This window comes from Amycolatopsis sp. NBC_00345 (assembly GCF_036116635.1).
Taxonomy (GTDB): Bacteria; Actinomycetota; Actinomycetes; order Mycobacteriales; family Pseudonocardiaceae; genus Amycolatopsis.
Map to the genome: position 1 here is coordinate 10,441,090 of NZ_CP107995.1, position 56,257 is coordinate 10,497,346.

A 56,257-nucleotide genomic window follows, 5' to 3' on the forward strand; every position below is an offset into this window, starting at 1 on the left:
AGATCGTGCCGGTGGACGCGCATCACTTGTCGGTCGTTGACCCGCCGCACGTCGACGCCGTCGCGCGGCACCTGACGAGCCTCCTGTGACCCAGCCCCAAACACAGACACAGCCCCAAACCCGTGCCTGGCCGTTGCTCGCGGTGCTCGGCGCCGGGCTGTTCCTGGTCGCGGTGGACGCGACCGTGCTGCACGTCGCGCTGCCCGACCTCGTCCGGCAGCTGCGGCCGGGGGCGGCGCAACAGGTGTGGATCGTGGCGATCTACCCGCTCACCGCGGCGCCGCTGCTGCTGCCGTTCGGCACGCTCGGCGACCGTTACGGGCGGCGGCGGGTGCTGGTGGCCGGGTACGCGCTGTTCGGGATCGCGTCACTCGGCTGCGCGCTCGCGCCCGGCGTCCCGGCGCTGCTCGCCGCCCGCGCCGCGCTCGGCTGCGGAGGCGCGATGATCATGCCGGTGACGATGTCGCTGTTGCGGGAGCTGTTCCCGGAGCAGCGGCGCCGTCGCACGGCGATCGCGGTGTGCAGCGGCATCGCGGGCACCGGCTCGGTGTTCGGGCCGGTACTCGGCGGCGTGCTGGTCGAAACCTGGGGCTGGCGCTCGACGTTCCTGGTGAACCCGCCGGTCATCCTGGCCGCGGTGGTGCTCGCCCTCCGATGGCTGCCGCGGACCCCGCCGGTCCGGCGGCACTGGGACGGCGTCAGCGCGCTGCTCGCGGCGGGCGGGGTGCTCGGCATCGCGTTTGCCGTCGGGCAGACCCGGTTCGACGGTGTGCTCGCGGTGCTGGGCCCGGCCGCGGGAGTGGCCGGTTGTGTCCTCATCGGACTGTTCCTGCGCCGTCAGCGCCGGACCGACCCGCCGTTGCTGGACCTGGCGCTGTTCCGGCAGCCGGGAGTGCCGGGCGCGGTCGGCGGGGTGCTGCTGGTGATGAGCGCGCTGGTCGGGCTCGGACTGCTGTTCGCGCAGTACCTGCAGCTGGTACTCGGCCTTTCCCCGACGGCGGCGGCGACGCGGCTGCTGCTGGTGCTCGGCGCGTCGGCCGTGGGCAGCGTGGTGGCCCCGGCGCTGCTGGAGCGGTTCGGCAACAGCCGGGTCCGCGCGACGGGGTTCGCGCTCGCGGCGGTGGCGTTGCTGGCCCCGGCGGCCGGACCGGTCGCGCTGACCTCGCCGGGGTTGCTGGGCGTCGCGTTGGCGGGGCTGGGATTCGGCATGGCCCTGGCGTTGACGTCAAGCACGGACACCCTGCTCTCGGCGACGTCGGCCGAGCAGGCGGGCGGCGCGGCCGCGGTGGAGAAGACCGGTTACGAGCTGGGCGCGGGCTTCGGGACGACGTTGTTCGGCTCGCTGGCCGCCGCGGTGTACGCGGCGCACCTGTCGACGCCGGACGGGCTGCCGGAAACGGCACGGCAGCTGGCCGCGGCGGGCCCGGCCCAGGCGGAAGCGGCGGCTTCGGGCCTGGCCGGGCCGGTCGCCGGCGAACTGCTCACCGCGGCCCGCGCCGCGTGCACGGCGGGGCTGCAGGTCTCGGCCGGAGTCGCATGTGGACTGTTCACGCTCGCGGCACTGACCGCGTTCGGCCGCAAGAAGGGCCGCAAGAAGGTCAGTGCGGGAAGACACGCCGGGGCCGGTGGATGACGGTGTCGCGGTGGGCTTCGATGGTGAGCATCACGTCGATCATCGTCTCGGTGTCCGCGAGTTGCGCCAGGTAGCCGACGGACGCGGCGAGCGCGGGCAGGTCGACGGCGAAGTACAGGCCCATCAACGGGTTCACGAACAGCTCGCTGCCCTCGGTGCGCGTGGTGAAGGGCACGTTCCCGAACTCGCCCCGCAGCGACGCCGCGATCTGGCCGTTCACGATGCTCGGCCGCATCGGCGTGGCGGCCTGCGCGTGGGCGACGGCCTCGACGTACGACCGCGCTTCGGGCGAGGCCGACGGGATCGACAGCGCGCCGAGGTACCCGCCGGCCCGGTCGAGCGCGGCCAGGTTCTCCAGGACGTGCGCGTGGCAAACGCCGTGGTAGGCGTCGATGCCGAAGCCGAGGCAGACCACCAGCCGGTCCACGTCCTCGATGCCGGACACCGCGGCGAGGCTGGTCATGTCCTCTTCGGGGGTGCCGAGGCCGGCCTCGTCGCCGCGCATCAGGATGTCGGTACCGCCGTCCACCAGCACGATCGCGTCGACGCCCAGGTGCCGCACCAGCGCGCGGTACGCCTCGCGCAGCGGCCGGGCGCCGGTGCGCGGGAACGCGTGCACGGTCGAAGGCCGGCCCTGGCTGTCCAGCCACCGCGCCAGCGTGCGCTCGGGGAAGTAGTCCTCGCTGCCCACGCTGTCCGGCCCCGCGCGCGCAACGCGAAGGCCAGCGGCAGCCCGGCGTGGACGTCGAAGCCACCGCCCGCCCCGGCGATGAGCACGGACGACGCGGGTCTCAGGCGGGTGAACAGCGGAGGAACACGGTGCGCTCACTCGTTGTGCAGCACCTCGGCGATCGTCGTCCGGGCCGCGGACCTGGCGGGGACCAGGGCGCCGAGCACGGCGATGGCGATCCCGGCCAGTGCGAGCAGGACGAGCAGCGGCGGGCGGTACACGTCCGTCACGACGGCGAGAGTGTCGGACTGGCTCGCCGCCATCATGGCCGGGGCGATCAGCTGGTGCGCCACGACGCCGAGGGGCAGCCCGAGCAGCCCGCCCACCACGCCGAGCGCGCCCATGGACGTCACCATCATCACCGTGACCTGGCGTGGTGTCATCCCGATCGACTTGAGCGTGCCCAGGTCACGGCGGCGTTCGCGGGCGTTGAGGACCACGGTGTTGAAGACGCCGAGCGCCGCGACGACGCCGAGCACCAGCGTCAGCAGGGTCGCGGCACTGATCAGGACCGTGGCCTGGGACGAGCTGTTGTCGCGCGGTGGAGCGAGCTGCAGCCCCGGGTCGCCGGCCGTCACGGCGTTCAGGTACGCCTGCTGGTCGGTGCCGGGGGCCAGCTGGACCTGGTAGCCGTCGGCGCGGGTGCCCGGCGCCAGCTGCCCGAGCGTCGCCCAGCCGGCGAAGATCTGGAAGGCGTTGTTGGCCAGCACGAGCCCGACGATCCGCACCGGCGCGCGGTGGCCGCCCAGCTCCAGCGTGACGGTGTCGCCGATCGCCAGGCCGCGCTGGTTCAGGAACCGGGACGGGACCGCCACCTGGCCGGGTCCGTCCGGCCAGTGTCCACTGAGGACTTGTGGGCCGAGGTCCGCGCCGTCGCCGCGGTAGAAGACGACGGTGGCCGCCGGTCCGCCGGTCACGCCGGCCTCCTGCCGGGACGTCGCCGCGACGTGGACCGCGCCCGGTGTCGAGCGCAGCAGGGCCTCGTCCTGCGCGTCGCCCAGCTTCGGTGGGCGCGGCCGCGATTGCCTTGGTGGCAGGGGCTCACTGGACGTCCCCGCCATCAGCCCGACCCGGTCGGAGTAGGACGGGGCGACCGCGTTTCGGTACGCGGTAACGGAAAGCGTCACGCCGCTCGCGAGGGTCACGGTCACGACGCCGAGGACGATGGCGGCCAGGGTCAGCGCGGTCCGGGCCGGGCGCGCGAGCGGCACGCCGAGGCCGAGGCTGACCGAGCGCGGCAGCCGCGTGCCGCTGAGCCACCGCTGGACCACGAGCGCGCGGCCGGCCCGGGGCGCGGCGCCGACGCTGATCGCGCGTGCGGCGGGCAGCCGGCGGGCCCGCAGCGCCGAGACGAGCGCGGCGAGCACCACCACCATCGGCATGCCCACCAGCGCGAGGGCGTCCACCCAAAGGGCGACACCGACGTCGGTCACGCCGAAGCCCTGGAACGCGTCGGCCAGCAGCGGCCCCGCGACGAGGTTGCCGGCGACCGTGCCCAGCACGCAGCCGAACGCGGACGGAACGGCGACCATCACCAGGTAGACCGCCATCACCTGGTTCGGGGTGAAGCCGAGGGCCTTGAGCATCCCGATGTTCCGGACTCCCGCCACGACCGCCCCGCTGATCACGTTGGCGACGATCAGGACCGACACCGCCAGGCCGAGGATCCCGAAGACGACCAGGAACGGGATGTACACCCCGGACTCGGAGCCGGCCGCCTCCCGCAGGGCGAGGTACGACGCCGAGCCGAGCGTCGCCTTCGGGGGCAGCCCGGCCGTCACCACGGCCTGGTCCGCCCGGAGCTCGTCGGCGGTTGCGGCGCTGGTGAAGCGGTACAGCATCTGGGTGGCGGTCGGCCCCAGCTCCGTCAGCTGGGCGGGGCTGACCCAGGCGTCGGCGGACGCGCTCACGGAGAAGGCGAAACCGACGACGGTGAGCGCTGGGTGCCCGGGGGACTCCACGCGGGAACCCAGCTGCCTGGGCCCGAGTTCGCCGGGCGGCTGGTTCAGCACGATCTCGCCGGAGCCGGTGGCCCAGCGCCCCTGCCAGACGGTCAGCCGGTCCACCGCACCGCCGGGGTCCGCGCGCCCGACCGTGGTCAGGCTGGGCCCGCGGAACCCGTTTTCCTCGTCCACCGCTTGGAGCCGCGTCTGGCCGAACGGCCCGGCCGCTGCCTCGACCCCGGGCCGGACGGCGGTCTGGGCGAGCCGGTCGTCCGGCACCACCGCGTTGTCGTACGTCACGATCAGGTGCGCGCCGTTCTGCTGGGCGTGGGCCCGGTCGAACGGGGCCGACGCCGTCGTCAGCAATCCCAGCGCCAGCACCATCGTCGCCGTGGAAACCAGGACCACGATGCCGATCACGATCGTCTGGAGCCGGCGCCGCCGCACCGCCGCCCGCGCGACCCGCCACACCGCGTTCACGGTGTCCGCCCCAGCGTGCTCTCGCGCGCGACGCGGCCGTCGACGACTTCGACCAGGCGGGTCGCGCAATGGGTGGCGAGCCGTTCGTCGTGCGTCACCAATAGGAGCGTCTGGCCGATCTGGTTGAGGTCGAGCAGGAGGTCCATCACCTGCTCGCCGGACCGGCTGTCCAGCGCCCCCGTCGGCTCGTCGGCCAGCAGCAGGGCGGGCCGGTTCATCAGCGCCCGCGCGACCGCGACGCGCTGCCGTTCCCCACCGCTGAGCTGGGCCGGGTAGATGTTCCGCCGCCCGGCGATGCCGAGCTCGCCGAGCAGTTCCAGCGCGCGTTTGCGGGCCGGCGCGGCGGGTGTCCCGGTCAGCTGGGCGGCCAGCGCCACGTTGTCCAGCGCCGGAAGGTCGTCGAGCAGGTTGAAGAACTGGAAGATCATGCCGATCCGGCGGCGGCGGAACAGCGCGAGACCGGTTTCGTTCAGCTTCCCCAGGTCTTCGCCGTGCACGACCACGGACCCGGACGTCGGCCGGTCCAGCCCGGCCACCACGTTCAGCAGGGTGGACTTCCCGCTGCCCGACGGCCCCATCACCGCGACCGCCTCGCCGGCGTGGATCTTCAGCGACAGCCCGTCCAGCGCGGCCGAGTCGCTGTACTCCTTCCGCACGGCGGTCAGCTCGACGACCACCTGCGCCCTGCTGTTTTCCTGGCTCACAGTGCGCCATCCTGAGGCATCGGCGGCGGGGCGGGCATCAACCCGCGGGGGTAACCGCGCGGCCGGGGTCATCCCCGGGATGTACGCGCTGGCCCCGCTGGATGATGCGAAGTCCTTGACGGCCTGGGACAGTGAAACCGTGTGGGAGCCCGGGGTGATCTGGCCGGTCGTCGCGGCGCTGGCCGCGGTGGTGGCGCTGGTGTTCGCGGTCCGCGCCGGCCGGGCCCGCCGCGCGTTCGCCAAGGCGCTGGAGGAACGCGGCTGGCTGCTGGAGCGTGAGCGGGAAAGCGCGGCGCAGGGCGCGGTCGGCGCCGAGCGGGCCCGGATCGCCCGGGAACTGCACGACATCGTCAGCCACAACGTCAGCCTCATGGTGGTCCAGGCCGGGGCCGCCCGCCGGGTGCTGGACGCGGAGCCCGGCCAGGCCGCCGAAGCGCTGCTGGCCGTCGAGGCCGCCGGCCGGGACACGATGACCGAACTGCGGCACCTGCTCGGTGTGCTCGCCCCGCCGGCCGACGGCGGGGAACCGGGCGAGCTGTCCCCGCAGCCCAGCCTGAGCCGGCTCAGCCCGCTGGTCGACCGGATCGCGTTCGCCGGGCTGCCGGTGGAGGTGCGTATCTCCGGCGAGCCGCGGCCGCTGCCGTCCGGAGTGGACCTGACGGCGTACCGGATCATCCAGGAGGCGCTGACCAACGCGCTCAAACACGGCGACGGGTCGAAGGCCGAGGTGCTGGTCCGCTACACCGACCACTACCTGCGCGTGGAGGTGCTCAACAGCGGCCCCAGTGTGCTTTCCGGCGATCGCCCCGCTCCGGCCGAGCCGCAGGACGGCCGCGGTCTGCTCGGGCTGCGGCAGCGCGTGCGGGTCTTCGGCGGCGACCTGGACGCCCGGCGGCGGCTCGGCGGCGGGTTCCGGGTCCGCGCCCGGATCCCGCTGGAACACCCGTGACCGCCGCCGCGCCCCGGGTGGTCATCGCCGACGACCAGGCGCTCGTGCGCACCGGCTTCCGGATGATCCTCGCTTCGGGCGGGATCGACGTCGTCGGCGAGGCGGCCGACGGGGCCGAGGCCGTGTCGATGGACCGCGCGCTGCGACCGGACGTCGTCCTGATGGACGTCCGCATGCCGAACGTCGACGGCCTGGAGGCCACGCGGCGGATCCTCGCGCAGTCACCCGCCTGCCGCGTGCTGATGCTGACCACCTTCGACCTCGACCGTTACGTGTACGCCGCTCTCGCCGTCGGTGCCAGCGGCTTCCTGCTGAAGGACGTGACCCCGGAACACCTCGTCGCGGCGGTGCGGCTGGTCAACACCGGCGACGCCCTGCTCGCCCCGTCGATCACCCGGCGGCTGGTCGAGCGTTTCGCGTCCGGTCCCGTGGCGGCGCCGGCCGTCCACCGGGACCTCACCGCGCTGACGCCCCGGGAGCTGGAAGTCCTGACGCTGCTGGGCCGGGGCCGGTCGAACGCCGAGCTGGCCACGACGCTGACCCTCAGCGAGGCGACGGTCAAGACGCACGTGGCGCGCATCTTCGCCAAGCTGGCCCTCCGCGACCGTGCGCAAGCCGTTGTCCTCGCTTACGAAACCGGCCTCGTCGCCCCCGGAGACGGCGTGTGAACTGGCTCAGCCGACCATCTCGGCGTCGAGGGTGATGCCGTTCTTCGCCCGTTCCACCGATTCCTCGGCGGCCGGGCCACCCGGATTCTCCGTTGCCAGCGCTTGGTTCAGCTCGACGAACGGGCGCAGACGCCGCTCGTAGGCGGCGAAGGCCGCGGTGTGGTCCACGCCGGGGCGGCCGAGTTCGTCGGCCAGCACGTAGGCGCCGACGAGCGCGAGGCTGGTGCCCTGGCCCGAAAGCGCGGACGCGCAGTAGCCCGCGTCGCCGACGAGCGCGACGCGGCCGTTGGTCCAGTGGTCCATGTGGATCTGGGCCATGGCGTCGAAGTAGAAGTTCGGGGCGTCGGCCATCGCGGCGAGCAGCTTCGGCACCTCCCAGCCGGCGCCGGCCAGCCGTTCGGCGACGATTTCCTTCTGCTGCAAGGTGTTCCGGTAGTCGTAGGTCAGCGGCTCGGCCATGAAGCCGAGCGTGACCCGCAGCTCGGTGTTGTCGCGCACCGGGTAGGCGACACCGCCGGCGCGGGCGTCTTCGTCGCGGAACCACACCTGCCAATTGTCCAGGCCCAGGAGGTTCGGCGTCGGGAAGATCGCCAGGTACTGGCCCAGGTGCGTGGTGAACCCCGCCTCCGGCCCGAAGGCGAGGCGCCGCACGGCCGAGTGGACGCCGTCCGCGCCGATGACGAGATCGAAGGTGCGGAAGCCGCCGCGTTCGAACTCCACGCGCACGCTGTGTTCTTCCTGGTGCAGCGCGGTGATCGAGTCGTCGAACACGTACTCGACGCTGTCCTTCGTGGCTTCGTGCAGCATCGCGATCAGGTCGTCGCGCAGCAGTTCGACGTCCTCGCTGTCGAGCCGTCCGCTGGTGTAAGCGAAGTCCTCGGAGCGGAACAGCTCGGTGCCTGAACCGTCCATCATGGACATTCCCTTCATCCGGGTGCGCGCGGCCCGCACCGGCTCGCCCAGGCCCATCCGGTCCACCACGTCGAGCGCGACGCCGCGGACGTCGACGGCCTGGCCGCCCTCGCGCGGAGCCGCCGTCCGCTCCACCACGGTCACCCTGAAGCCCCGGTGACGCAGGCAGTGGGCCAGTGCCGGGCCGGCGATGCCGGCTCCGGAGATCAGGACGTCGCGCATGGTTTCCTCCAGTTTCGGACGCTATCTGCGTACACTCGACACAGTGGCATCGAGCTGGTTGGTACGCCAAAACTGACCTAGCACAGTGGGTACCCTGTACTAGTACAGATAGGAGACGGGTGTGACAGCCGAGCCGCGGTACCTGACCATCGCCGCCGAACTCCGGCGCCGGATCTCCGACGGGGAGCTGGTCCCGGGCGCGAAGGCGCCGTCGACCCGTGGGCTCGCCGCCGAGCACGGAGTCGCGACGGCGACCGCGGCGAAGGCGCTGGGTGTGCTCGTCCAAGAGGGGCTGCTCCGCGCCGAACCGCGCTCGGGCACCGTCGTCGCCGGTGGGCTGGGGGAGAAGCCCGCCCGCCGGCCCGCGCCGCGCGGCCGTTCGGAGGAGCTGACCCGCGGCCGGATCGTCCGGGCCGCGCTCGACATCGCCGACCACGAAGGGCTGGCGGTGCTGTCGATGCGCGGCGTCGCGGCCCGGCTCGGCGTCGCGCCGATGTCGCCGTACCGCCACGTCGCGAGCAAGGACGAGTTGGTCGTCCTGATGGCCGATGCGGCGTACGGCGAGCGTGGTTACCCGGCGCGGCCGCCGTCCGGCTGGCGGGCGCGGCTGGAACTGGGCGGGCGGACGTTGTGGTCGCTGTACCGGCGGCACCCGTGGCTCGCCCAGCTCGCGCCGGTCACCCGGCCGATGCCGCTGCCGAACCTGGCCGTGCACGCGGAATGGGTACTGTCCGCATTGGACGAATTCGGCCTCGACGCGGCGCAGCTGTGCGATCTGCACGTGCTGCTCTTCAGTTTCGTGCAGGGCATCGCGATCCACCTCGAACGCGAGCAGCAGGCGCTCGGCAGCTCCGGGCTGTCCGAGGACGACTGGATGGCCACCCAGGAACCGGCCCTCTCGGCGATCATCGGCTCCGGCCGTTACCCGGTGTTCGGCCGGATGCTCGCCACGCTGTCCACCGAGGGGTACGACCTCGTCCTGGACGAGGTGTTCGAACTCGGCCTGCGTTCCCTCCTGGACGGCCTAGCGCTGCGTCTCGAAGGCCGCTGACGTCGCCCGTTGGGGTGTCCTCCCGCGTGTCCGGCCCGGCGGACGGCGCCGGGACCGACACACTCTTCGCGGTGATGAACACGTCGATGGACGATGCCGGCCGCTGCCTGCTCTCGGTGGCCTGGAACATCCGGAGCAGCTTCTCCCGCGACGCGCCGCACAGCGTGGTCGATCGTCAGGAGCGGATCCGCGAGAACCTCCGCGACGTCTGCCGCTCGGCCGGCCACGGTGCCTGCGACTGGGCGGGCCGGCACGGTCCGGGCACCGAGGCCGACTACGTGCCGTTCCTGCGGCTGGCCGACCTCGCCTACGAGATCGACACGCTGCTGGCGCTCGTGGGCCGGTCGCTGGTCCCCGACCACGAGCGGGAAGCCCGCCGCTGGGCGGAGATCGACGTGCTGGTCACGCGCGCGGACGTGCTCGCGGAGGGCACGGCCGTCTTCCTGCGCGAGCCTGTGGCCGTGCCCTGCTGAGTCTCAGCGCTCACTGCTCACCGCTCGCGGCGCAGGGCGATGACGTTGTCGGTCACCTCGGCGACCTGGCCGTCCGGGCCGGTGGCGGTGCGACGGGGCGCGTCGAGCCGCTCGGCGTGCCAGCCCGGCCCGAGGTCCAGCTCGTCGGCGGTCTCCTGCGGGGTGGGGAAAACCTGGTCGCGGTTCCAGGACCACGGCGCGGCCGACCCGTGGTCGACGACGAGCAGCAGCCCGCCGGGGACAACCGCCTCGGCCGCCCGGCGCAGGACCCGCTCGCGCGGGAACTCCACCGGGCTGTGGAAGTAACTGGCGGACACCAGGTCGAACGCGCCTTCCGGGAAACTGCGGGAAAGATCGTGACAGGCCACGGTGAGCCGCTCGGTCACCCCGTCGGCCTCAGCCGCTTCGGCGATCCGCGCCAGCGCCGTCTCCGACACGTCGACAGCCGTGACGCGCCAGCCCCGCGCGGCGAGCCACCGCGCGTCGCCACCGTGGCCGCAGCCCAGATCCAACGCCGTGCCCGACTCGGGGCACAACGCGGGGACGACGTCGGCGAAGACCGCGTTGGGCCGGGTGCCCCAGCTGGGATCCGTGTTCTGGTAGCGATTTTCCCAGAACTGCGTGCTTTCGGTGGTCATCGAGGTCCTTCCTCCGGAGCGGGCGGTGCGGGCTCCACAGTCGGCGGACCCGGGGCCGGAGCGCAAGGAAATTTGCCATTCCGGCAACCCGACTACGGGTGAAGCGCGTTTCCGGGGATGCTCCTGTACTCGGCCGGGTGGCCATGTGGTAATGGAGCCGGCGAGCGCCGCGAACGGCGGCCAACGCTCCATAGTGGACAATTTCCGCGATGTTTCGGTTATCTGCGGGTGATCACCCAAGTCGCGTTTTTCGGAGGATTTCGCGGAGCCCGCCGGAGGTTGCGGCCGTAGCGGTCACATCACGGTGAGTGCGTGAATTTCCCGCATCGCAGGATCACCCCTCAGAGTGGACGGCGCGGAGATCCTCCAGTCGGGCCCGGGTTTCAGTGGCTCAGAGTAGGGAAATCCCGGCGGAGCCGCCGCGTTACATCACTCTTTAGTGGTGAAATTGCGGAAAACGTGGTCACTGTGGAGGCTGGTTCGACGCACCGCGTTGCCGATCTTGTTTTGTTATTCCTGGGGCCCTTGATAGCGTCGCGGTCTCGCCGGTGATCGACAGTTACGTCTGGTCACGCGCGGATTCGGGGATCCGCCGGTGGGATCCATTCTTGATGTTCGGAAGGACAATTCATGCGCTCTGCCCTGCTGCGCGGACGGACCTTCGTGGTCGCTGCTCCGGCGCTGGCCCTGCTCGCCACCGCCGCCCCTTCGGCGGTCGCCGCCGACTCGCCGGCCGGGTCGGCGTACGGGGCCTCCGCCTCGGTCTCCCTGCTTGCGGGAGTGCTGGGGGACAAGGGAATCTCCGTGGAGACGGGCAAGCTCGCGCCGTCCAGCACCGACGGGCCCACCTCGGCCTCGGTCGTGGACGTGCCGCTGAAGGGCCTGGTCACCGCCAAGGCCGTCACCAGCTCCGCGAAGCAGGACGGCGACAGCGGGCCGGTGCAGTCCAAGGCCGCCATCGTCGACGCCACGCTGCCGGTGCTGGCGCCGCTCGCGGGCAGCACGCCCAAGGCCAGCGTGATCAGCTCCGAGTGCAAGTCGACCTCCGACGGCATCACCGCGTCGTCCGACATCGCGAACCTCGACCTCGGCCGGATCGGCAAGCTGCCGGTCGGCACGGGCCCGAACCAGAAGATCGGCGTGCCCGGGGTCCTGCAGGTGATCGTGAACGAGCAGGTCAAGCACGCCGACGGCAGCCTCACCGTGAACGCGCTGCACGTGAAGCTCCTGGGCGGCAAGACGCTCGGCGCGCTGGGCAGCGGCGACATCGTGCTCGCGTCGTCCACCTGCGGCAAGGTCGCGCCGGCCGTGGTCACCACCCCGACCGCGCCCGCGAAGCCGCCGGCCCAGGGACCGGGCCAGGTCACCGTCGTGCCCGCGGGCGCGCCGGAGACCGGTGACGGCACCCTGGCCGCGGTGACCGAGCAGTGACCCGTTCCCGGTTCGGGCTCTTCGCCCTGCTGCTCGCGCTCGTCGCGAACTTCGCGCTGATCGGCTGCGGTTCGCCGGCGCCGGCGCAGCAGGCACCCGCGGCCGCCGCCCCGGCCGTCGGGCTGTCGCGCTCGGTCCCGGTGTCGGTCGACGTGCCGAGCATCGACGCGCACTCCTCGCTGGTGCCGCTCGGCCTCAACCAGGACAAGACGGTGCAGGTGCCGCCGGTCGACCAGCCGCTGCAGGCGGGCTGGTACTCCTACGGCCCGACGCCCGGCCAGGTCGGCCCCGCCGTGGTGCTCGGGCACATCGACGGCAACCACCAGAAGGGCATCTTCTGGCGGCTGCACGAGGTGAAGAAGGGCGACCAGATCGTGGTCGGCCGGCAGGATGGGTCGAAGGCCACCTTCACCGTGAGCAAAGTGGACCAGATCGCGAAGCAGTCGTTCCCCACCGAAGCCGTGTACGGGAACACCACCGCGCCGGAGATCCGGCTGATCACCTGCGGCGGCGCGTTCGACGCTTCGGCCCACAGCTATCTCGACAACATCATCGTCTACGGCTCGCTCGACACCTGAGCCGTTGCCCGCGAAAGGGGCTCTGACGTCCGCTCTCCCCGGCGGCCGTCAGGGCCCCTTTCCCTGTTTCGCTCAACCCGTGACCAGGGCCAGCCCCGCCGCGGTGAGCACGGCCGGCATCCGCCGCCCGGGCCGGACCGGCCGTGCGGAGCGGACGAATCCGCCGTGGGCCAGCGCGTGCGCGGCGTACTGGTCGCAGCACGGGAGCCCGTCGACGAACAGGTCCGGCTCGGCCCCGTAGCCGATCTCGCCGCGCCCGGCGGCGACGGCCCGGAGCATCGCGATCCCGCGGCCGCTGACGGTGGTTTCCATGGCTGCCTCCCTGGCGGCTCCGCTCGATCTCCCTGCTGATGCGTCGAAGGAGGGGCGGGCGTTTCGACAGGGATTCGGAGCCCGGACCTAATCTGGCGGGAGAAGCCGCGACGAAGGGACTCACCCGATGCTGATCGACGACCTCGTAGCCGTACTCCCCGGGGACCGGATCGTGCGGGACCCCGACGTGTTGCGCAGCTTCGCCCACGACGAGGCGGAGTGGGCGCCGTACGCGCAGCCCGCCGTGGTCGTGCGGCCGCGGACGGCGGACGAGGTGCAGACGACCGTGCGGCACTGCGTCAAACACGGAACGCCGCTGGTCACGCGCGGCGCGGGCACCGGGCTGTCCGGCGGCGCGAACGCCGTCGAGGGCTGCGTGGTGCTGGTGATGGACCGGATGACGGCGATCCTCGAGATCGACCCGGTCGAGCGGCTGGCCGTCGTCGAGCCCGGCGTGGTGAACGACGACCTGCGCGCGGCCTGCGCCGCCCAGGGCCTCTGGTACCCGCCGGACCCGGCCAGCTCACCGTGGTCGACCATCGGCGGCAACGTGGCCACCAACGCGGGCGGCGTCTGCTGCGTGAAGTACGGCGTGACCCGCGACTACGTGCTCGGCCTGCAGGTCGTCACCGGCACCGGCGAGCTGGTGCGGCTCGGCCGGCGCACCGCGAAGGGCGTGGCCGGCTACGACCTCGCGGGCCTGATGGTCGGCTCCGAGGGCACGCTGGGCGTGGTCACCGAGGTTACGGTGCGGCTGCGGCCCCAGCGCGCGCCCGAGCGGACCATCGCGGGTTACTTCGACTCCACCGTCGCCGCGGGTGAGGCCGCCGCCGCGATCGTCGCCTCCGGGGTGGTGCCCTCGGCGCTGGAGCTGGTGGACCGGCACTGCCTGGCCGCCGTCGACGCGTGGAAGAACATGGGCCTGTCCGCCGACGCCGAGGTCGTGCTGCTGGGCCGCAGCGACGCGCCGGGCGAGGCGGGGGACCGCGAGGCCGCCGTGATGCTGGAGTGCTTCGAGAAGGCGGGCGCGACCTGGGCCGCGCAGTCGTCCGACCAGGAGGAGGCCGACGCGCTGTTCGCCGCCCGGCGGCTCGCGTACCCGGCGCTGGAGCGGCTCGGCCCGGTGCTCACCGAGGACGTCTGCGTGCCGACGCACCTGGTCCCGGAGATGCTCGCGCGGATCGACCTCGCGGCGAAGCGGCACGACACGCAGGTCGCCAACATCGCGCACATCGGCGACGGCAACCTCCACCCGCTGCTCATCACCCCCGCCGGCGACGAGGACGCGCGGCGGCGCGCGCAGGCGGCGTTCGACGACATCGTGGCCGACGCCCTCGCGCTCGGCGGCACCGTGACCGGCGAACACGGGGTCGGGCTGCTCAAGCGGCCGGGCCTGGTCCAGGAGCTCGGGCCGGCCGTCCTGGAGCTGCACCACGCCGTGAAGAAGGCCCTCGACCCGCACGGAATCCTCAACCCGGGGAAGGTCATCGGCCTTCACTCGGGCGAGTGAAAGTAAATAGTCCACAAAGGACATTCAAGTGATTGTGACCGGTCTCTCGCAAACGATTCCGAAAGTTGATTGCCTTACGCAAGCAAGTTGCTTAGCCTAGCTAAGGGAACTGAGCGAGAGAGGTCTTCGACTGTGGCGGAGCGCAGGACTTATTCGGTCGCGGAACTGGGGCCGCGGTACAAGTGGATCGCGCTGTCCAACACGACGCTGGGCATGCTGATCGCGACGATCAACTCGTCGATCGTGCTGATCGCCTTGCCCGACATCTTCAAGGGCATCGGGATCAACCCGCTGGAGCCGTCCAACACCAGCTACCTGCTGTGGATGATCATGGGCTTCCTCGTGGTCACCGCCGTGCTGGTGGTGAGCTTCGGGCGGCTCGGCGACATGTACGGCCGGGCCAGGATGTACAACCTGGGCTTCGCGGTCTTCACGTTTTCGTCGATCATGCTGGCCATCACCTGGTTCGACGGTGACGCGGCCGCGCTGTGGCTGATCGGCTGGCGGATCGTGCAGGGCGTCGGCGGCGCCTTCCTGATGGCCAACTCGTCGGCGATCCTCGCCGACGCCTTCCCGTCCAACCAGCGCGGCCTCGCGCTGGGCATGAACGGTGTCGCGGCCATCGCGGGCTCGTTCCTCGGCCTGGTCATCGGCGGGGTGCTGGCGCCGATCAACTGGAACCTGATCTTCCTCGTGTCGGTCCCGATCGGGGTCATCGGCACGATCTGGGCGTACCTGAAGCTGCACGACACCGGCATCCGCCAGCACGCGCGGATGGACTGGTGGGGCAACATCACCTTCGCCGTCGGCCTGATCGCGGTGCTGGTGGGCATCACCTACGGCATCCAGCCCTACGGCTCCTCGCCGACCGGCTGGGGCAGCCCGATGGTCCTGTCCTGCCTGATCGGCGGCATCGCGGTGCTGATCGCGTTCATCGTGATCGAGACGAAGGTGGACAACCCGCTGTTCCGGCTCTCGCTGTTCCGGATCCGGGCGTTCAGCTGGGGCAACCTGGCGAACCTGACGGCGTCGCTCGGCCGCGGTGGGCTGCAGTTCATCCTGATCATCTGGCTGCAGGGCATCTGGCTGCCGCAGCACGGCTACACGTTCGAGCAGACGCCGCTGTGGGCCGGCATCTACATGTTGCCCATGACGGTCGGCTTCCTGGTCGCCGCGCCGACCTCGGGCATCCTGTCCGACCGGATCGGCAGCCGGATGCTCGCGTCGAGCGGCCTGGTGCTGACGGCGATCACCTTCGTGCTGCTGATCATCCTGCCGGTGAACTTCAACTACTGGTCGTTCGCCGCGATCCTGCTGGTCAACGGCATCGGCATGGGCATGTTCTCCTCGCCGAACCGGGCCGAGGTGATGAACAGCCTGCCGGCGGACGCCCGCGGCTCCGGCTCCGGCATGATGACGACCTTCCAGAACGCGGCCATGGTGCTCTCGATCGGCTTCTTCTTCAGCCTGATCATCGCGGGCCTGTCGAACAACCTGCCCTCGGCGATGAGCCAGGGCCTGATGGCGCACGGCGTGCAGCCGGGGCCGGCCAACCAGATCGCGCACCTGCCCGCGGTCGCCGTGCTCTTCGCGGCGTTCCTCGGCTACAACCCGATCCAGCAGCTGCTGGGCGGTCAGCTCGCCACGCTGCCCCCGGACCAGGCCTCGTTCCTGACCGGCCGCAGCTTCTTCCCGAACCTGATCTCCGGCCCGTTCCAGGACGGCCTCGCGGTGGCGTTCGGCTTCGCGATCGTGGTGTGCCTGATCGGCGCCGTCGCTTCGCTGCTCACGAAGAGCAAGAAGTCCGCGTCGTCGGAGTCGGTGGGCGAGGAACTGGCGGCTGTCGCCGGTGAGTCCGGTGGCGGGCCCAGTGAGCTGGTGGCTCCGTCTTCCACTTCCAGCGACCGGTAAGGGTTTTCTCCGGCAAAGGGCCGGGCGGTCACCTGCGGGTGAGTGCCCGGCCCTTTGCCGTTGATCGGTTTCGAGTGTCCAAGAACGACTCGGCCTACCAGCCGATCGAAGCCCGCTCGATCTTCACCGGATGCTTGGGAGCCCCGTCCAACGGCCCGTTCGGGTCCGTCGGGATGATCCCGTCCGCCACCATCCGGTCGATGGCCGACATGCCGCGAACCACGGTCCCCAGCACCGAATACTGCGCCGGGATGTGCGCGAAGGAATGCACGATGAAGAACTCCGACCCGTTTGTCCCCGGGCCCTGGTTGCCCATGGCCACCGTGCCACGCGGGTACGTTTCCGCGCCCGTGACCTCGTCCGGGAACTTGTAGCCGGGGCCGCCCTTCTCCACCTCGTAGATGTCGCCGCACTGGAGCACGCCCAGCCGGGCGGAGTTCGACAGGCGCCAGCACTGCGAACGGTCGTAGAAGTGCTGGAGGACCAGGCTCGCCATGTTCGCCACCGCGCACGGGGCCGCGCCGCCGCTGTTCAGGCGGAGCGTGACCGGGCCGTAGTTGAAGCGGAAGGTGACGTCGACGGTCCCGCGCGTCAGGGCGAACGGCAGCGGCCGGAGCACCGGGCGGGCGGCCGGGTTGTCCGGCGTCGGGGTGAAGGTGCACCGGGCCAGAGCCGGTGCGGGAGCAGCAGTGGCCGGGGCGGCGAACAGCGCCACACCGGCCACGACCGAAAGGACCAGGGCAACCCAGCGCGACTTCATAAGCCCGCAAGGTAGCGAACGAAGAACTACTTACGCCAGGCCGTACGGCGCTTGCGGATGTCGAGCACCAGCAGGAACGCCAGGAAGATCGCCAGGCCGACGAGCCACACGTTCTCCGTGTTGTTCTCGTGGTTGCCCTTCAGCATGAGCAGCAGCACGACCACGCTGATCCAGCCGGCGACGCGGGTGGCCTTCGGGAACGAGCCGTGCCAGCCCCACTCCGCCGACGGCTCGTCGCGGGGGTCCACTTCGGGCCGCTTCTCGATCGCCTTGCCTGCCACGATCACTCCTCCTGACCCGCTGGACCTCGTACGCCGAAATGATCCCACACCGCCGGGTGCTCCGCGGAGACGGGCCGCGCCACGACGGGCGATAATGAGCGGCGATGACTACCTCGCGAAGCGTCCTCGTGCTCGGCTCGACCGGGTCCGTCGGGGCGCAGGCCCTCGACGTCGCCGCCCGTAACCCGCACCTGTTCACCGTGGCCGGGATCGCCGCCGGCGGGTCCGACCCGCGGGCGCTGGCCGCCCAGGCGCTGGCCCACGGCGTGGCCGCCGTCGCCGTGAGCAGGCCCACAGCGGTGGAGGACCTCCAGCTCGCGCTGTACGCCGAGGCCCAGCGCCGCGGCTACTCGAAGGGCGAGTTCCGCATCCCGCGCATCTTCGCGGGCGCCGACGCCGTGACGGAACTCATCGACGCGGTGGCCGTCGACGTCGTCCTCAACGCCCTGCCCGGCTCGCAGGGCCTCGCGCCGACGCTGAAGGCGCTGGCCACCGGCTCCACACTCGCGCTGGCCAACAAGGAGTCGCTGATCGCGGGCGGGCCGCTCGTGCTCGCCGCCGCGAAGCCGGGCCAGCTCGTGCCCGTCGACTCCGAGCACTCCGCCATCGCGCAAGCCCTGCGCGCGGGCCAGGAGAACGAGGTGGCGCGGCTCGTGCTCACCGCGTCCGGCGGCCCGTTCCGCGGCCGGAAGCGCGCCGAACTGGCCGATGTCACCGTCGAACAGGCGATGGCGCACCCGACCTGGTCGATGGGCCCGCTGATCACCATCAACTCCGCGACGCTGATCAACAAGGGCCTGGAGCTGATCGAGGCCGCGCTGCTGTTCGGCGTCGAGCCCGCGCGCATCGACGTCACCGTGCACCCGCAGTCGATCGTCCACTCGATGGTGACCTTCACCGACGGCTCGACCATCGCCCAGGCGAGCCCGCCCGACATGCGGCTGCCGATCGCGCTCGCGCTGCACTGGCCCGAGCGCGTGCCGGGCGCGGCGGCCGCCTGCTCCTGGGACACGGCGGCGAGCTGGACGTTCGAGCCGCTCGACAACGAGGCGTTCCCGGCCGTCGAGCTGGCCCGCCACGTGGGCACCGAGGGCGGCTGCCTGCCCGCCGTCTACAACGCCGCGAACGAGGAGGCGGTGGCGGCCTTCCTGGCGCAGAACGCCGGTTTCACCTCGATTGTGGACACTGTTTCGCAGGTGGTGGAAGCCGCCGACGAGTGGCGTCGCGAGCCTCGCGACGTCGAAGATGTACTCGCCGCCGAGCGCTGGGCTCGCGCGCGTGCTGGAACGATGCTGGGTAAGGGGAAGTAGCGCGTGCTCGCCTACATCATCGGGGTGGTGCTGTTCGCGCTGGGGATCTGCATCTCCGTCGCGCTGCACGAGGCCGGTCACATGCTGACGGCCAAGGCGTTCGGCATGAAGGTCCGGCGCTACTTCGTGGGCTTCGGGCCCACGGTCTTCTCCTGGCGCCGCGGCGAGACGGAGTACGGCCTGAAGTGGATCCCGCTCGGCGGGTTCTGCGACATCGCCGGCATGACGGCGCTGGACGAGGTCACGCCGGAAGAGGCGCCGCGCGCGATGTGGCGGTTCAAGACCTGGAAGCGCACCGTGGTGATGTCCGCGGGCTCGATCACCCACTTCATCCTCGGCTTCGTGGTGCTCTACCTGATGGCGGTCACCATGGGCCTGCCGAACATCGCCGCGGCGTCCGAGCCGCTGCAGCCGGTCGTCGCGAGCATCTCGTGCGCCCGCGCGGCGACCACGACACAGCAGCTGAACGACACGTCCTGCCCGGCGGGCGCGCCCACCCCGGGGAAGACGGCCGGGCTGCAGGCGGGCGACAAGATCGTCTCCGTCGCGGGCAAGCCGACGCCGCAGTGGACCGACGTGCTGGCCATCGTGCAGGCCTCCGGCGGCCGAACCCCGATCGTCGTGCAGCGCGGCAACCGGACGCTGAACCTGAACGTGGACATCCCGCGGGTGCAGCGGCTCGGCAGCGACGGCAAGGTGCACGAGATCGGCATGATGGGCGTGTCCACGGTGCTGCCGCCCGCGTACCTGCACTACAACGGCCTCACCGCGGTCGGCGCCACGTTCTCCTTCACCGGGACCATGTTCGCCCAGACCGCGCAGCGGCTGGTCGAGTTCCCCGAGCGGATCCCGGCCGTGGTCAGCGCCATCTTCGGCGGCGAGCGCGACCCGAACACCCCGGTCAGCGTCGTCGGCGCGAGCCGGATCGGCGGCGAGGCCGTGCAGCAGGGCCTGTGGCAGCTGTTCTTCTTCCTGCTGGCCAGCCTGAACTTCTTCATCGGCGTGTTCAACCTGCTGCCGCTGCTGCCGATGGACGGCGGGCACATCGCCATCGTCTGGTACGAGCGGGTGCGCGACTGGCTCCGCGCGTTGCGCGGCAAGGCGGCGGGCGGTCCGGTGGACTACACGAAACTCTCCGCGATCACGATGGTCATCGTCGTGATCGGCGGTGGCATCACGCTACTGACGGTGACAGCGGACATCGTCAACCCGATCCGCTTGCAGTAAACAGCCGTACCGGCCGGGTCACGACCCGGCCGGTTTCACCCGGACAGGGCGTAATACTGCTCACCGTGACGGTTGACTTCGTTGAATGTCGTCCGGTCGGTGTAGGTACGCTGGGGTCGTGACCGTCGCACTCGGCATGCCCGCTCTGCCGCCCCCCGTCCTCGCCGAGCGCCGCAAGACCCGCCAGCTCCAGGTGGGGTCGGTCGGCGTCGGCAGTGAGTCCCCGATCTCCGTCCAGTCGATGACGACGACGCTGACCTCCGACGTCAACGCCACCCTCCAGCAGATCGCCGAGCTGACCGCGGCCGGCTGCGACATCGTCCGTGTCGCCTGCCCGTCGGCCGACGACGCCGAGGCGCTGCCCGCGATCGCGAAGAAGTCGCAGATCCCGGTGATCGCCGACATCCACTTCCAGCCCAAGTACGTGTTCGCCGCGATCGAGGCCGGCTGCGCCGCCGTGCGCGTGAACCCGGGCAACATCCGCAAGTTCGACGACCAGGTCAAGGAGATCGCGCAGGCCGCGAAGGACCACGGCACGCCGATCCGGATCGGCGTCAACGCCGGCTCGCTCGACAAGCGGCTGCTGGAGAAGTACGGCAAGGCGACGCCCGAGGCGCTGGCCGAGTCGGCGCTGTGGGAGGCCTCGCTGTTCGCCGAGCACGACTTCCACGACATCAAGATCTCGGTCAAGCACAACGACCCGGTGGTCATGGTGCGCGCGTACGAGCTGCTGGCCGAGCAGTGCGACTACCCGCTGCACCTGGGCGTCACCGAGGCCGGGCCCGCGTTCCAAGGCACGATCAAGTCCGCCGTCGCGTTCGGCGCGCTGCTGCGCCAGGGCATCGGCGACACCATCCGCGTGTCGCTGTCCGCCCCGCCGGTCGAAGAGGTCAAGGTCGGCATCCAGATCCTGCAGTCGCTGAACCTCAAGGAGCGCAAGCTCGAGATCGTCTCCTGCCCGTCCTGCGGGCGCGCGCAGGTCGACGTCTACACCCTCGCCGAGCAGGTCACCGCCGGGCTCGAGGGCATGGAGATCCCGCTGCGCGTCGCCGTGATGGGCTGCGTCGTCAACGGCCCGGGCGAGGCCCGCGAGGCCGACCTCGGCGTCGCCTCCGGCAACGGCAAGGGGCAGATCTTCGTCAAGGGCGAGGTGATCAAGACCGTGCCCGAGCACGCGATCGTGGAGACGCTGATCGAAGAGGCCATGCGCATCGCCGAAGCGGCGGGCGAGGGCATCGGCGAAGGCGCCCCGAGCGTCACCGTCGGCTGACTCACTCTTAAGGCCGTCAAGGCCTCCTTACCCGCGTCTGACGCGGGTAAGGAGGCCTTGACGGTTTTCAGCCCCGCAGGTGGTGCTGCGCGGCGTCCTTGATCTGGATCCGGACGTTCTCCAGCGCCGCCGCCACGTCGTCGATCTGCTGGGACGCCAGCTGGATCGAGCCCTGGATGGCGGTGGCCGTCGAGGTCTCGCCGAGCAGGCCGAGCACCTGTGACTGCAGGTCCGCCAGCTCGCTCTTCGTCGCGAGGGCGATGCCGGTGGGCACCTGGTCGGCGAGCTGCTCGAGCTGCTGCGCCTGCTCCTGGATGGTCATGGCGAACTCCGCTTCTTCGGGTGGGGATCCCGCCTCCGTGGTAGCAGAAACTCCACCCGCGCGGCTTACGCTGGTCAGGTGAGTCACAGCTGGGCGTCCCGCGCGCCGCACCCCTTGGTGCGGCCGCTGGTCACGCGCTACATCGGCTACGCGCAGGAGAACGTGACCCTCGCCGTCCACCGTGGACTGCCCTCGCGGCACGTGACGCTCATCATCAGCCTGGAGCAGCCCGTCCGGTTCGCCGGGCAGCCGGGCGAGGGGGCGTTGCAGGGGCTCGTCGGCGGCCTGCACACCGCGCCCGCGCTGATCACGCAGGACCGGGTGCAGCGCGGCCTGCACCTGGAGCTGGACCCGTTCGGCGTGCGGACGCTGCTGGGCGTCACAGCCGCCGAGCTGAGTGGCCACATCGTCGACCTTTCCGACTTCGGCGGTGACCTCGCGTCGTTGCCCGAGCGGCTCGCCGAGGCGCCGGACTGGCCGTCCTGCTTCGCGATCCTCGACGACGTGCTCGCCGCGCGCGCCGTGGAGCCCGCTTCGCCGCCGCCGGAACTGGGGGAGGCCTGGCGGCTGATGCGGCGAAGCGGCGGCCAGGCGCGCGTGGCCGATCTGGCGGGGGAGGTCGGCTGGAGCCGACGGCACTTCGGGGAGCGGTTCCGCGCGGAGACCGGGCTGGCGCCGAAGCAGGCGTCCCGCGTGCTGCGGTTCGAACGCGCCGGGCAGCTGCTGCGCGGCGGTCGCCGGGAGCTGGCGGAGGTCGCCGTCGAGGCGGGCTTCTACGACCAGGCGCACCTGTCCAACGAATGGCGCGCGCTGGCCGGCTGCTCCCCGCGGACGTGGATCGCCGAAGAGCTGCCGTTCCTGGCACCGACGGAAGATTGATCAGCTACTGAATAGGCCGGCGCGGCGAGGGCGGCTGCTGGGCGCGGGAGAAACAGCTCCGGCAGTCCTGTGAGCGGTCCCGGGCTTCGCCCAGCTCGTCCGACAGCTCGTCGCGGAAGGCGCACCGGGCCGGAATCATGGACCTCGCCTGCGAGCACTGGGGCTCGAGCAGACCGCGGTCCGGATCGGCCAGCTGCTCACGGCGGTACCGGTGGTTCCGGGTGTCGCGCGCCCAGAAGTGGATGGCGTACAACGCGTGCTCGACCTCGGCCGGGGGCAGTTCGCCCGTGACCCATCCCGTCATGCCTCGCCGATCACCCATCATGATTTCCGGACTGCCCACGGTGGCAGGTTCCGGTCAACTGGTCAAGACAAGCTGACCAGTGGATACTGGCCGGATGGTGGATCGCACAAGCGGGATGCCCGCGTTCCGGCAGGTCGCGGCCGACCTGCGTGCGAAGATCACCGTCGGCCACTACGCGCCGGGCGACCGGCTGCCGAGCGAGCGGGAACTCGTCGAGGCCTACGACGCTTCGCGGCCCACCGTCCGGGCTGCCGTGGAAATGCTTCGCACCGAAGGACTTGTCACGGCGGAGCACGGCCGCGGCGTGTTCGTGCGCCCGCCGGCGAGCGTCCAGCGCATCGCCCGATCCCGGCTGTCCCGCGAGGCCCGCGAGCGGAATCGCGGCGCGTTCCTCGCCGACGCCTCGGCCGCCGGCTTCACCCCGTCGACGTCGACGTCGATCCGTTTCGAACCGGCCGACGCCCGCACCGCGCTGCACCTCGCCATCGACGAGGGCACCGAGATCACCGTGCGGGACCGGGTGATGCGAGCCGATGGGCTGGTGGTCCAGCTCGCCGCGTCACGCCTCCCGCGCGCGTTGACGCGCGGCACCGCGATCGAGGGCGTCGACACCGGCCCGGGCGGCACGTACGCCCGGCTGGAGGAGCGGGGCCACCAGCTCGGCTCGTTCGTCGAGCACGTCGGCGCCCGGATGCCCGCGCCGGACGAAGCGTCGCTGCTGCAGCTCGCCGACGGCGTCCCGGTCGTCACCGTGACCCGCGTGGCCTACGGCACCGACGGGACGCCGCTGGAGATGAACGGGATGGTGCTGGCGGCCGACCGTTACGAACTGTCGTACGAGTGGCCCGCGGACTGACCTCCCGTTCTTCCAAGACGGAAGCGGCGTGGCCGGGCAAGACTCGTCGGCATGACACCTCGACCGACAGTCTGGCCCGCCTTCCGCTACAACGACGCCCCCGCCGCGATCCGTTTCCTCGTCGACGTCCTGGGCTTCCAGGAGACGCTCGTGGTGCCCGGTGCCCCGGATCGCGAGATCGCGCACGCCGAACTGACCTGGCCCGAAGGCGGCGGCGTGATGCTCGGCAGCACCGGCGGCCCTTGTGACGGCGTCCACGACGCCATGCGCCCCGGCGGCGGCGCCGCGTACGTCGTGTCCGATCACGTCGACGAGATCTACGCGCGGGTGAAGGACTCCGGCGTCGTGATCACCGAGGAACTGACCGACACCGACTACGGCTCCCACGGCTTCAGCGTGCGCGACTCGGAAGGGAACTCCTGGAGCGTCGGCACTTACCGCGGCGCCTAGGTTGCGTCGCCTGGGACATCGTTCCCATGCTGACGAAGCTCTGATTCCCATGCCCGATCACGTAGCGCCAGGCCGGTCGTCGACCACAGCCGGCCTGGCACTGCTGCGGCCAGGATGTTCACAGGTGCGGCGTCACTACCGCGCGAGCCCATCCGGCAATGGCTCCGCCACGGATCCCACGTCGCGAGAGCACCGTCTGTCCACTCCGGACATCAGGTGCCAGGAGCTGCGCCGAACCGGCACCGTCCTGTGTGGCCGGAGGCTCGGTTTCCGATGTGGAGTCGGCGGTAGTGGGGGTTCCCGACGGTCGCGGCCGTCGAGCATCGCCGGTCACAGAGGATTGTTTCCTGGACAGAATTTGGACATTTCCAGGACAGATCACCGGTTTTCGCCATCGAGGCGAACTCGGCCAGGTGCCGCGGCGGATCGTCTCGACCGTTGTCGACGGCCACGCGAGTGGCAAACTGGTTGGCCAGGATGCTTGTCCGGCAACGTCGGCAATGGCGATCACGTAGCCCGATTAGGTGGTCCTTGCGCGGCCGGTCGCTCAAAAATATTCTGTTTCGCGCTTTGCGTACCGGCTTTTCAGGGCAGATGGCCGGCGGCGTGGACGACGCGCTCTGCCGGCCAGGTCGCTGTTCGGGGAGCAGTCGCGTGGTTCTGATCAGGCAATACGGTCGGTGGGTGACTCTTTTCTGATCCACTGCAGGGTGCCGGCTGGGAAAATCGAGTGAGTCGCTCTGAGTAGTGTTGATCTTGAAAGGTTCTTATGCACCGCTTGCCGCCGATCGGTGGCTTGGAGCAGGCTTCCCGCTATGACAGAAGAACCATCCGCTGCCGGTGTGTGGGTGCCCGTGGAGGGCGACCGGAATTTTCCTGCAGCGGTGCGTCGCAAGGGGGCCTGGGTGCCACCTCCCCTCCGGTCGGATGTCCGGCTGTGCCCGCGTACGCATCGATCGCTGGCTGCGGCCGAACAGGCTTTGGGGCGGCTTGACGAGGCTGCGGATCGGTTGCCGGAAAGAGAGAGTCTGGAGCAGTCGACCCTGCTGAGGGAGGCCAAGAGCTCGGCTGCCCTGGACAACCGTCACTTCAGCCTCGAGGAACTGCTGGTGGCCAAGGCCCGGCCGGTCGATCTGCCCGATCAGTTCGCGGCCGTCGATCGCTACCTCACCGCGGCCGGGCGGGCGTTCTCCGCGGTGGGCCGGGACGCGAAGGTCGATCTGGGTCTCCTGCGTGAGATCAGCAATCTCCTCGTCTCCCGTCCCGACGCGGAACCGCCCTCCGAGTGGAGAACCGACGTCACCTGGCTGGGCGGTCCTCGTCCGGAGAGCGCGGTCATGCTCCACGTGCCGCATGGGCCGTACTTGCTCTCGTCGGCCGAGCAATGGCAGGTGTGGAATGCGGACGACCACGACATTCCCCTTGTCGGAAAGATCGGCCTGGGGCATCACCGGCTTGAGGTGATTCACCCGTTCGCCGGTGGCAACGGTTACGTCTCGCGCGCTTATGTCAACCTCGAGCTGGTTGCGGCGGGGGTGTTGCGCGGCCCCATCCTCCCGTTGTCGGTGTGGTTTGACCGTAACCGCGACGAGTACTACTCCCACGTGCTATGCGTCGCGGAAAAAAACAGTTACGAAGACTTTCTGATCTTCTTCGCCGAAGGAATCCGGACGATCTGCATGGAGCAGATCCGCCATATCAAGCAGATGGAGGAGCTCCGGGCCAAGCATCGGTCGAAGATAGGCCGAGGCGGTGGCAATGCCGTCCGGGTGGCCGACTCGCTCGTCGGCCGGCCCGTTACCACCAACAAAGACATCGCTACGCGCTTCGACATGTCACGTAAGGGCGCCACTGATGCGATACGGAAGCTGGTCGGCGAAGGATTGCTTGAAGAATGCAATCCCGGAGTCCGGCGTAACAAGATCTACATCTGCCGCGAGGCATTGGATTTACTGACCCGCGACCCGGCTCCGCCCTTGGAAGATCGCGCCGTGTTCACCGAAAAGGTCTGATCCGTTTTTCTCTCCAACCCCGCAGGAGTACTCGTGCTGTACTTTACTTTCGTGGAACGTCGTCGTCCTCGGCACGCCGCTGCGCGTTCTCGCCGGACGGTGCGGCTGATCCGCTGGACTGGTGTCCTCGCCCACGTGCTGATCGCGTTGCTCTGCACGGTGGACGCGTAGCTCAGGCGCCGAGTTGTGGTGGCAGGGCGGCGTTTTCGGGGGTGCGCAGTGCCGCGCGGACGTGGTCGGCTCGTTGTGGATCGGTATCGACCAGGCAGGCGAGGGCGTTGCTGAAGGCGCGACGGGCCAGTCCCGGTGTCCCCGTCAGCCACAATGCCCTTCCGAGCGCGATCTGGATATCGGCCCGTTCGGTGTCCGGCATCCGCTGGCCCGCCGCACGGGCCGCGTCCTCGGCGTTGTTCAGGGTGGTGATGGCCGCGACGGCGCGGTCGGCGGCCAGCTGCACGAGGCCGATACGCCACAGCGTCCGCGCGGTTTGCGGGGGATCGGCCAGGCGCTGGAACGCCGCAAGGGCGCCGTAGAAGACATCGAGCGCCCGATGCAACCTGCCTCTGGCCACAAAGAATTCACCCATGGCCACACTGAGTGCGGCGATGCGCTTGTGGTCGGCGGCCTCTTGTGACACAGCCAGTGCGCGCGTCCACTGGGCTTCGGCCCGTTGGTGGTCATCGCGGCGGTACGCCGCTCGTGCGCTGAGGGCCAACAGATCGGTCAGCAGGTGAGGTGCCCGAGCGGCGATGGCTGCGGCTTCTCCGGCCTGGGACAGTTGCTGTTCCCAATCGGGGTCGTGGCAGTAGCGCGACCAGGGCCACCACGCGTAAGCCAGAGACGCTGCCCCACCGGGGTCTCCGCACGCACTCAGCGCCGCGGCCACGCTCGGCACGGTCCGGTAGGTCTCCTCCAGCGGTGACGGGGAGGCCGGGCCCCGCTCTCGGTGATCGCCGCCGGCGCTGGTGGCCGAATCCTGGCCGCTGACGTCCTCGCGCGCGTCGAGCCGGGCCTCGGCGTCGTGGCGTAACTGCTCGGCGAGTGCCGCGACTGACGCGGCCACGGCGGAATGATCTGCCGGCCGGGGGTGTCCGGTGGCGGTGAACCACCCTTCGTGCTCCTGCGCCAATCCTTGTTTTACCAGGCTCATGCCGGTATCGAGGGTGGCTTGAGGGTCGGCGTGTATGGCGATGGCGAGCAAAGGGAGGGGCAGCGCGGCGCCGACTCGCAGCAACAGCCCCAGCAGCCTGCCCGTGAGATCGGTCGAGTCATCGTCCGGCGTTGCCAGTTCGCCCGCCACCAGCCGCATCCTCTCCTCAGCCGAGTCCCGTCCTCGGCTGCGTTGTACGGCGCTGTCCCTCCCAAGTCAGCCTTTCAGCTCGCCCATTCGCGTGAACGTGATTTCCCGCACTTCGCAGTGAACCATTCTCCTCAGCCGACGTGAACCCGCCAACGGCTCGGTATCCACCTCCGAAGGATGAGTGAGTTGTTCATACCATGATCAACAAGGTCGACTTGTGGTTCGCGCGCCGCGTCAAGCCCTCTTCACCGCATCTCTCGCGACGACAAGCACCGATCAGCGGTTGACAGCTCGCTAGCGCGTCAGTGAGTCTGATGGGTCGCGATCCAAGTGCCCGCGCCACCGCTCGTGCTCGTCTTGGTGAAGGTCGATCGTCAAGCATGAAGCAGGACAATTCCTGTAACCGCACAGGAACACCACCAGCATGAACGGGTGGCAGCCGGGTTTGTGCTCTCCGTGGCCGACCCGGGAGAGCGCAACTGTTCCAGCCGACGCGAAACTCTCGTGAGAACCGGCGCCTAACCCTCCGGGTAGAAGACGAACAGCGTGCAGCCGGTGGTCGTCTGCGGGACGTGCCAGGACCCGGCCGGGGCGTGCAGGAACGAGCCGGCCGGGTAGTCGCGGGCGCCGTCGTTGAAGGTCCCGGAGACGACGAACACCTCTTCGGGACCGGGCTCGTGCACGTCGTCGTGCGGCCAGGAAGTGCCGGGGTCCATCTCGAGCAGGTTCGCCGTCGCGCCGGAGCTGCCTCTCCACAATGGACGGGCACGGATCCCCGGGAACAGCTCATGCACCGGGGATTCGTTGACAGTGGTGGATTCGTAGCCCTCCTGGGCGAGGATCGCGGGGTTCATGCCTTCGACCGTGCCGCGTCTCCGGCAGTGGGAACAGTGTCAAGAAAGACATCATCAGGTACTTTCCTGCCATGCATCGGGTGGTGGGACTGGTCAGCCCGGTGCAGTCGACGTTCGAGCTCGGCTGCGCCGCGGAGGTGTTCGGCACCGAGCGGGCCGGGGTCCCGCAGCACTACGAGTTCCTCGTCTGCACGGAGACGCCCGGGCCGGTGCCGACCACGGCGGGCTACGCGATGTCCGTCACCCACGGGCTCTCGGCGCTGGCCTCGGCGGACACCGTGCTGATCCCCGGCTGGCAGCCCGTGGACGAACCGCTCTCGCCCCGGGTGTCGCGCGCGCTGATCCGGGCCCACCGCCGCGGCGCACGGCTGGTCACGATCTGCTCCGGCGTGTTCGCGCTCGCGCGCACCGGCCTGCTCGACGGCCGCACCGCCACCACGCACTGGGCGCGCGCCGCCAAGCTGCAGCGGGATTTCCCGCGTGTGCGCGTCGAGCCGGACGTGCTGTACGTGGACCACGGCGACGTCGCCACCAGCGCCGGGGCGGGCGCCGGCATCGACCTCTGCCTGCACCTCGTGCGGCGTGACCACGGCGCCGCGCATGCCGCGTTGCTCGCGCGCCACATGGTGATGCCGCCGAGCCGGGAGGGCGGCCAGACGCAGTACGCGCCGGCCCCGCCGCCCGGCGACACCCTCGACGGCCTCCTCGACTGGGCCACCGCCCGGCTCGGCTCGCCGCTGACCGTCGACGATCTGGCCGGCTTCCTCAGCGTCTCGCCGCGCACGCTGGCCCGCCGCTTCGCCGAACGGTTCGGCACCAGCCCCGGCCAGTGGCTGCTGGCCTGCCGGGTCACCGCCGCGCGCACCCTGCTCGAAGAGACGGACCTCCCGGTGGAGGCCATCGCGGTGCGCGTGGGCCTCGCCTCGGCGGTCAACCTGCGCCGCCGTTTCCGGGACGCGCTGGGCACGACGCCGGCCGCGTACCGCCGGGCTTTCCGGACCCCCTGACGGGCGCCCGAGTGTCACCGCGGGGCCGCCGCTGCCGGGTGAGCCGCCCGAATCTCGGCGCTATTGGGCGGGCCGCCCGAGCGTCACCGCAGGGGCACTACTGGACGGGTCGCTCGAACGTCACCAGCAGCCCGTCGACCCCGCCGGGCCCGACCCGGCCCTTCACCTCCGCCGAGGTGATCTGCTTGAGCTGCTAGCCCTGCCCGGCGTACTCGTTGAGGAGCTTTTCGAGCCGGTCGCCGGACATCTTGCCGCCGATCATCTTCTCGCGGACTTCCACGACCTTGTACGTGTAGCGCTGCATGACCCCGATTGTGCCCGCTGCCGCCCGTTCATCTCAGCGTGTCGGCGGGCTCGCGTTCCGTTCACCCGGTTCATCTGGCACTCTGGAGTGCGTGTTGCGGCTTGCAGGTGCACGGCTGCTCGATGATCGGGATTACCCCGCGGTGCGCGCTGCGCTCGCCGCCGACCCGGTGGGCAGCTGCATGGTCAGCGCCCGGGTCGAGGCTTCCGGTCTCGACCCGTGGCGCCTCGGTGGCGAACTCTGGGCCGCCGACAACCGCCCGGCGCGGACCGGGCGGCTCCAAGGGCTGTGCTTCGCCGGTCCGAACCTGATTCCGTTGCGCGGCAACGCGTCCGCTTTGCGGTCTTTCGCCGACCGCGCGCTGCGGCGCCAGCGCACCTGCTCCTCGCTCGTCGGCCCGTCCGAGCAGGTGCTCGGGCTGTGGGACGAGCTGTCCGACGAGTGGGGGCCGGCCCGCGAGATCCGTGGCGACCAGCCGTTGATGGCCCTCGACGGCCACCCGCTGGTGCCCGCCGACCCCCGGGTCCGCGCGGTGCGCCCGGACGAACTCGACCGGTACCTGCCCGCGGCCGTCGCGATGTTCATCGAGGAGGTCGGCGTCGATCCCCGCAGTGGTGACGGCGGCGCCAGCTACCGCGCCCGCGTCAGCGAGCTGATCTCCACCGGCCGCGCGTTCGCCCGGTTCGAGGACGGCGAGGTCGTGTTCAAGGCCGAGATCGGCGCCATGTCCGCGAGCGTCGGCCAGATCCAGGGCGTCTGGGTGCACCCGGACCGCCGCAGCGACGGGCTCGGCACAGCCGGCACCGCCGCGGTCGTCAACCGGCTGGTGCACGGGCTGGGCCGCACCGCGAGCCTGTACGTGAACGGGTACAACGGGGCCGCCCTCGCGGCCTACCGCCGGGTCGGGTTCCAGCAGGTCGGGCAGTACGCGACCGTGCTGTTCTGAGGAGTCCCGGCCACTCTTCCGGGTCGGCGTTGCGACCGGGGAAGCGCCGCGTCCGGCTGGTTCCATCGTTGTATGGCTCCTGGTCGACGTCATGCGAGGACCGGTGCGGCGCTGGCCGCCGTGGTGGTGACCGTGCTCCCGCTGGCCGGCTGCGGGATGTTCGGCTCGGACGGGCCGGAGGACACGCTCGGCGCGTTCCTCACCGCGGTCGCCTCGGGTGACATCGCCGCCGCGGCCGCCCGCACGGACTCGCCGGCCGCCGCGAAGACGCTGCTCACACAGGTCCGCACGGCGTTGCACCCGGACTCCGTCGAGGCGCTTGACCAGAACGTGAAGCAGTCCGGCGACACCGCCACCGGCGGCTACCGGCTCACCTGGCACCTGCCGCGCGGCCGCACCTGGTCCTACACCGCCGACGCGCAGCTGCGTTCGGCCGAGGACGGCTGGCAGGTGCACTGGCAGCCGACCGTCGTGCACCCGCAGCTGTCCGAGCAGCAGAGCATCGCGATGGTCGCCGACCCCGCCCAGCCCGCGCCGGTGCTCGACCGCGACGGCTCCCCGCTGCTGAGCGAGCAGACCGTCGTCGGCGTGGTCGTCGACCCGGCGCGGACCGGGGACGCCACCACGGTCGCGCGCACGCTGGGCAAGGCGCTGCACCGGTTCGAGCCGACGGTGACCGGGAATTCGGTGCTCGATGGCATCAAGGCCACCAAGCCCGGCGGCGCGTACTCCGTGCTGTCCCTGCGCGCTTCGGACTACCAGCAGGTCAAGCCCGTGATCCACGACCTGCCCGGCGTCCGGTTCACCAGCCAGGAGCGGCTGCTGCCCGACGACCGCGACACCGGCCGCCAGGTGCTGCCCGCGCTGCGGTCGCTGGTGGAGCAGGACGCGGCGGGCGCGGCGGGCTGGCGGATCGTCACGCTCGACGTCACCGGCAGCGAGGTGAGCGAGCTGGCCGCGACCCCGCCCAAGGACGAGCCCGCGGTGACGAGCACGCTCAGCACCCGCGTCCAGACGGCGGCGGAGAAGGCGCTGGCACCGGTGCCGACGGCCGCCGCGCTGGTCGCCCTGCAGCCGTCGACCGGGGAACTGCTCGCCATCGCGCAGAACGAGCCCGCGGACGAGCAGGGGCCGCTCGCGCTCACCGGACGGTTCCCGCCCGGGTCGACGTTCAAGATCATCACCGCCGCGGCCGCGCTGTCGGCCGGGAAGGTCACCGCCTCCTCGCCGGTCGCCTGCCCGGGCACGGTGACGTTCTCCGGCCGTGTGGTGCCGAACGAGGGCCGCTTCGACCTCGGCACCGTGCCGCTCTCCACGGCGTTCGCGCGCTCCTGCAACACCACGTTCTCGCAGCTTTCGGCGGACCTCTCGCCGACGGCGCTGAGCGATGCGGGGCACTCGCTCGGCATCGGCGCCGACTACACCGTGGCCGGCCTGACGACGGTCACCGGCTCGGTACCGAAGGCCGATTCGGTGGTGCAGCGGGCGGAGAACGGCTTCGGCCAGGGCACGGTGGTCACCAGCCCGTTCGGGATGGCGCTGGCCGCGGCGGGCGTCCAGGCCGGGAAGGTGCCGGTGCCGACGCTGGTGCGCGGCCGGCCGACCAAGGCCACCGACGTCGGCCCGCCGCTTCGGCCGGACGTGCTGACCGCGTTGCGCTCGATGATGCGCGACGTGGTCACCGAGGGCACCGCCACCGGCCTGCGCGACCTGCCCGACGTCCGCGGCAAGACCGGCACCGCGCAGTTCGGCGACGGGACGCATTCGCACGGCTGGTTCGTCGGCTACCAGGGCGACCTGGCGTTCGCCGTGCTGCTCACCGACGCGGGCTCGTCGAAACCGGCGGTGGAGGCCGCCGACCGGTTCCTCTCCGACGTCGCCGGGAAGTGACGTCGTAGGCTGGTCGCATGTCCGTTCGTGCCCCCTTGAAGCCCGGCGTCCAGACGCCGCGCCGCGCCGTCCCCGCCGATATCGCCCGCCCCGAGTACGTGGACCGGCCGGCGCCGAAACGGGACACCGGTAACGGGGTCCGCACGCCCGAGGTCATCGAGGCCATGCGCGTCGCGTCGAAAATCGCCGCGCAGGCGCTCGAGGAGGGCGGCAAGGCCGTCAAGCCCGGCGCCACCACCGAGGACATCGACAAGGTGGTGCACGAGTTCCTGCTCGACCACCACGCCTACCCGTCGACGCTCGGCTACCGCTCGTTCCCGAAGTCGTGCTGCACCTCGCTGAACGAGGTCATCTGCCACGGCATCCCGGACTCGACCGTGATCGAGGACGGCGACATCTGCAACATCGACGTCACGGCCTTCATCGGCGACGTGCACGGCGACACCAACGCGACCTTCCTCGCGGGCGACGTCTCGGAGGAGGCGCGGCTGCTGGTGGAGCGCACGCGCGAGGCGACGGCGCGCGCGATCAAGGCGGTGCGCCCCGGCCGCCAGCTGAACGTGATCGGCCGCGTGATCGAGGCGTACGCGAAGCGCTTCGGCTACGGCGTGGTCCGCGACTTCACCGGCCACGGCGTCGGCCCGGCCTTCCACACCGCGCCGACGGTGCTGCACTACGAGGAGCCCTCGGTGCACACGATGATCGAGGAGGGCATGACCTTCACGATCGAGCCGATGATCACCCTCGGCACCATCGACTACGACATCTGGTCCGACGACTGGACTGTCACCACGAAGGACAAGAAGTGGACCGCCCAGTTCGAGCACACCCTCGTGGTGACGGCGGACGGCTCGGAGATCCTCACCCTCCCGTAGTCCGTTAAGGCCTCCTTACCCGCGTCCTACGCGGGTAAGGAGGCCTTAACGGACTTTTCAGTGGAGCCCGGCGGTACGCGCCATGTCGCGGATCTCACCGCTGCTGGCGGCGTCGCGGGCGGCGGGCGCGCGGTCGGCGCTCGAGCCCACGCCCAGTGCCTTCGCGATCAGCGACGCCTCGGCTTCCATGCCCGCGCGCAGCGGGTGGTAGGCGACGGCGGCGAACAGGTTCGTCGTCTGCCCGCTGACCCACGCCGCGTCGCCGGCGCAGGCGTCGTGGCCGAGGCTGGGGCCGTAGGTGTCGACGTAGCGGGCGCCCTGCTTCCGCGCGGCGGTGGCGATGGCGTCGTTCAGCTGCCGCTCGACGGTGTCGGCCCAGTGGTAGTCGCCGTCGGCGAAGGGGAGTACATCGGGGCAGTAGCCGCTCGGCGGTGCCAGCCGCGGGTAGCCGACCATCACGATCGTCGCGGCGGGAGCGTGCTCCCGCACCCCGCGGACGACGCCCTCCAGGTTCTTCTCGGTGTTCTTCAGCGCGGCGGCCATGGTGTCGACGCCGTTGACGGTGAAGTGGTCGCGGCACGGCGAGCCGGTCGGGTCGGCCGCGCGCACCGTCGGGCAGGTGCCGACGAGGTTGCCGAAGACGCTGTAGTCGTTGCCGCCGATCCCGACGGTCACCAGGTCCGTGTCCAGCGTCAGCGAGTCGAACTGCGCGGACTGCGTGGACAGCGGAATGCTCGGCGACGGCGTGACCTGCGAGTGGGTCATGTTCGTGGTGTCGGCCGAGGAGCAGCTGGCGTCGGTGAACGCGCCGCTGGTGTCGTAGAGCCCGAGCCGCGTGGCCAGCCAGGACGGGTAGTTGTTGTTCGAGCGGAAGCACCAGCTCGCCTGTTGCCAGGGGATGAGCGGGCCCGCGGTGTAGGAGTCGCCGAGCGCGACGTACTTGTGGAACGACGGCGCCGCGGACGCGCTGGTCGCCCCGGCGACCAGGCCCACGATCACGAGCAGGACAGCGAGTGGTGAACGGCGCACGGTCTCTCCCTTGGGACGGCTGTGCCCCGCACTCTCGCACGATCCGGACCAGACGTGAGAGTCTTTCACGTTCAAGTGTCCTGCGCGCGGGTGACGAGGAAGGTCGCCTTCGGGAGGATTCCGGACGGCCGGGGCCGGGGCTGAGGGGTTCGGGCCGGTCCGCGCGGGTGGCGGAGTCCGCGGTCGCTGCTGCGGGCCGGCCAGTCGCCGGGCTGGTCGGCCCGGCGGTGGGTTGGCTGGTCAGGTGGGGGAGCTGGGCGAGCCGGCATGGCAATCGGTGCCGCGGGCCGGTCAGCGGGTTCAGTCGGTCGCGTCCTCCGTCCGGGCCAGCAGCTCGTCGAGGAATCCGGCGGCCTCGGCGGCCGCGCGGGGGGCGTCGCGGGCTTCGATGGCGTCCACCAGGCCGTCGTGTTTGATGTCCCGCGCGCGTTCGGGGTCGTCGGAGGTCGAGGCGACGCTGGCGGTGATGGCCTCCATCAGGCCGCGGTACAGCTCGAACAGCAGGCCGTTGTGTCCACATCGGACGACCTCGAGGTGGAATTCCGCGTCGATGCGGACGAAGTCGTCGAGGTGGCCCTCGCGCTGGTCGGCGTCGCGGCGTTCCAGGAGGTCGCGCAGGGTGGCCAGGTCTTCGGCGGTACGGGCGGTGGCGGCCAGGCGCGCGCCCTCGACCTCCAGTGTGCGGCGGACCTGCAGCACCTCACGCAGCTCGGTCCCGCACAGGCGCCGGATGGCGCCGGAGACTTCGCTCGTCGCGCGCACGTACGTGCCGTCGCCCTGGCGGACCTCGAGGATGCCGGTGTGCGCGAGCGCCCGCACGGCTTCCCGCACCGTGTTGCGCCCGACGCCGAGCTCCGCGGTCAGCGCCGCCTCGGTGGGGATGCGCTGCCCGAGCGGCCATTCCCCGCGCGTCACCGCGTCACGGATCTGGTCGATGACCTGGTCGACCAGGCCTGTGCGGCGGGTGGTGGCCAAAGGCACAGGTTTATCCCTTCATCCAATCATCCTACGTATGTCATAGTAGCCGACGTGTCCGTCGATTCCTGGGATTCCACACCACGCCCCGCCGCCTCGTACTCCGACCGCCTCGAACTCGAGCTCGAGGGCAGCCTGGAAGAGGAGGCCGGCGGCGGACGCCGTCCCGGGGTGATCGCCGGCGGCGTGCTGCTCGCCGTCGCCGTGGTGCTCACGGCGATGAACCTGCGGCCCGCCATCACCAGCGTCGGCCCGCTGCTCGCGGAGATGCGGGCCGACCTCGGCGCGTCCGCGCTGTGGGCGAGCCTGCTGACCACGCTGCCCGGCCTGTGCTTCGCCGGCGCCGGCCTCGCCGCGCCACTGCTCTCACGCCGGTTCGGCATCGGCACCGCCATCGCGTTCGCGCTCGGCGTGCTCACCGTGGGCCTCGTGCTGCGCGTGGTCGACGGCCCGCTGGTGGTGCTCGGCGGCACGCTCGTCGCGACGGCCGGGATCGCGCTGGTCAACGTCCTCATCCCGGTGGTCATCAAGGACTCCTTCCCGGCGCGCGTCGGCATGATGACCGGGGTTTACACCGCGGCGCTGCAGGGCGGCGGCGCGCTCGGCTCGTCGGTCAGCCCGCCGATGGAGGGGGTACTGGGCGGCTGGCGCCCGGCGCTGGGCGTGTGGGCCGCGCTGGCCGCCGTCGCGCTGGTGGCGTGGCTGCTCGCTTCACGCGGCACCGGCCGCATCGCCCGCACCACGGCCGCGGGCGGGAGCGGACGCTCGCTCATGCGTAACCGGCTGGCCTGGATCGTCACCATCTTCTTCGGCCTGCAGGCTTTCATCGCCTACGTGGTGATGGGCTGGCTGCCGCAGGTCTTCATCGACGCGGGGGTGTCCAAGGGCGACGCCGGGCTGCTGCTCGGCCTGATGTCCGTGATCGCCGTGCCGATCAGCCTGGTGATCCCGCCGATCGCCGCGCGCCAGGGCAGCCAGAGCCTGTGGATCCTCGGCATGGGCCTGTGCGGCTTCGCCGGGATGTTCGGCCTGCTTTTCGCGCCCGCCGCGTCGCCACTGCTGTGGAGCATCCTGATCGGCATCGGGATGAGCGTGTTCTCCTTGGCCCTCACCGTGATCGCGCTGCGTGCCCGCACCGGCGCCGACACCGCGCGGCTGTCCGGCATGGCGCAGGGCTTCGGCTACCTGCTGGCGGCCGTGGGCCCGTTCGTCTTCGGCCTGCTGCACGACGCGACCGGGAGCTGGACGGTTTCGCTGATCGTGCTGATCGCCGTGATGTGCGCGCAGATGGCCTTCGGCGTGCTCGCCGGACGCCGCCGCTTCGTCTGACTCGCGGCTCGTCTGACTCGTGAGTGTTTATGCCGGTTAGAACCGGCATAAACACTCACGAGGGGGTCAGTCGAGAGGCAGGTTCAGCAGCGCGTTCTCGATCAGCTCCGGCATCGCCGGGTGGATCCAGTACTGGCCACGCGCCATGGACCGCGCGTCGAGGCCGAAGCTCATCGCCTGGATCAGCGGCTGGATCACCGAAGACGCCTGCGGGCCGATGATGTGCGCGCCGAGCAGCTGCCCGGTGGCCGGGTCCGCGAGCAGCTTGGCGAAGCCGGTGGTGTCCTCCATCGCCCAGCCGTACGCGATGCCGGCGTAGTCCTGTTTGGCGACCACATAGGACACTCCCTTGGCGCGGGCCTTCTGCTCGGTCAGCCCCACCGACGCCACCTGCGGCGCGGTGAACACCGCGTGCGGGACGAAGCGGTGGTCGGCCTCGATGCGCTCGTCCGGGTGCAGCAGGTTGTGCTGGACCACCCGGGCTTCGTGGTTGGCGACGTGCTTCAGCTCGTGCGGCGAGGAGAGGTCGCCGAGCGCGTAGACGCCCTCGACCACGGTCTGCTGGTAGTCGTCCACCACCACGTGCCCACTGTCCATTGTGGTCACCCCGGTGGCGGCGACGTCGAGCCGGTCGGAGTTCGGCGTGCGGCCGGTGGCGACCAGGATCAGGTCGGCCTCGACCGTCTCGGCGCCCTGCGGGCCCTCCAGATCCAGCGCGACGCCCGAGGAAGTCTTGCGCGCCCGCGTTGTCTTGCGGTCCAGCCGTACGTCGTAGCGTTCCGCGGCCAGCTCGGTGAACCGGGCGCTGACCTCCTCGTCCTCCGAGCGCAACAGTGCGCCGGACCGGCCCACGACCGTCACCTCGACGCCGAAGGACGCGAAGACGTGCGCGAACTCGGCCGCGATGTAGCCGCCGCCGATGATCACGATGCGCCGCGGCAGCTCGTCGAGCCGCATCACGGTGTCGGAGGTGTGGTAGCCCGTCTCCTCGAGGCCCGGGACGTCCGGGATCACCGGGCGGCCGCCGGCGGCGAGCACAAAACGGTCGGCGGTCAGCACCTCGTCGGGCCGCCCGTCGGAGAAGCTGACGCGCAGCTCCTTCATGCCGGTGAAGCGGCCTTCGCCGGTGTAGACGTCGACGTTCTTGTTGTCCTCGTGGTGCTTCCGGTACTCCGCGCCGCCCGCGGCGATGGGGTCGATCCGGCCGAAGATGCGGTCCCGGACGTCCGGCCAGCGCACGGCCTTCAGCTCTTCGTCGACGCCGTAGCGCGAGCTGTGCGAAGGCGTCGCGGCGACATCCGCGGCGTAGACGAACATCTTGGTCGGGATGCAGCCGACGTTCAGGCAGGTGCCGCCGAAGGTGCCCTTCTCCACGATCGCCGTCTTCCAGTCGGCGAACTCCGGGCCGAGGATCGAATTCCCCGATCCGGTCCCGACGATCACCAGGTCGTAGTGCGGCACAGTCTTCCTCCGAAAGCCGGTCAGGCGGGCGCTTCCCACCCTAGCCAACCGGTTCGCCCGACCGGGTGTTCCCGCGGCGGCGTGCGTCACTGCCCGGTGGCGGTGAAGTGCATCCGGTCCGTCGGCGAGGTCCAGGCGCCGCCCCAGCTCCAGCCCACCGCGGCGAAGTCGCGCACCACGTCGCCGCCCGCGAGCGCCATGCCCGGCCGGACCCGCGAACGGTCGACGTACGCCGAAGCCAGCTCCGGCAGCACCAGGTCGCCCTTGGTGTACGGGTTGCAGAACGGGTTCACGTCCACGGCCAGCCCGTACGCGTGCGCGGACCAGTTCGTCTGCCCGCGCACCGGGCGGCAGACGAACGCGCTGGTGTCGTTGCCGTCGCCGGTGGGCGGCGCGTCCAGCTCGGCCGGCGCGGTCACGCGCATCTCCTCGATCGGGAAGCGGGCGGCGAAAAGCTGTCCGAACGCCTGCACCATCGCCTGCGCGCCGGTGCGGTTCACCAGCAGCTCGCCGGTGTGCGCGTGGTTGTCGAAGCCCCAGAAGGACACCGTGACGTAGCTGAGGCCGGACGCTTCGACCGGGCAGGCGGGCTGCCAGGTGCTGCGGGCGAGGACGTCCGCGGGCACGGCGCTGACTTGCGACACGAACGCGTTCCCGGCCGGCGGCGGCAGGAAATCGCGCGTCGGCAGGGACCGGTTCACCAGTTCGGGTGGGGTCGGGAGGACCTCGCCGAAGTCGTCCGCGCGCCGGGGGAGCGGGTGGGCACCCACCTGCCAGGTGACGGCGGGGGCGCTCGTGGGCGCCGGAGATGTCGGAGATGCCGGGGTTGTCACGCTTCGTGACGGGGGAACCGGGCTCGCCGACTGCGTGGGCACGGTGAAGGTCGTACAACCGACCAGCAGGAACGTCATCAGCACGCCTGCCGCCGCCATCGCTGTCCGTCGCATGCGACCAGCTAAACAAACGCGCTCGGTGAGCACGCAGTCCACCCGTTCCAGTGACACCATTTCGGGCCTGCTCCGTTTAGGGTAACCGGGGTCGTCCGTTCACGCGCCGGAGTCGAATCGTCACAGGTGATCGACTCCCGGGCGCGCGGACCGGCTCTCGAACCCGCGCTGCTGTCCGATCGTGAAGGGGAACCCCATGCCCGCCAAGTATCGCCGTCCCCTGCTGATCGTGGCGGGTGCGCTGCTCGTGACCGCGGCGGCGGTGCCGATCGCGGTCGGCTCGGCCTCGGCGCAGGACGAGCCCGCCGGCCCGCCGTCCGGGACCTCCTCGGGGGCCCAGCCGCGGATCGTCGGCGGCGACGAGGCCTCGCTGTCCGACTACCCGTACGCGGTGTACCTCGCCGACTCCGACGGCAACCAGTACTGCGGCGCGGTGATCGTCAGCTCCTCGGCGGTCGCGACGGCGGCGCACTGCGTGAAGGCCGTCGCGCAGTCCGACACGCGTGTGGTCGCGGGACGGCAGACCAAGGACACCGACGACGGCATGGTGCTCACCGTGTCGAAGACGTGGGTGGCCCCGGGCTTCACCGACCCGACCAAGGGCGACGACATCGCGGTGCTGACCGTGCGCGGCCAGTTGCCGTACCGCCCGGCGAAGGTCGCGGACGCGGGTGACCGCGCCTCCTACGACACCGGTACAAAGGCCACCGTGGTCGGCTGGGGCCGGCTGTCCGACGGCGGCGCCCGGTCCAACACCCTGCGCAGCGTCGTCGTCCCGCTGGTCAGCGACTCCGACTGCAAAACGGCCTACAGCACCTACGACCCGGCGAGCATGGTCTGCGCGGGTTACCCGGACGGCGGCAAGGACGCCTGCCAGGGCGACTCCGGCGGCCCGCTGGTGGTCGGCGACACCCTGATCGGCGTCGTCTCCTTCGGCGACGGCTGCGCCAAGAAGGGCAAGCCTGGTGTGTACACGCGGGTGTCGGCGTTCTCGGACGACATCGCCCAGCAGTCCCAGGGCCGCATCCTCGGCTGACCTTTCTTTGGACTGTGCTGGTATGCAGGACCGGTGAGCACTCTCCACTCGGCCGCCGGTCCCGACCTGACTGCCGCCCAGCTGTACGCCATCCTCCGCCTGCGCTGCGACGTGTTCGTGGTCGAGCAGGAATGCGCGTACCCCGAGGTCGACGGCCGTGACCTGGTGCCGGGCACCCGGCACCTGTGGATCTCCGACGGCTCCGACAGCGTCGACGCGTACCTGCGGGTCCTCGCCGAGCCCGGCGGCGCCGGCCGGATCGGCCGGGTGGTGACGGCGAAGTCCGCCCGCGGCCGTGGCCTGGCGGGAGAGCTGATGGCCGCCGCGCTCGACGGCGCTCCCGGCGAGTTCGTGCTGGACGCCCAAACCTACGCCCAAGGCCTGTACGCCCGCTTCGGTTTCGTGGCCGACGGCGAGGAATTCCTCGACGACGGCATTCCGCACATCACCATGCGCCGCCCCGCCGAAGTCCGGTAAAGCGCCGGATTTCCGTGCGGTGGCGGGAAAATCAGGCCGTGGCGCCGTGCGGGGCCGAGGCCGTGATCACCTTCACCGCGCGGTCGACGTCGGCCTCCGTGAGGTCGGCGCGGGCGGTCAGGCGCAGCCGCGAGATGCCGTCCGGCACCGACGGCGGGCGGAAGCAGCCGACGCGGATTCCGTGCTCCGCACAGGATTCCGCCCACGCGACGGCGGCTTCGGCCGACGGCGCCTGCACCGAGATCACGGCGGCGTCCGGCAGGCTCACGCGCAGGCCCGCGGCCTTGAGCTGCATCGCGATGTTCCCGGAGTTCTCCACGACCTTGGCCGGCAGGTCCGGCTCCGACTTCAGCACGCCCAGCGCCGAAAGCGCGGCCGCGGCGCTGGCCGGGGCGAGGGCGGTGTCGAAGATGAAGCTGCGCGCGGTGTCCACGAGGTGCTTGATCACCCGCCGGGGGCCGATGACGGCGCCGCCCTGGGCGCCGAGGGCCTTCGAAAGCGTCACTGTCGTCACGACGTCCGGGGCGCTGGACAGCCCGGCCGCGTGCACCGCGCCGCGGCCGCCTTCGCCGAGGACGCCGAAGCCGTGGGCGTCGTCCACCAGCAGGGCCGCGCCGTTCTCGCGGCAGATGCCGGCGAGCTCACCGAGCGGGGCGAGGTCGCCGTCCACCGAGAAGACCGAGTCCGTGATCACCAGCGCGCGTGGCTTGCGGCGCGTGGACAGCGCGTGCTGGATGGCCGACGGCGTGCCGTGCGCGACGGCCGCGACGTCGGCCCGCGAGAGCCGGCAGCCTTCGATCAGCGACGCGTGGATGTACTTGTCCGTGACGATCGCGGACTCGGCGCCGGACAGCGCCGTCACCGCGCCGAGGTTGGCGGCGAAGCCCGAGGAGAACACCAAAGCCGCCTGCGCGCCGCAGAACCGCGCGAGTTCCAGCTCCAGCTCGGTGTGCAGCTCCAGTGAGCCGGTGACGAGCCGGGAACCGGTGGAGCCGGAGCCCCAGCGCAGCGCGGCCGCCGCGGCGGCCCCCGCGACCCGCTTGTCGCGGGCCAGGCCGAGGTAGTCGTTGCCCGCCAGGTCGAGTTCGTCCGGCTGCGCCGGCCGGGGCCGCAGCCGCCGCACCAGCCCCGCGGCCGCCCGCTTCTCCGCCTCGGTGTCGAGCCAGTCGAAGACGTTCTCGGGCGGCAGCTGGGGGGTGTCGTTCACGTCCCGCAGTCTCCCACCCGCGCCCGGTCGGCAGGTGTGCACCCCGTCACGGGAAAAGCCCCGCCCGGCGGGTGCCGGACGGGGCTTCTCCCGTGACGGGAACTCAGCTGTCGTAGCTGCGACGCGGGCCGCGGCCCGGACGCTGCGGACGACCCGCGCCGGTGCCGGTGCCGGTGCGGCTGCGGCCGGCGTAACCGGGACGGCCGCCTTCGCGGGAGCCCTGGCCGTAGCCGCCGCCACGGCTCTCGCCGTAGCTGCGGTCGCCACGCTCGCGACCGCCGCCGTAGCCGCGGCCACTGCCGCTGCCACGGCGCGGGGACTCACGACGACGCTCGATGACCGGCTCGCCGCTCGGCGCCTGGGCGCCGGTGATGCGAGACAGCTCGTCGTCGCCCGGGCGGACCATCGTGGTCTCGGCGCGCACGCCGGCCCGATCGGTCATCCGGCGGACGGTGCGACGCTGGTCGTGCGTCACCAGTGTGACCACGATGCCGGACGCCCCGGCGCGCGCGGTGCGGCCCGCGCGGTGCAGGTAGTCCTTGTGGTCGGCGGCCGGGTCGACGTGCAGCACCAGCGAGATGTTGTCCACGTGGATACCGCGCGCGGCGACGTCGGTGGCGACCAGCACCGGGGTGTGGCCTTCCTTGAAGTCGGCGAGCACGCGGTTGCGCTGGCCCTGCGTCTTGCCGCCGTGCAGCGCCGCGGCCTGCACACCCTGCTCGCGCAGCCGCTCGGTGAGGCGGTCGACGTGGTGCTTGGTGCGCACGAACATGATCGTGCGGCCCTCGCGGGCACCGATCTGCGTGATGATGTCCTGCTTGTCCTGGTGCGACACCTGGAGCACGTGGTGGTCCATGGTGTCGACGCTCGCGGTGGACGGCGCCACCGAGTGCGTCACCGGGTCGGTCAGGTACTGCTTGACCAGCCTGTTGACGTCACCGTCGAGCGTCGCCGAGAACAGCAGCCGCTGCCCGCCCTGCGGGGTGAGGTCGAGGATCTCCCTGACCTGCGGCATGAAGCCCATGTCGGCCATCTGGTCGGCCTCGTCGAGGGCGATGAAGTTGCAGTCGCCCAGCGACGCGGTGCCCTGCCGGACGTGGTCCGAAAGGCGGCCGGGGGTCGCGATGAGCAGGTCGACGCCACGGGAAAGCGCGTCGGCCTGGCGGGTGAAGGCCATGCCGCCGACGGCCGTGCGGCACCACAGGCCGAGCGACTTGGCCAGCGGGGTCAGCGAGTCCGCCACCTGCATGGCGAGCTCACGGGTGGGCACGAGCACCAGCGCGCGGGGGCGCTTGGGCCGGGCCCGGCCGCCGTTGAGCCGGGCCAGCATGGCCAGGCCGAACGCCAGCGTCTTGCCCGAACCGGTCTGCGCGCGGCCCAGCACGTCGCGGCCCGCGAGCGCGTCCGGGATGGTGGCGGACTGGATCGGGAACGGCGAGTTGATGCCCGCCTCGGCCAACGCGCGCAGCAGCTCCTCGGGGAGCCCCAGCTGGGCGAAGGTCTTGGTGGCCACTGTCTCGACGGCGTCGTCGCGCAGCATGCCCTCGCCGCCACCAGCCGGGCGCTGCCGCGGCTTGCGGTCGGGACGGCCCGCGTGGGCGGACGTCGATGAGTGACCGGAGTTGAACGTGACTGTCACAAATGCCTCTCGGACGTGGTACGTCGCAAGGGAGGCCCGGGCTGCCCGCGCGCAGGCAGGGCAAGATGGTGTGCGGTGGGCTTTCACAGGGACGGACCCGGCACGCCATGTCGTGACCGACATCGAGCGCCGATGGATAGTGCTTCGGATTCACCGCGAGCCCGTATGTGAGCTTTGGAGGCGACGGACACCAACTCATCCACGCCGCCGGTTGCGGTCTGTACATACTGTACCGGAGCCGGGGCTTCGACTTCGCACCCAGGCCCACGGTTGTGGGCGGCGTCTCGGGGGTGTCCTGCGCCACAGCCCCCGCGACGCCGCCCCGCGGTCAGCCGAGGCCGGCCGCGAAGATCAGCTCTTCGACCAGATCCTCGGCCGCGATGACGTGTTCCGGCAGGCCACGGGCCTGGAACCAGCCGGCCAGGTTACGCACGTCGCGGGCCAGGAACTCGCGCCCGCCGGGGTTCGCGACGAGGTCCACCACCTGGGGCAGGTCGATCACCATCAGGTGGCCCTCGTGCACCAGCAGGTTGTACGCCGAGAGGTCACCGTGTGCGACGCCCTGGCCGGCCAGCAGCTCCAGCGCCGCGGTCGCCTGGGCCCAGAGGTCGGCCAGCTCGTCCGGCCCCGGGCGGAGCTGGGCGAGCCGGGGCGCCGCCGGGCCGTCGGCGTCGCCGAGGAATTCGAGCAACAGCTCGGTGCCGTTTCGCTGCACCGGGTACGGCACCGGCGCGCCGACCGTCCACAATCGACTCAACGCGGCGAACTCGGCCACCGCCCACTGCTCCGCGATCAGGTTGCGGCCGAACGAGCTGCGGTTGGACATCGCGCGCATCTCGCGGGAGCGGCGCATCCGCCTGCCCTCGAGGTACCCGGCGTCACGGTGGAACAGCTTGTGCTCGTCGCTGCGGAACCGCTTGGCGGCGAGCAGCACGCCGTCCGTGCCCGGCAGGCCGCGCCGCAGCAGGTGGACGTCGGCCTCCTTGCCGGTCTTGAGCACGCCGAGTTCGGTGTCGACCGCGCCGAGGCCGGTGACCACCCAGTCCGGCGTCGGGTGCGGGCCGCGCTCGGCGTCGTCCCAGGTGGTCCAGCGATCGGCGCCGTCCGGCAGCTCGGTCTCGGTGTAGGCGTCGTCGCGCAGCCGGGTGAGGCGGACGCGCTCGCCCTCGGTGAGCCGGCCGCGGCGGGCCGGCGCGGGCTCGTGGTCGGACCGGCGGCCGCGGCGGGCCGGGCGGTCGTCGAAGGAGTCGGAAAAGTCTTCGAAATCGTGCTGACGCACTGGTGGGTTCTCCTCGATCAGGGTGCCCCACCGGGCGAGCGCGAAGCTCTAGCCGCGAGGGGCGGGCGGAAGTGGGCAGGACTGCGCCCGGAAGTTCTCCACAACGCACCTCCTCGCCCTCGGCTCCGCCGGCTCCCTGGCCGGTCCCGCGCAGTCTGCCGGGGCGCGCGGGACTCGCGCAATCGAATTACCGGGCCCTAGCCTTCGGACCATGGATTACGACGCGGTGATCGTGGGCGGCGGGCACAACGGCCTGGTGGCGGCCGCTTATCTGGCGCGGGCGGGCCGGTCGGTCCTCGTGCTGGAGCGGCGGGACGAGACGGGCGGCGCGGCGGTGTCGTTCCGCGCCTTCGACGGGGTCGACGTGCGGCTGTCCCGGTACTCCTACCTGGTCAGCCTGCTGCCCCGGAAGATCGTCGCGGACCTGGGGCTCGACATCGTGCTGCGGCGGCGCCGGATGTCGTCCTACACCCCGTCCGGCACCACGGGTCTCCTTGTCGACACGGGTGACGAGGAGCGCACGGCCGCGGCCTTCCGCGCCGTCACGGGGTCCACAAAGGACTACGACGCCTGGCGCCGGTTCTATGCGCTGGCCGGGAAGGTCGCGGCGCGGACGTTCGACACGCTCACCTCGCCGTTGCCCAGCCGGGACGAGCTGCGGGCGCGGATCGGCGACGACGAGGCGTGGTCCATGTTCTTCGAACGGCCGATCGGGGAGACGCTCACCGGGCTGTTCGACGACGACACCGTGCGCGGCGTTGTCCTCACCGACGCGCTGATCGGCACCTTCGCCCCCGCGGCCGCTGAAGACCTGCGGCAGAACCGCTGCCTGCTGTATCACCTGATCGGCAACGGCAGGGGCGACTGGGACGTCCCGGTCGGCGGGATGGGCGCGGTCACGGGCGCGCTGGCGGACGCCGCGCGGCAGGCCGGCGCCACGCTCGTCACCGGCGCTGAGGTGCAGTCGGTGACGCCTGACGGTTCAGTGCGCTACACGCTGGAGGGCGCGTCACGGGTCGTCTCGGCCGGGCACGTGCTGGCGAACGTCGCGCCGCGCACGCTCGCGCGGCTGCTCGGTGAAGTCGGTGAGGAGCCGGAAGAGGCGCCGGAGGGCGCGCAGCTGAAGGTCAACATGGTGCTCTCGCGGCTGCCCCGGCTGCGTGACGCGAGCGTCGACCCGCGCGACGCGTTCGGCGGCACGTTCCACGTCAACGAGACGTTCTCGCAGCTGGAGACCGCGTACGCCGAGGCGGCCGCCGGGCGGATCCCGGCGCTGCCGCCGTGCGAGATCTACTGCCACTCGCTCACCGACCCGTCGATCCTCGGCCCGGCGGAGCGCGCGGCGGGCGTCCAGACGCTCACGCTCTTCGGGCTGCACATGCCGGCGCGGCTGTTCGAGGCGGACAACGACGCGGCGCGGGCCGAAGCACTGCGCGCGACGCTGGCGTCCCTGAACAGCGTGCTGGCTGAGCCGATCGAGGACTGCCTGCTGCGGGATCGGGCCGGGCGCCCGTGCGTCGAGGCGAAGACGCCGCTGGACCTGGAGGCGGAGCTGGGGCTGCCGCGCGGGCACATCTTCCATCGCGACCTGTCGTGGCCGTTTTCGGACTTGGCCGCCGGGACCTGGGGCGTCGAGACGGCGCACCCGCGGGTGCTGCTGTGCGGCGCGGGCGCAGTCCGGGGCGGCGGGGTGAGCGGGATCCCCGGCCACAACGCGGCGATGGCGGTGCTGGGCGGCTGAGTCCGGGCTGGTGGCGCGGGCGTTGGCTGGGCCGTGCCGGGCACGGCTCGACGGCGCGGTGCGGAGCGGGCACTGTGGTGACCATGCGCGTGATCGTGATCGGCAGTGGGATCGGTGGAGCGGCGGCGGCGTACCACCTCGCCGCGCGGGGTGCGGACGCCGTGGTGGTGGACGCGCCCCGGCCGGGCGTCGCCACGGAGGCGGGCGCCGGGATCGTCAGCCCGTGGACCTCGGGCTGGGACAACAAGGTCTACCCGCTGGCGGCGGCCGCGGGGGCGTACTACCCGGAGCTGGCGGCGGCGCTGGCGGAGGAGGGCCAGGACACGTCGTACGAGGTCGTCGGCGGCATGGTGGTGTCGGCGTCGGAGACCGAGCTGGACGAGGCGGAGGCGCGGCTGCTCGCGCGCGTCGCGGACGCCCCCGGCGCGGGCCAGGTCAGCCGCCTCGACCCGGCCCAGGCGCGCGCGCTGTTCCCGCCGCTCGCCCCGGACCTCGCCGCCGTCCACCTCTCCGGCGCGGGCCGCGTGGACGGCCGCCGGATCCGCCGGGCCCTGATCGCCGCCGCGAAACGGCGCGGCGCCCGTTTCGTGCGGGCAGTGGCCTCCTTGCTGCCGAACGTTTCCGCCGCTGGGCCGGACACGCGTGACGAGCTGGTCGCCCGTAATGGCCAGTGGCGAGTGACCGCCGGTGGTGAGGAACTGGTCGCCGACGCGGTGGTGCTCTCGGCAGGGGCGTGGTCGGCCGCGGTGGCCGAGCCGTTGGGGGTTGTCGTTCCGGTGGCGCCGCAGCGGGGGCAGATCACCCACTTCGACCTGCCGGGCACGGACACGGCCGCGTGGCCGGTCGTGCTGCCGCGGTCGAGCCACTACCTGCTGTCGTTCCCGGACGGCCACGTCGTCGCCGGGGCGACGCGCGAGACCGGCTCCGGCTTCGACCACCGCGTGACGGCGGCCGGGCAGCGCGAGGTGCTCGACCACGCCCTCGCCGTGGCGCCGGGCCTCGCCGACGGCACACTCGCCGAGACCCGCATCGGCTTCCGCCCCGCGACGCCCGACACGCTGCCGCTGCTCGGCGCCGTCGACGGCCACCCCGGCCTGTGGCTCGCGACCGGCTTCGGCCCGGCCGGGCTCACCCTCGCGCCGTACGCCGGAAAGCTGATGGCCGACCTGGTACTCGGCGGCGACGTCCCGGCGGACCTGCTCGCGCCGTGCTCGCCAGCCCGGTTCGGCTGACCACAGCCGGTTGGCTGGAGTCTTGAGGCGGGCGTCGGACCGTCAGCCGGTGAGGAGTTCCAGGCTGTGGTCGCCGGTGCGCTCGACGGTCAGGCCCGCCTTGGCGATCACCTTCACCAGCTGGTCCACAGTGGACGGATCGGCACGGGTGGTGGCCAGTACCGCGGCCAGCCGGCCCTTGTAGGCCTTGTTGAAGTGGCTCACCGTGGTGCGGTTGCCGTGGGCGTCCTCCGTCACCACGCGGACGGTCACCGCGTCCGGGCGCAGCCGCGCGAACGCCGCGTAGGTGCCCGAGCGCAGGTCCACCACGAGGCCGTCGATGCCCTGCAGCACCGGCTCCAGCACGGGTTTCCACAGCCCGCGCACGGTGCCCAGCGCGGGCACGGAGTTGCCGCCGGAAAGCCGGTACGCGGGAATCGGGTCGGTCGCGGAGACCACGCCGAACAGCGCCGACGTCACGGCGAGGCGGCGGTGCGCCTTTTCCAGGCCCGCGCGGGTGAAGCTCTTCATGTCGAGCGCGTCGTAGAGCACGCCGGTGTAGCGGCGTAGCGCAGGCAGCGTCGGGGAGGTCCAGAGCTGCGCGTTGCGCGTGACCTCGTCGCGCTGGCGTTCGGAGATGCCGAGGGTGGCCAGGCTGGCGGGGACGTCGCGGGCCAGCTCGACGAGCGCGTCCGCGAGCTTGGCCCGTACGGGGTTCAGCTCGGGGAAGGACAGCGCACCGTGGTCGAGCGGCGGGCCGCCGCCGCCGTCGGCTTTGGTCTCGGAAGGGGGGAGCAGCACCAGCACGGAAACCAGCGTAGCCGCGGCGTAATCCGGGTGCGGCGGCCGCTTCCCCCGGCTTACGCTGCCCGGCATGGATCTCACCTGGCGGCCGCTGAAGCTCGAGGACTCGGAGCAGCTCGCGGTCCTGTTCGCCGCTGCCCAGGACGTCGACTGCACCGGCGAGCACTACAGCGTCGAAGACCTGCGCGAGGAACTCGACGCGCCGAACATCGACCTGCCGACCGGCTCGGTCGGCGCGTGGGCGGCGGACCGGCTGGTGAGCTACGCCGCGGTCGGCCGCCGCGACCTCGCCGACCCGGTGGACATGCCGCGCGTCGAGACGCTGACGCACCCGGACTTCCGCACTCGCGAGGTCGCGGATCACCTCATGACCTGGTTGCTCGACGCGGGCAAGCGCGTGCACGAGCAGTTCTTCCCGCAGGCGCCGCTGGAACTGCACGCGACCGTGCACGAGAACGAGCATTGGTATGCCGGGGCGCTCACCCGCGCGGGCTACCGGCGCGCTCGCACCTTCGTCGAGATGCGCGCCGACCTCGCCGAGCTGCCGTCGATGAAGCCGCTTCCGGAGGGCTACGAGGTGGTGGGCTTCGAGGACAGTTACAACGACCTCACCCGCGAAGCGCGCAACGAGGTCTTCGCCGACCACTGGGGCAGCGCACTACTGTCGCCCGAAGCCTGGCGACACCGGATCACGGGTTCGAAGGACTTCCAGGCCGACCTGTCGTACTTGGTCCTCACTCCGTCTCGCGACCGAGTGCTGGCGTTCGTCCTGAGCGCCTTCATCGCTTCCGAAGCCGCGGCCACGGGCGTGCGCGAGCTGTACGTGGAGTACGTCGGTACGCGCGCCGAGCTGCGGGGGCTGGGCATCGCGTCGGCGTTGCTGGGCCACACCCTGGTGCAGGCGCGTGCGAAGGGTTTCGAGAAGTCGGCTCTTTCGGTGGACACGACCAACTCCGCGCTCGGCGTCTACGAACGGTGCGGCTACCGGGTCGCCGACACCCGCTTCGGGTACGTGTTGCCGGTCAGTTGACCAGGTTGAGCATCGGCGCGCCGGTGGCGAAGCGGCGGAGCTGGTCGGCCACCAGTCGCTTGGCGCGGGGGTAGAACGAGGCCGAGCCGCCAGCGACGTGGGGGGTGAGGATCACGCCGGGGACCGTCCACAGTGGATGGTCGGAGGGCAGCGGCTCGGGGTCGACCACGTCGAGGGCCGCGCGCAGGCGGCCGGCGGCGGTCTCAGCGAGCAGGGCGCCGGTGTCGATCGCGGTGCCGCGGCCGACGTTGACCACCAGCGCGCCGTCCGGCAGCGCGGCGAGCTCGGGCGCGCCGATCAGGCCGCGGGTGGCCGGGGTGTCGGGCAGGATCAGTACGACGATGTCGGCGGAGGGCAGCAGCGCGGGCAGCTCCGCGATGCCGCGCACGTCCTCGTCGGGCCGAGCCCGGCTCGCGACGCGCGTGACCACGGCCTCGGCCGCGACCAGCTGCCGCTCGATCGCATGGCCGATCGAGCCGTACCCGACCAGCAGCACACGGCTGTCGGCGAGCGAACGCGTGTGCTCCCGCGCCCACGTGCCCGTCGCCTGCTGCGCGAACCACCGCGGCAGGTCCCGCTGCGCCGCATGGACCAGCGCCAACGTGTGCTCGGCGACGCTCAGGTCGTGCAGCCCGCGCCCGTTCGCCAGCCGGACGCCCTCGGGCAGCAACGGCAGCAACGTCTCGACCCCCGCCGACAACGACTGCACCACCCGCAACGCCGGCAACCGCCCGATCAGCTTCGCCGGCTCCGCACCGCTGTCGTACGGGAGCACGTAGAACTCGACCCCGCTCAGGTCCTCCCCGTCCTCCCCAGACAGCGGCCCGCCCCGATACCAGGCGGCGGCGAGCCCTTCGGGCAGCTCGATGTCGGTCCAGGGCAGCAGCACACGCGGGGTCACGCTCCCCACGCTAATTGCGCGACGGTCTCGGCTCTGTTGGGGGTGGGGGAGTGGGTGCTTCGGCCGCCTGGGCGCGGGCAGCGCGGGCTGCGGCAACGCACGCTCCGGCACGCATGCCCCCGCAAGGCGGGCCTCGGCGGTGCGGGCCTCGGCAACGCAGGTCTGGTCAACGTACGCTCCAGCAACGCAGGCTTCGCGGCGCGGGCGTCAAGCAACGCATGCCCCGGCAGCGCAGGCGTCTAGCAACGCGCGTCGGCAACGCAGGCCTCGGCAATGCAGGCTTTTAGCAGCGCCGGTCGGCGGTGCGGGCGTCGGCAATACCCGCGCGCCAGCAGCCAGCGAGCGTCAGCGCTGGGCGGGTGACCTCGTCTCCGCGTCGGCTGCGCGAGCCTCGGCTTGTGAACCCGGTCAGCCGCTGACTTTGCAGCCGGTCACAGCCATCGCGATGGCTGCCGCCCGTCGCAGCCGACTGCAGCCGCAGCTCGTCACCGCCGCAGCCTCGCGGCCTCGCCGTCGCGCCCGCGGCACAACCGCTGCCGCTCACCAACTCCGCAGCTCGCAGCTCGCCGCTACGGCCGAAGCTCACCACCGCTCCCGCAGCACGCTCCCGCAGCTCGTCGCTCTCGCGGCCCGCCGCCGCAGCTCGCAGCCACGGCTGAAGCTCACCGCCGCTCCCGCGGCACACCGCCGCCGCTCACCAGCACTGCCGCACCCGTCACCTCACCTCACTTCACCTCAATGGGCCCCAGCCCCCGCCACGCAGAACTCGTTCCCCTCCGGATCCGCCAGCACCGTCCACGCCACCCCAGGCTGGCTGTGCCGGGCCTGCTCGGCCGCGCCGAGCGACACCAGGCGTTTCACCTCAGCCTCAGGATCGGGAGCCCCGAAGTCCACGTGCACCCGGTTCTTCCCCGCCCGTGGTTCCGGTACCTGCTGGAACGCCATCGCGGGCCCACCGCCCTCGGGGCGCGCGAGTATGACGAACGGCCCGTAATCGGCCTCGACCGTGACGCCCAGTGCCGCCGTCCAGAACTCGGCGAGACCCTGGGGGTTCGCGCAGTCGATCGTGATCATGCCCAGCTCGAGTGCCATGCCCGCGACGCTAGCGGCCACCACCGACAAAACCGGGGGCCGCGGATAACCCGTTGGAGGGAGACGGCGGGGGTTGACTACGCTGTGCCAAACGTCTAGGCCCGCTCAGCGCAGGGAGTTCGCAGTGATCACCAGGATGTCGTCGTTGTTCCTCCGCACCCTGCGTGAGGACCCGGCGGACGCCGAGGTACCCAGCCACCGGCTGCTGGTACGCGCCGGCTACGTCCGCCGGGTCGCCCCGGGTGGTTACACGTGGCTGCCGCTGGGGCTGCGCGTGCTGCGCCGCATCGAGCACGTGGTGCGCGAAGAGATGAACCAGATGGGCGCGCAGGAGATCCAGTTCCCCGCGCTGCTGCCGAAGGAGCCCTACGAGGCCACCGGCCGCTGGACCGAGTACGGCGACAACCTGTTCCGCCTCAAGGACCGCAAGGGCGCCGACTACCTGCTCGGCCCCACGCACGAGGAGCTGTTCGCGCTCACGGTGAAGGGCGAGTTCAACTCCTACAAGGATTATCCCGTCACGCTGTACCAGATCCAGACCAAGTACCGCGACGAGGCGCGCCCCCGCGCCGGGATCCTGCGCGGCCGTGAGTTCGTCATGAAGGACTCCTACTCCTTCGACCTCGACGACGCCGGGCTGGAGCGCTCCTACCAGGCGCACCGCGACGTCTACACCCGGCTGTTCGACCGCCTCGGCCTCGAGTACGTCATCGTGGCGGCCACGTCGGGCGCCATGGGCGGCTCGGCGTCGGAGGAGTTCCTCGCCGTCGCCGAGACGGGGGAGGACACCTACGTCCGCAGCACGGAATCCGGCTACGCGGCCAACGTCGAGGCCGTCGTCACGCCCGCGCCCCCCGCGAAGCCGATCGAGGGCCTGCCCGCCGCGCAGGTGCACCACACGCCGAACACGCCGACCATCGAGTCGCTCGTGGCGTTCTTCAACGCCGCCGGGCTCGGGCGCGAGTTCACCGCCGCGGACACGCTGAAGAACGTCATGCTCAAGACGCGCCAGCCCGGCGCGAAGGAGTGGGAGCTGCTCGGCGTGGGCCTGCCGGGCGACCGCGAGGTGGACATGAAGCGCCTCGAAGCGTCGCTGGAGCCCGCCGAGGTCGAGCTGCTCGAAGAGGCGGACTTCAAGAAGAACCCGTTCCTCACCAAGGGATACATCGGGCCGAAGTCGCTCAAGGAGAACGGCGTCCGCTACCTCGTCGACCCCCGCGTGGTCGAGGGGACGGCCTGGCTGACCGGCGCCGACCAGGCCGACCACCACGTCCTCGACCTGGTGATGGGCCGCGACTTCACGGCCGACGGCACGATCGAGGCCGCCGAGGTCCGCGAGGGCGACGCGTCGCCCGACGGCCAGGGCACCCTGGTCGCCGCGCGCGGCATCGAGATCGGCCACATCTTCCAGCTGGGCCGCAAGTACACCGACACCTTCAGCCTCGACGCGCTCGGCCCCGACTCCAAGCCGATCCGCATCACGATGGGCTCGTACGGGCTGGGCGTCTCGCGCCTCGTCGCAGTGCTCGCCGAGCAGAACTTCGACAAGGACGGCCTGGTCTGGCCGCGCGAGGTGTCGCCGTTCGACGTGCACGTGGTCATCGCGGGCAAGGACGAGACCATCGCGGCCGGCGCGGAGAAGCTGGCCGCCGACCTCGACTCGGCCGGGATCGAGGTGCTGCTCGACGACCGCAAGTCCTCGCCGGGCGTGAAGTTCGCCGACGCGGAGCTGGTCGGCGTGCCGACCATCCTCGTGGTCGGGCGCGGCCTGGCCAACGGACTGGTCGAGGTCAAGGACCGCCGCACCGGCGAGCGCGAAGAGATCGCAGTCGACTCGGTGGTGGACCACCTGGTCAAGCTCGTCCGCTCCTGACGGGACCCCGCCGGTGGCTCTGTTCGGCCGTAACCGCAAGCGCCGGGACGGCGGCTACCAGGACAACGCGGCCCTGACCGGCTTCGGCGGCTACGAGCCGTCGGACGCGCCGGCGACCGGGTACACCGGGATCACGCGGGAAAGCAGTGTCGCCGAGCCGGTGAGCGGCGCGGACTTCGGGTCCGTGCCGCCGCCGGTTTCGCCCGGCACCGAACCCGTTACCAAGGCCGGGCCGCAGCGGATCCGCCCGCCCGCAAAGCCGGGCCGCAAACGCCGGGGCTCGCGGGTGGTGTGGGCGGTGATCGTGGTGCTCGGGATGGGCGCCGCCGGCGGGCTGAACGTGTTCGGGACCGGGAGACACCACTCCCCGACGACGCCGTCGACGAGCCGTCCACCGGTCAGCTCCGCACCCGAGCCGCGGGTGGTCGTCCCTGCCGTGGTGCCCGGGTGGCAGTCGGTGGCGAGCCGCGACGGTTCGTACGCCTATGACGTGCCGCCGAGCTGGACGCCGGAACCCGGCACGGTGCACGGCTGGGACAAGACCGCCACCGCGCCCGGAATCACGCTCAGCACCAGCGCCTTCGTGGGCGAAGGTTTCTGTCCCGGCGCCAGCGACAGCCGCCGCGGCGGCGCCGGGGTGACGACGGAGCCGACCGGTGACGCGGACCAGGCCGTCCGCAAGGCAGTGGACGACCTGGCCGTGAGCGCGTACGGCCCCGGATCCGGCCGGACGCCGGGACCGGGCGAGGACACCACCGTCCAGCTCGGCAAGGTGCAGCGGCCGGCGCGGCTGGTTTTCGCCGACGTCGTGCCGAACGACGCTGCCCCGAACAACACCGATCCGAACAACACTGCGCCGTGCGCCTCGAAGCACGTCTTGGTGGGCGCGATCGCCTTCTCCGGCCAGACCGCGTCCGCCGTGCTGGTGGCCTACGCCGACCAGGACGCGCCGGGCGCCGCCTCCCGCGACGACCTGACGCGCCTCCTGCGCAGCTACCGCGGCGTGCCGGCTTCCGACCGGTCCACCTCGACGCCGGCCACCCGCTGACGTTTGAGGGCGAGCTTCGCGAAGTCCTTCAGCCCGGCGTTCGGCAGGTAGGCGCGGCCGAGCGCGATACCGATCCGAGGCAGGTCCGCCTCGTCGCGGAACGCGAGGTACATCGGCTCGTGCCGGGGCTGGAACTTCGCCTTGAACGCGTGCAGCGAACGGAATCCGTAGTACGGCTCCATCTTCTCGCCCAGCGCGTCGAGCACCCGCTCCACCGCGCGCGCCGGGCCGGTGTCGCGGCTGCGGGCCAGCGGCGCGCCCGAAAGCGACACGAACCGCGCCCCCTCCTCGCGGAAGGCGAGGCAGGCCGAGGCGATCAGGAACTCCATCACCGGGCGGAAACCGCAGGCGCGGCGGCGCATCACGTCGAGCGTCCAGCCGCCGACCGTGCCGGCGCCGGTGTGCACCGGCAGCCACGACGTGACGCCGTGCACGGTGCCGTCGGCGCCGATCGCCAGCCCGACCCGGGTGGCCGGGTCCATCGCCTGGTCCAGCCCGCCGAGCGTGAACCCCATCTCCGGCATGCCCTTGTCGCCGATCCACTCCTCCGACAGCGCGCGCACCTGCGCGCGGATGGCGCGCGGCTGTTCGGCCAGGCGCACCAGCCGGAACTCGATGCCGTCCTTGCCCGCCTTGTTGAGCGCCGAGCGCACGTCCTGCCATGCCTTGCCGCGGAATTCCAGGTGCTCCAGGTCGACCAGGGTGTCCTCGGCGACCTGCACGTGCTGCCAGCCCAGCTCACGGGTGACGGCCACGGTGGTCGCCGTCGCGGAGAACACACACGGCACGAGGCCGGTGTTCTCGCACATCTCGGTGAACTCCGTGACGGCCCGGGCGGCTGAGCCGTCCGGCGCGACCGGGTCGCCGAGCGCGACCGCGACGCCGGCGTGACGCTGGTAGGCGAGGTAGGAACTGCCGTCGGAGGCGACGAAGTAGGCGTTCTGCGGCCAGGTGGTCATCCACGAGATGGTGCTGCCGCCGTTGCGCCCCAGCAGCATCCGCGCGAACGCCGGGTCCGGGCCGCCGCGGCCGAGCTTGCGGCAGCGGCGCCGTGAAGGCGCGCGGAACGCGCCGCGCGCGGCGATCAGCAGCATCAGCTCGACTGTCCAGAAGAGATTGTCCACGAAGAACAGTGAGAGGCCGTGGGCGTCGTAGCCCGTGCGCATCAGCCGCCCCATGGCGACCACACCGCCGACGATGAGCACCTGCGATATCGCGAACAGACACAGCGCCACGGTCCAGCGCCACGCCGTGCGGCTGCCGCGGCGCAGGCCGTTCAGCATCGGCACCACGAGCGCGCACAGGATCAGGATCTCCACCGGCGACAGGGAAACCGCGTCGGACGGGCCGAACGGGCCTTCGCCGGGCACCAGCCACATCACCACCTCGGCGCCGGTGAGCAGCAACAGCCCGGCGCACGCCATCAGGCGCAGCTCGCGCTGTCCCGGCCGGCCCGCCTCCTTGATCCGCGCGGCTCCGACGAGCCGGTGGCCGAGCGGCAGGGCGATCAAGAGCGCGAAGAAGTGCACGAGGTCGGCGAGCGTCCCGACGTACACGATGGCAATGCACGCGTACACGCACAGGCCGGCGCGAAGCCGGAGCCGCCACGGCGGGCGCAACGCGGCACTGGCCACGGCGATGGCCGCCAGCGTGCCGCCGGAGAAGCCGACGTCGAGGGTGCCCCCGATGCGCCCCGCCCAGGCCCAGCCGGAATTGCGGCACAGCTCGAGGAACTGGATCGCGGCGATCGTGGACACCAGCTGCCCGCCCACGGTCACGGCGATCGCGCGACGTGTGCCGAGCTGCCACTCCGCGAAGCCCGCCAGCAGCGCGAAAGTCCCCACCATCGGCAGGTAGAACAACGGCCTCAGCGCGAAGAACGGCCCGGTGGCCAGCGTCCACCAGCGCCCGTGCTGCATCGAGGGCAGGCCGTAGGCGTAGTAGTGGAAGCCCGCCTGGTGCTCGGCCGCGTGCCACAGGGTCCCGGTCGCGATCGCCACGACGAGCATGGCGAGCACAACCGTGGTCGTGAACGGAAGCCGGTGCCAGAGCACAGCGAGCCGGCCGCGCGGCGGCTCCTCTGCCGCCCGTCCGCGTCCCCCCGTGCCGGCACCGTCGGCGGTCCCCGCCGCCGGCGCTGCTGTTGTCATGTACCGAGTCTGGCCTGCCGACCTAAAGCGAACATC

The 56,257-nt window shown here is 71.5% G+C and carries 54 protein-coding genes (1 of these 54 cut by a window edge); 30 read left to right on the forward strand and 24 right to left on the reverse strand.

Annotated elements, in window-relative coordinates; translation table 11 throughout:
- Positions 1-89 carry the final stretch of a type I polyketide synthase gene (locus OG943_RS47770; RefSeq protein ID WP_328607484.1) on the forward strand. It extends 4,348 nt beyond the left edge of the window, so 89 of the gene's 4,437 nt are visible here — the last part of the coding sequence; its start codon lies beyond the left edge, outside the window; the stop codon is at positions 87-89.
- A complete protein-coding gene (locus OG943_RS47775) occupies positions 86-1,633 on the forward strand; it encodes an MFS transporter (RefSeq protein WP_328607485.1) in 1,548 nt (515 codons plus the stop codon). The genes OG943_RS47770 and OG943_RS47775 overlap by 4 nt, the downstream gene beginning before the upstream one ends.
- Here OG943_RS47775 and OG943_RS47780 read toward each other — a convergent pair.
- The 3 genes from OG943_RS47780 to OG943_RS47790 form a co-directional block, all read right to left on the reverse strand.
- Positions 1,599-2,324, reverse strand: coding sequence for a DUF1152 domain-containing protein (locus OG943_RS47780; RefSeq protein ID WP_328607486.1), 726 nt, complete (start codon positions 2,322-2,324; stop codon positions 1,599-1,601). The genes OG943_RS47775 and OG943_RS47780 overlap by 35 nt on opposite strands.
- 134 nt (positions 2,325-2,458) lie before the next feature.
- Positions 2,459-4,786: an ABC transporter permease gene (locus OG943_RS47785; protein ID WP_328607487.1), complete on the reverse strand. Its 2,328-nt coding sequence runs from the start codon at positions 4,784-4,786 to the stop codon at positions 2,459-2,461.
- Positions 4,783-5,490, reverse strand: coding sequence for an ABC transporter ATP-binding protein (locus OG943_RS47790; protein WP_328607488.1), 708 nt, complete (start codon positions 5,488-5,490; stop codon positions 4,783-4,785). The genes OG943_RS47785 and OG943_RS47790 overlap by 4 nt, the downstream gene beginning before the upstream one ends.
- A gap of 79 nt (positions 5,491-5,569) precedes the next feature.
- Here OG943_RS47790 and OG943_RS47795 point away from each other — a divergent pair, with 79 nt between their 5' ends.
- Positions 5,570-6,439: a sensor histidine kinase gene (locus OG943_RS47795; protein ID WP_328607489.1), complete on the forward strand. Its 870-nt coding sequence runs from the start codon at positions 5,570-5,572 to the stop codon at positions 6,437-6,439.
- Positions 6,436-7,107: a response regulator transcription factor gene (locus OG943_RS47800; RefSeq protein WP_328607490.1), complete on the forward strand. Its 672-nt coding sequence runs from the start codon at positions 6,436-6,438 to the stop codon at positions 7,105-7,107. Before OG943_RS47795 ends, OG943_RS47800 begins: the two co-directional genes overlap by 4 nt.
- A gap of 6 nt (positions 7,108-7,113) precedes the next feature.
- Here OG943_RS47800 and OG943_RS47805 read toward each other — a convergent pair whose 3' ends face one another.
- Positions 7,114-8,241 carry an FAD-dependent monooxygenase gene (locus OG943_RS47805; RefSeq protein WP_328607491.1) on the reverse strand — a complete coding sequence of 376 codons (1,128 nt, stop codon included), beginning with the start codon at positions 8,239-8,241 and terminating at the stop codon, positions 7,114-7,116.
- A gap of 121 nt (positions 8,242-8,362) precedes the next feature.
- Here OG943_RS47805 and OG943_RS47810 point away from each other — a divergent pair, with 121 nt between their 5' ends.
- Together OG943_RS47810 and OG943_RS47815 are read left to right on the forward strand one after the other, a co-directional pair.
- A complete protein-coding gene (locus OG943_RS47810; RefSeq protein WP_328607492.1) occupies positions 8,363-9,292 on the forward strand; it encodes a TetR/AcrR family transcriptional regulator in 930 nt (309 codons plus the stop codon).
- A 26-nt stretch (positions 9,293-9,318) separates the two neighbouring features.
- Positions 9,319-9,765 (forward strand): hypothetical protein, encoded by a 447-nt coding sequence (locus tag OG943_RS47815; RefSeq protein ID WP_328607493.1) that lies wholly within the window; start codon positions 9,319-9,321, stop codon positions 9,763-9,765.
- 17 nt (positions 9,766-9,782) lie between these two features.
- On the opposite strand, the gene OG943_RS47820 is transcribed toward OG943_RS47815, so the two are convergent.
- The gene (locus tag OG943_RS47820) at positions 9,783-10,403 is read right to left on the reverse strand and encodes a class I SAM-dependent methyltransferase (RefSeq protein WP_328607494.1); all 621 of its coding nucleotides are present in this window, start codon (positions 10,401-10,403) and stop codon (positions 9,783-9,785) included.
- A gap of 630 nt (positions 10,404-11,033) precedes the next feature.
- On the opposite strand from OG943_RS47820, the gene OG943_RS47825 reads away from it, so the two are divergent.
- On the forward strand, positions 11,034-11,834 hold the full coding sequence (locus tag OG943_RS47825; protein WP_328607495.1) for a choice-of-anchor P family protein: 801 nt from the start codon (positions 11,034-11,036) through the stop codon (positions 11,832-11,834).
- Entirely contained in the window at positions 11,831-12,412 is a 582-nt protein-coding gene (locus OG943_RS47830; protein WP_328607496.1) for a class F sortase, read from the forward strand. Before OG943_RS47825 ends, OG943_RS47830 begins: the two co-directional genes overlap by 4 nt.
- 72 nt (positions 12,413-12,484) lie before the next feature.
- On the opposite strand, the gene OG943_RS47835 is transcribed toward OG943_RS47830, so the two are convergent.
- Positions 12,485-12,724, reverse strand: coding sequence for a hypothetical protein (locus OG943_RS47835; protein WP_328607497.1), 240 nt, complete (start codon positions 12,722-12,724; stop codon positions 12,485-12,487).
- 127 nt (positions 12,725-12,851) lie between these two features.
- Between OG943_RS47835 and OG943_RS47840 the strand changes: the two genes are divergently transcribed.
- Entirely contained in the window at positions 12,852-14,234 is a 1,383-nt protein-coding gene (locus OG943_RS47840) for an FAD-binding oxidoreductase (protein WP_328607498.1), read from the forward strand.
- Between the two features lie 132 nt (positions 14,235-14,366).
- Entirely contained in the window at positions 14,367-16,145 is a 1,779-nt protein-coding gene (locus OG943_RS47845) for an MFS transporter (protein WP_328607499.1), read from the forward strand.
- A 94-nt stretch (positions 16,146-16,239) separates the two neighbouring features.
- Here OG943_RS47845 and OG943_RS47850 read toward each other — a convergent pair whose 3' ends face one another.
- Together OG943_RS47850 and OG943_RS47855 are read right to left on the reverse strand one after the other, a co-directional pair.
- On the reverse strand, positions 16,240-16,905 hold the full coding sequence (locus tag OG943_RS47850) for a peptidylprolyl isomerase (RefSeq protein ID WP_328607500.1): 666 nt from the start codon (positions 16,903-16,905) through the stop codon (positions 16,240-16,242).
- A gap of 26 nt (positions 16,906-16,931) precedes the next feature.
- Entirely contained in the window at positions 16,932-17,186 is a 255-nt protein-coding gene (locus OG943_RS47855) for a DUF2631 domain-containing protein (RefSeq protein ID WP_091628242.1), read from the reverse strand.
- Between the two features lie 104 nt (positions 17,187-17,290).
- On the opposite strand from OG943_RS47855, the gene dxr reads away from it, so the two are divergent.
- The 3 genes from dxr (at position 17,291) to ispG (ending at position 20,993) form a co-directional block, all read left to right on the forward strand.
- Positions 17,291-18,496, forward strand: a complete 1,206-nt coding sequence (gene dxr, locus OG943_RS47860; RefSeq protein WP_328607501.1) for a 1-deoxy-D-xylulose-5-phosphate reductoisomerase — start codon at positions 17,291-17,293, stop codon at positions 18,494-18,496.
- A 3-nt stretch (positions 18,497-18,499) separates the two neighbouring features.
- Positions 18,500-19,723, forward strand: a complete 1,224-nt coding sequence (locus OG943_RS47865) for a M50 family metallopeptidase (RefSeq protein ID WP_328607502.1) — start codon at positions 18,500-18,502, stop codon at positions 19,721-19,723.
- 136 nt (positions 19,724-19,859) lie between these two features.
- Positions 19,860-20,993: a flavodoxin-dependent (E)-4-hydroxy-3-methylbut-2-enyl-diphosphate synthase gene (gene ispG / locus OG943_RS47870; protein ID WP_328612362.1), complete on the forward strand. Its 1,134-nt coding sequence runs from the start codon at positions 19,860-19,862 to the stop codon at positions 20,991-20,993.
- 67 nt (positions 20,994-21,060) lie between these two features.
- On the opposite strand, the gene OG943_RS47875 is transcribed toward ispG, so the two are convergent.
- The gene (locus OG943_RS47875; RefSeq protein ID WP_328607503.1) at positions 21,061-21,315 is read right to left on the reverse strand and encodes a hypothetical protein; all 255 of its coding nucleotides are present in this window, start codon (positions 21,313-21,315) and stop codon (positions 21,061-21,063) included.
- A gap of 78 nt (positions 21,316-21,393) precedes the next feature.
- On the opposite strand from OG943_RS47875, the gene OG943_RS47880 reads away from it, so the two are divergent.
- On the forward strand, positions 21,394-22,194 hold the full coding sequence (locus OG943_RS47880; protein WP_328607504.1) for a helix-turn-helix domain-containing protein: 801 nt from the start codon (positions 21,394-21,396) through the stop codon (positions 22,192-22,194).
- A 4-nt stretch (positions 22,195-22,198) separates the two neighbouring features.
- Here OG943_RS47880 and OG943_RS47885 read toward each other — a convergent pair whose 3' ends face one another.
- Positions 22,199-22,498, reverse strand: coding sequence for a hypothetical protein (locus OG943_RS47885; protein ID WP_328607505.1), 300 nt, complete (start codon positions 22,496-22,498; stop codon positions 22,199-22,201).
- Positions 22,499-22,592: 94 nt separating this feature from the next.
- Here OG943_RS47885 and OG943_RS47890 point away from each other — a divergent pair, with 94 nt between their 5' ends.
- From OG943_RS47890 to OG943_RS47905, 4 genes are all read left to right on the forward strand, one after another.
- A complete protein-coding gene (locus OG943_RS47890; RefSeq protein WP_328607506.1) occupies positions 22,593-23,354 on the forward strand; it encodes a GntR family transcriptional regulator in 762 nt (253 codons plus the stop codon).
- A gap of 51 nt (positions 23,355-23,405) precedes the next feature.
- A complete protein-coding gene (locus tag OG943_RS47895; protein ID WP_328607507.1) occupies positions 23,406-23,804 on the forward strand; it encodes a VOC family protein in 399 nt (132 codons plus the stop codon).
- A gap of 815 nt (positions 23,805-24,619) precedes the next feature.
- A complete protein-coding gene (locus OG943_RS47900; RefSeq protein WP_328607508.1) occupies positions 24,620-25,816 on the forward strand; it encodes a Fic family protein in 1,197 nt (398 codons plus the stop codon).
- Between the two features lie 33 nt (positions 25,817-25,849).
- The gene (locus OG943_RS47905; RefSeq protein ID WP_328607509.1) at positions 25,850-25,987 is read left to right on the forward strand and encodes a hypothetical protein; all 138 of its coding nucleotides are present in this window, start codon (positions 25,850-25,852) and stop codon (positions 25,985-25,987) included.
- 1 nt (position 25,988) lies between these two features.
- On the opposite strand, the gene OG943_RS47910 is transcribed toward OG943_RS47905, so the two are convergent.
- Both OG943_RS47910 and OG943_RS47915 read right to left on the reverse strand, forming a co-directional pair.
- A complete protein-coding gene (locus OG943_RS47910) occupies positions 25,989-27,125 on the reverse strand; it encodes a tetratricopeptide repeat protein (RefSeq protein ID WP_328607510.1) in 1,137 nt (378 codons plus the stop codon).
- Positions 27,126-27,634: 509 nt separating this feature from the next.
- Positions 27,635-27,970, reverse strand: a complete 336-nt coding sequence (locus OG943_RS47915) for a cupin domain-containing protein (protein ID WP_328607511.1) — start codon at positions 27,968-27,970, stop codon at positions 27,635-27,637.
- 71 nt (positions 27,971-28,041) lie between these two features.
- Between OG943_RS47915 and OG943_RS47920 the strand changes: the two genes are divergently transcribed.
- Positions 28,042-28,977, forward strand: a complete 936-nt coding sequence (locus tag OG943_RS47920) for a GlxA family transcriptional regulator (RefSeq protein ID WP_328607512.1) — start codon at positions 28,042-28,044, stop codon at positions 28,975-28,977.
- A 193-nt stretch (positions 28,978-29,170) separates the two neighbouring features.
- Here the strand turns inward: OG943_RS47920 and OG943_RS47925 are convergent, their stop codons facing one another.
- Positions 29,171-29,281 (reverse strand): DUF4177 domain-containing protein, encoded by a 111-nt coding sequence (locus OG943_RS47925; protein WP_328607513.1) that lies wholly within the window; start codon positions 29,279-29,281, stop codon positions 29,171-29,173.
- Positions 29,282-29,372: 91 nt separating this feature from the next.
- On the opposite strand from OG943_RS47925, the gene OG943_RS47930 reads away from it, so the two are divergent.
- The 3 genes from OG943_RS47930 to map all read left to right on the forward strand — a co-directional run bounded on the left by OG943_RS47930 (position 29,373) and on the right by map (position 32,992).
- A complete protein-coding gene (locus tag OG943_RS47930) occupies positions 29,373-30,227 on the forward strand; it encodes a GNAT family N-acetyltransferase (RefSeq protein WP_328607514.1) in 855 nt (284 codons plus the stop codon).
- Between the two features lie 72 nt (positions 30,228-30,299).
- Positions 30,300-32,117: a penicillin-binding transpeptidase domain-containing protein gene (locus OG943_RS47935; protein ID WP_442874672.1), complete on the forward strand. Its 1,818-nt coding sequence runs from the start codon at positions 30,300-30,302 to the stop codon at positions 32,115-32,117.
- A gap of 17 nt (positions 32,118-32,134) precedes the next feature.
- Positions 32,135-32,992 carry a type I methionyl aminopeptidase gene (gene map, locus OG943_RS47940; RefSeq protein ID WP_328607515.1) on the forward strand — a complete coding sequence of 286 codons (858 nt, stop codon included), beginning with the start codon at positions 32,135-32,137 and terminating at the stop codon, positions 32,990-32,992.
- A gap of 57 nt (positions 32,993-33,049) precedes the next feature.
- Here map and OG943_RS47945 read toward each other — a convergent pair whose 3' ends face one another.
- Positions 33,050-34,021 (reverse strand): SGNH/GDSL hydrolase family protein, encoded by a 972-nt coding sequence (locus OG943_RS47945; protein WP_328607516.1) that lies wholly within the window; start codon positions 34,019-34,021, stop codon positions 33,050-33,052.
- A 300-nt stretch (positions 34,022-34,321) separates the two neighbouring features.
- Positions 34,322-35,002: a FadR/GntR family transcriptional regulator gene (locus tag OG943_RS47950; RefSeq protein ID WP_328607517.1), complete on the reverse strand. Its 681-nt coding sequence runs from the start codon at positions 35,000-35,002 to the stop codon at positions 34,322-34,324.
- 129 nt (positions 35,003-35,131) lie between these two features.
- Here OG943_RS47950 and OG943_RS47955 point away from each other — a divergent pair, with 129 nt between their 5' ends.
- Positions 35,132-36,325: a CynX/NimT family MFS transporter gene (locus OG943_RS47955; RefSeq protein WP_328612364.1), complete on the forward strand. Its 1,194-nt coding sequence runs from the start codon at positions 35,132-35,134 to the stop codon at positions 36,323-36,325.
- 66 nt (positions 36,326-36,391) lie between these two features.
- Here the strand turns inward: OG943_RS47955 and OG943_RS47960 are convergent, their stop codons facing one another.
- Positions 36,392-37,786: a mycothione reductase gene (locus OG943_RS47960; protein ID WP_328607518.1), complete on the reverse strand. Its 1,395-nt coding sequence runs from the start codon at positions 37,784-37,786 to the stop codon at positions 36,392-36,394.
- 86 nt (positions 37,787-37,872) lie between these two features.
- The gene (locus tag OG943_RS47965; protein WP_328607519.1) at positions 37,873-38,556 is read right to left on the reverse strand and encodes a M15 family metallopeptidase; all 684 of its coding nucleotides are present in this window, start codon (positions 38,554-38,556) and stop codon (positions 37,873-37,875) included.
- Between the two features lie 373 nt (positions 38,557-38,929).
- On the opposite strand from OG943_RS47965, the gene OG943_RS47970 reads away from it, so the two are divergent.
- Together OG943_RS47970 and OG943_RS47975 are read left to right on the forward strand one after the other, a co-directional pair.
- Positions 38,930-39,769, forward strand: a complete 840-nt coding sequence (locus tag OG943_RS47970) for a S1 family peptidase (protein ID WP_328607520.1) — start codon at positions 38,930-38,932, stop codon at positions 39,767-39,769.
- 33 nt (positions 39,770-39,802) lie between these two features.
- Positions 39,803-40,246 (forward strand): GNAT family N-acetyltransferase, encoded by a 444-nt coding sequence (locus OG943_RS47975; protein ID WP_328607521.1) that lies wholly within the window; start codon positions 39,803-39,805, stop codon positions 40,244-40,246.
- 31 nt (positions 40,247-40,277) lie between these two features.
- On the opposite strand, the gene OG943_RS47980 is transcribed toward OG943_RS47975, so the two are convergent.
- From OG943_RS47980 to OG943_RS47990, 3 genes are all read right to left on the reverse strand, one after another.
- The gene (locus tag OG943_RS47980) at positions 40,278-41,453 is read right to left on the reverse strand and encodes an 8-amino-7-oxononanoate synthase (RefSeq protein WP_328607522.1); all 1,176 of its coding nucleotides are present in this window, start codon (positions 41,451-41,453) and stop codon (positions 40,278-40,280) included.
- Between the two features lie 103 nt (positions 41,454-41,556).
- The gene (locus tag OG943_RS47985; RefSeq protein ID WP_328607523.1) at positions 41,557-43,092 is read right to left on the reverse strand and encodes a DEAD/DEAH box helicase; all 1,536 of its coding nucleotides are present in this window, start codon (positions 43,090-43,092) and stop codon (positions 41,557-41,559) included.
- 328 nt (positions 43,093-43,420) lie between these two features.
- The gene (locus OG943_RS47990) at positions 43,421-44,371 is read right to left on the reverse strand and encodes a serine protein kinase RIO (RefSeq protein ID WP_328607524.1); all 951 of its coding nucleotides are present in this window, start codon (positions 44,369-44,371) and stop codon (positions 43,421-43,423) included.
- A 211-nt stretch (positions 44,372-44,582) separates the two neighbouring features.
- Here OG943_RS47990 and OG943_RS47995 point away from each other — a divergent pair, with 211 nt between their 5' ends.
- Positions 44,583-46,112, forward strand: coding sequence for a phytoene desaturase family protein (locus tag OG943_RS47995; RefSeq protein WP_328607525.1), 1,530 nt, complete (start codon positions 44,583-44,585; stop codon positions 46,110-46,112).
- Positions 46,113-46,195: 83 nt separating this feature from the next.
- Positions 46,196-47,344 (forward strand): NAD(P)/FAD-dependent oxidoreductase, encoded by a 1,149-nt coding sequence (locus OG943_RS48000; RefSeq protein ID WP_328607526.1) that lies wholly within the window; start codon positions 46,196-46,198, stop codon positions 47,342-47,344.
- Between the two features lie 42 nt (positions 47,345-47,386).
- Here OG943_RS48000 and yaaA read toward each other — a convergent pair whose 3' ends face one another.
- Positions 47,387-48,130, reverse strand: coding sequence for a peroxide stress protein YaaA (gene yaaA, locus OG943_RS48005; RefSeq protein WP_328607527.1), 744 nt, complete (start codon positions 48,128-48,130; stop codon positions 47,387-47,389).
- A 67-nt stretch (positions 48,131-48,197) separates the two neighbouring features.
- Between yaaA and OG943_RS48010 the strand changes: the two genes are divergently transcribed.
- A complete protein-coding gene (locus tag OG943_RS48010) occupies positions 48,198-49,157 on the forward strand; it encodes a GNAT family N-acetyltransferase (protein WP_328607528.1) in 960 nt (319 codons plus the stop codon).
- On the opposite strand, the gene OG943_RS48015 is transcribed toward OG943_RS48010, so the two are convergent.
- Both OG943_RS48015 and OG943_RS48020 read right to left on the reverse strand, forming a co-directional pair.
- Positions 49,150-50,058: a 2-hydroxyacid dehydrogenase gene (locus tag OG943_RS48015; RefSeq protein ID WP_328607529.1), complete on the reverse strand. Its 909-nt coding sequence runs from the start codon at positions 50,056-50,058 to the stop codon at positions 49,150-49,152. The two genes, OG943_RS48010 and OG943_RS48015, sit on opposite strands and share 8 nt — an antisense overlap.
- A gap of 735 nt (positions 50,059-50,793) precedes the next feature.
- The gene (locus OG943_RS48020; protein ID WP_328607530.1) at positions 50,794-51,150 is read right to left on the reverse strand and encodes a VOC family protein; all 357 of its coding nucleotides are present in this window, start codon (positions 51,148-51,150) and stop codon (positions 50,794-50,796) included.
- Between the two features lie 124 nt (positions 51,151-51,274).
- On the opposite strand from OG943_RS48020, the gene OG943_RS48025 reads away from it, so the two are divergent.
- Positions 51,275-53,023: a proline--tRNA ligase gene (locus OG943_RS48025; protein WP_328607531.1), complete on the forward strand. Its 1,749-nt coding sequence runs from the start codon at positions 51,275-51,277 to the stop codon at positions 53,021-53,023.
- 13 nt (positions 53,024-53,036) lie between these two features.
- Positions 53,037-54,071 (forward strand): hypothetical protein, encoded by a 1,035-nt coding sequence (locus OG943_RS48030; protein WP_328607532.1) that lies wholly within the window; start codon positions 53,037-53,039, stop codon positions 54,069-54,071.
- On the opposite strand, the gene OG943_RS48035 is transcribed toward OG943_RS48030, so the two are convergent.
- A complete protein-coding gene (locus tag OG943_RS48035; protein ID WP_442874673.1) occupies positions 54,017-56,221 on the reverse strand; it encodes a bifunctional lysylphosphatidylglycerol flippase/synthetase MprF in 2,205 nt (734 codons plus the stop codon). The genes OG943_RS48030 and OG943_RS48035 overlap by 55 nt on opposite strands.
- Between the last annotated feature and the right edge of the window lie 36 nt (positions 56,222-56,257).

What these genes read in the sequence shown, in the direction of transcription:
- OG943_RS47795 (WP_328607489.1), top strand. Translation starts at nt 5,570, where the DNA reads ATGTACGCGCTGGCCCCGCTGGATGATGCGAAGTCCTTGACGGCCTGG.
- OG943_RS47805 (WP_328607491.1), bottom strand. Translation starts at nt 8,241, where the DNA reads ATGCGCGACGTCCTGATCTCCGGAGCCGGCATCGCCGGCCCGGCACTG.
- OG943_RS47820 (WP_328607494.1), bottom strand. Translation starts at nt 10,403, where the DNA reads ATGACCACCGAAAGCACGCAGTTCTGGGAAAATCGCTACCAGAACACG.
- OG943_RS47825 (WP_328607495.1), top strand. Translation starts at nt 11,034, where the DNA reads ATGCGCTCTGCCCTGCTGCGCGGACGGACCTTCGTGGTCGCTGCTCCG.
- OG943_RS47835 (WP_328607497.1), bottom strand. Translation starts at nt 12,724, where the DNA reads ATGGAAACCACCGTCAGCGGCCGCGGGATCGCGATGCTCCGGGCCGTC.
- OG943_RS47840 (WP_328607498.1), top strand. Translation starts at nt 12,852, where the DNA reads ATGCTGATCGACGACCTCGTAGCCGTACTCCCCGGGGACCGGATCGTG.
- OG943_RS47850 (WP_328607500.1), bottom strand. Translation starts at nt 16,905, where the DNA reads ATGAAGTCGCGCTGGGTTGCCCTGGTCCTTTCGGTCGTGGCCGGTGTG.
- dxr (WP_328607501.1), top strand. Translation starts at nt 17,291, where the DNA reads ATGACTACCTCGCGAAGCGTCCTCGTGCTCGGCTCGACCGGGTCCGTC.
- ispG (WP_328612362.1), top strand. Translation starts at nt 19,860, where the DNA reads ATGCCCGCTCTGCCGCCCCCCGTCCTCGCCGAGCGCCGCAAGACCCGC.
- OG943_RS47875 (WP_328607503.1), bottom strand. Translation starts at nt 21,315, where the DNA reads ATGACCATCCAGGAGCAGGCGCAGCAGCTCGAGCAGCTCGCCGACCAG.
- OG943_RS47885 (WP_328607505.1), bottom strand. Translation starts at nt 22,498, where the DNA reads ATGACGGGATGGGTCACGGGCGAACTGCCCCCGGCCGAGGTCGAGCAC.
- OG943_RS47890 (WP_328607506.1), top strand. Translation starts at nt 22,593, where the DNA reads ATGGTGGATCGCACAAGCGGGATGCCCGCGTTCCGGCAGGTCGCGGCC.
- OG943_RS47895 (WP_328607507.1), top strand. Translation starts at nt 23,406, where the DNA reads ATGACACCTCGACCGACAGTCTGGCCCGCCTTCCGCTACAACGACGCC.
- OG943_RS47900 (WP_328607508.1), top strand. Translation starts at nt 24,620, where the DNA reads ATGACAGAAGAACCATCCGCTGCCGGTGTGTGGGTGCCCGTGGAGGGC.
- OG943_RS47910 (WP_328607510.1), bottom strand. Translation starts at nt 27,125, where the DNA reads ATGCGGCTGGTGGCGGGCGAACTGGCAACGCCGGACGATGACTCGACC.
- OG943_RS47915 (WP_328607511.1), bottom strand. Translation starts at nt 27,970, where the DNA reads ATGAACCCCGCGATCCTCGCCCAGGAGGGCTACGAATCCACCACTGTC.
- OG943_RS47920 (WP_328607512.1), top strand. Translation starts at nt 28,042, where the DNA reads ATGCATCGGGTGGTGGGACTGGTCAGCCCGGTGCAGTCGACGTTCGAG.
- OG943_RS47925 (WP_328607513.1), bottom strand. Translation starts at nt 29,281, where the DNA reads ATGCAGCGCTACACGTACAAGGTCGTGGAAGTCCGCGAGAAGATGATC.
- OG943_RS47935 (WP_442874672.1), top strand. Translation starts at nt 30,300, where the DNA reads ATGGCTCCTGGTCGACGTCATGCGAGGACCGGTGCGGCGCTGGCCGCC.
- map (WP_328607515.1), top strand. Translation starts at nt 32,135, where the DNA reads ATGTCCGTTCGTGCCCCCTTGAAGCCCGGCGTCCAGACGCCGCGCCGC.
- OG943_RS47970 (WP_328607520.1), top strand. Translation starts at nt 38,930, where the DNA reads ATGCCCGCCAAGTATCGCCGTCCCCTGCTGATCGTGGCGGGTGCGCTG.
- OG943_RS47995 (WP_328607525.1), top strand. Translation starts at nt 44,583, where the DNA reads ATGGATTACGACGCGGTGATCGTGGGCGGCGGGCACAACGGCCTGGTG.
- OG943_RS48000 (WP_328607526.1), top strand. Translation starts at nt 46,196, where the DNA reads ATGCGCGTGATCGTGATCGGCAGTGGGATCGGTGGAGCGGCGGCGGCG.
- OG943_RS48010 (WP_328607528.1), top strand. Translation starts at nt 48,198, where the DNA reads ATGGATCTCACCTGGCGGCCGCTGAAGCTCGAGGACTCGGAGCAGCTC.
- OG943_RS48020 (WP_328607530.1), bottom strand. Translation starts at nt 51,150, where the DNA reads ATGGCACTCGAGCTGGGCATGATCACGATCGACTGCGCGAACCCCCAG.
- OG943_RS48035 (WP_442874673.1), bottom strand. Translation starts at nt 56,221, where the DNA reads ATGACAACAGCAGCGCCGGCGGCGGGGACCGCCGACGGTGCCGGCACG.